Source organism: Streptomyces racemochromogenes (assembly GCF_044129415.1).
Classification (GTDB): domain Bacteria; phylum Actinomycetota; class Actinomycetes; order Streptomycetales; family Streptomycetaceae; genus Streptomyces; species Streptomyces racemochromogenes_A.
The window spans coordinates 1-56,739 of the sequence record NZ_JBBDHD010000005.1 but is presented as its reverse complement, the minus strand read 5'-3'; the positions used below and the strand labels follow the sequence as shown (position 1 = coordinate 56,739).

The window sequence follows — 56,739 nt, the reverse complement described above, 5'->3', positions numbered from 1 at the left end:
GCCCGTCGTCGACGAGGACGGGCGGCCCGTCGGCGTCGTGTCCGAGGCCGATCTGCTCCGCCGCCGCGCCGCCGGGGGCTCACCGACCGCCGAGGACCTGATGACGCGCCCGGCCATCACGGCCCGCCCCGAGTGGAGCGTGGTCCGTGCGGCACGGGTGATGCAGCGGCACGGAGTCAAACGCCTGCCGGTCGTCGACGGGGACGGACGGGTGAGCGGCGTACTCAGCCGGAGCGACCTGATCCGGCTGTTCCTCCGCCACGACCGCGCCATCCAGGAGGAAGTCGTGGAGGACGTCCTCACCCGGACCCTGGGCATCCCTCCCTCCTCGATCACCGTCGGGGTGGACGACGGGCTGGTGACGCTCAGCGGCACGGTGTCCCGTCCCGAGCTCCTGACCGTGATCGTCCGGCTCTGCCAGAGCGTCGACGGCGTCGTGGACGTCGACAGCAGACTCGTCGGTGTCCCGGCCACCGCCGACCGCTGAAGGGGACTGCCGGACGGCCGGGGTCAGGAGCGGTGCCGCCGGCGCAGGACCGAGCGGCGGAGTTCGTCGGTTCCCCAGACCAGGGGCGGGAAGACCGCGATGAGGGCGACGACGTCCAGGGGCAGGGCCGCGGTGCCGAAGAGGTGCTGGAGCGGGGGTGCGTAGACGAGGGCCGCGGTGAAGGCGAGCTCGAAGCCGATCCCGGCGAGCAGCAGGGGGTTGGTGAAGAAGCCGATGTCGCGCAGGGCCGCGTGGTCGGTGCGGGCGGCGATGGCGGTGCCGACCTGGCAGGTGACGATGCCGGCGAAGGTGGCGGTGGTCGCCGTCAGGTAGGCGTGGTGGAGGGGGGTGCCCGGGCCGGTCGGGTCGCCGGGGTGCCAGCCCGCGCGCCAGAGGACGTAGAAGAAGCCTGTCATGACCAGGGCGGCGGAGACGGTGCCGAGCCGGCCCCAGCTGCGGACGAGCATGTCCTTGCTGATCACGCCCTGGGTGCTGGGCCGGGGCGGCCGGGACATGATGCCGGGTTCGGCGCGCTCACGGCCGAGCGCGAGGGCGGGGAGGGTCTCGGTGCCGAGGTCGACGGCGAGGATCTGCAGCACGGTCAGCGGCAGGGGGACGGTGCCGGCGGAGAGCGCGAAGACGACGAACGGCACGACCTCGGGGGTGAGGTGGGCGAAGATGTAGACGATGAACTTGCGGACGTTGTCGTAGACCCGCCGGCCGGATTCGACCGCCGTGACGATGGTGGCGAAGTTGTCGTCGGTCAGGACCATGGTCGAGGCCTCGCGGGCCACGTCGGTGCCCGAGCGGCCCATGGCGACACCGATGTGGGCGCGGTGCAGGGCGGGCGCGTCGTTCACGCCGTCGCCGGTCATGGCGACGGTCCGCCCGTGGCTCCTGAGGGCGTCGGCCACCTTCAGCTTCGTCTCGGGTGAGGACCGCGCGAAGACGATCTCGGTGCCGCCCTCCCGGAGCAGGTCGTCGAGGTGGTGGTCGTCGATCGCCTCGGACTGGGCGATCACCCGCAGCCTCGGCACGCCGATGCCGACGGCACGGGCGATCGAGGCGGCCGTGGCCCCGCTGTCGCCGGTCACGATGTGCACGGTGAGGCCTGCCCGGTGGCAACGCCGGACAGCGGCCGCGACTTCCGGGCGCGGCGGATCGTAGAGGCCGACCAGCCCGAGCAGGTGCAGGCCCCCCTCGGCCTGCCGGCGCTGCGTCGGGGGCGGGGTGCCGGCGGGCAGGTCGCGCACGGCGACCGCCAGCACCCGCATGCCGTCCGCCGCCAGCCCGTCCGCCGCCGTCTGCGCCCGACGGGCGGGCTCCCCGTCCGTCAGCAGTGACAGGACGGCCTCCGGGGCGCCCTTGGCCACCACGCGGAGGCGGCCCTGGTCCGTCGCCTGGACCACGGACATCAGGCGCAGGCGGGGATCGAACCGGAAACAGGCCCGGCGGTGGGCATCGCGGTCGGCCGGGTCGACGGGCACGGCCCGCTCGGCGGCTCCTTCGACCAGGGCGACCTCCGTCGGATCTCCGTGCAGCCGGCCGTCGGTCTCACGGGTCACGGTGGTGCACAGGGCTGCTGCGCGGATCAGCTCGGCACTGCGGGGACCTGCCGCCGTGAGGTCCTCGGGGGTCCAGAAGCCGTGCAGGCGCATCTCGTTGCGGGTGAGGGTGCCGGTCTTGTCCGTGCAGATGACGTCGGTGGAACCGAGGGTCTCCACGGCGCTCAGCCGCTTGATCACCGCTCCCTGGCGGGCCAGCGCGCGGACGCCCACAGCGAGGGCCAGGGTGATCGTGGGCAGCAGTCCTTCGGGCACGTTGGCCACGAGCAGGCCGATCGCGAACACCAGCGAGTCCGTCAGCGGCAGGCCGACCGCCACACCGGTCACGAGGAAGACCGCGCCCATCGCGACGGCGACCGCCGCGATCAGCCAGGCCACCTTCTTGACCTGCTTCTCCAGCGGGCTCGCCTCGCGGGGGGTGCGCTGGCTCAAGGCGGCGATCCGGCCGAGTTCGGTGTGGTCACCGGTGGCGAAGACGATCGCCTGTGCCTGTCCCTCGGTGGCGGTGGTACCGCTGAAGACGAGGTTCGGCTCCTGGAGCACCGGTACCGCTTGCAGACCGGGGCCGGCCAGGCGTTCGACGGGGGTGGACTCGCCCGTGAGCATGGACAGGTCGGCTTCGATGCCGCCTTCGCTCAGGCGGGCGTCCGCCGGGATCCGGTCGCCTTCTTCGAGGACGATGAGGTCTCCCGGCACGAGGTCACGGGCGGGGACGTGCCGGGGCTGCCCGTCGCGGATCACCCGGGCCTGTGCGGGCAGGTAGCGGGCCAGGGTCTCGACGGCCTTCTCCGCCTGCCGCTCCTGGACGAGGGCGAAGCCCGCGTTGAGCAGGACGACGGCGGCGATCGCCCAGCCCAGCACGCCGATGCCGGCGATGAACGCGAGCGCGGCCGCCGCCCAGAGCAGCAGGGCCAACGGGTGGACCAGCTGCCTCAGCAGTTCCCGCAGGATGCCCGGCTGGGAGGTGCGGCGGACCTCGTTGGGACCGTAGACCGCCAGACGCCGTTCCGCCTCCCGGCTCGACAGGCCCAGCGGCCCGGTGTGCAGTTCGCGGCGCAGCAGCGGCAGGGGCTCAAGCGGATCCGGGGTGGTGGCCGGGGTGAGGTCCGGGTCGACGGCGCTGTCAGCCATCATCGGCTCCCTGACCGGGCCGCAGGCGCCCGGACCACACGGGTTCGACGCCCTCCCATTCGCTCTCCCAGGCGCGGGAGGTGCGGGCGTCGACGATCCCGAGCCCTACGCGGACCAGGAGGCCCGAGACGAGCAGGACGGCGGTGAGGGCTCCCGTACCGAGGCCGAACGCCTCCAGCCCGATGTCCACCTTGCCGGGCGGCGCGGTGGCCGCGTTGCCGGAGTCGTCGACCCAGAGGCGGACGGTGTCGCCCGGGCGGGTGCCCACGGGCACGGGAAGGGTGCCCGAGTGCGGCCGGTCGGCGGGATAGCGCCACGTGGCGGGGGCGACGGTGACGGGCGTCCCGCCCGGCCCGTCACCGGCCTGGTAGGTGGTGCGGCCGACCGTGACCGCCGGGACGTCGTGCCGCTGTCGCGCCAACGTCTCCGCCGCGCGGGTGCTCCGGCTCCAGGCGCCCCCGCCGACGGCGACACCGCAGACCAGGGCGATGAGGCAGGCCACGGCGAAGGCCGCGTGCAGGCACGCACGCGTGCGGTCGGCCTTCCGTCGCAGCGGATTGGTCCCCGGTCCCGTCGTCCGGTCGTCCATGATGCGCCTCCGCGCTGCGTGCGGGCCGGCCCGGCGATCCGGTTCGGGTCGACCCCGTGGGCTGATATCAGTGTCACGCGGATGACGTGGGTTCCGCTCGGGCCGGGCTGGGCCGGGCTGGTGGGACGGTCCTCGGCGCCGGCCAGGACGCGGCGGCCGCGTGAGTGCCCTGACGTCCTCCATGGCCGGGGCGCCGGCGGCGGTTCAGTACGGCAGGAGGCGCCCGGACGGCGTGCGCAGGTCCAGCGGGGCGGGTCGACGGGGCTGCTGGGGCCGGGTCCGGATCCGTGTGCGCTCCATCGTGCTCACCCTTCCGGTGAGGCGGCGCCGGCGTGGCGTCCGGGTTCCACGATCACGCCGTGGCGCAGGGGTTCCGCAGTGCCGAGAGGGCCAGTCGGCGGGGGCCGAGTGGTCCGCTCGGGAACGGGACCGATCGGCCCTGGCCACACCGCGCACGCAGGAGTAGGAAGAAGTACCCCCGGGGGTGCGGACCGGCCGAAGGGATCACCGTGTTCTTCATCGATGCGATTTACACCGAGGGCCTCGGAAACCGCGGCTACCTGGCGGGTGCCACCGCAGCGGCGGTGGTGGTGGACCCGCCGCGCGACATCGACCGGGTCCTGGCCGCGGCGGCCGCGCGGGGAGTGCGCCTCTCACACGTGGTGGAGACGCACGTGCACAACGACTACGTCACCGGCGGCCTGCACCTGGCGCGGATCACCGGCGCCGCCTACCTCCTGCCCGCCGCCGCGCGCGTCTCCTTCGCCCGCACCCCGGTCCGCGACGGGGACACGGTGCGCGTGGACGCCGGCCTCACCCTGCGGGCGATGGCCACACCGGGGCACACCCCGCACCACACCTCCTACGTCCTGGAGGACCGCGGGGCGGTGGCCGCCGTCTTCACCGGCGGTTCGCTGCTGATCGGCTCGGTGGGCCGCCCCGACCTGGTCGAGCCGAGGCTGACCGAACGGCTGGCGCGCGCCCAGCACGCCTCCGCCCGCAGGCTGGCCGCCGAGCTGCCGGACGAGACGCCGGTGCTGCCGACCCACGGGTTCGGAAGCTTCTGCGCCTCCTCCCGGTCCGAGGGGAACGCCACCACCATCGGCAAGGAGAAGGCGGGCAACGCCGCACTCGTCGAGGACGCCGACGCCTTCGTCACCGCTCTGCTGGCCGGCCTGGACGACGTGCCCGCCTACTACGCCCACATGGGCCCGGTCAACGCCGCGGGCCCCGCTCCGATCGACCTGACCACACCCCCGCGGGCCGACGCCGCCGACATCGCCGGGCGCCTGGACGGCGGGGAGTGGGTGGTGGACCTGCGCAACCGGATCGCGTTCGCGCAGGGCCACGTCGCCGGCTCGTTCAACTTCGAAGCGGACGGCAGGCTCGCCACCTACCTGGCCTGGATGATCCCCTGGGGCAGGCCCGTCACCCTCCTCGCGGAGTCGCCGGCCCAGCTCGCCGCCGCCCAGCGCGAACTGGCCCGCGTCGGCATCGACCGTCCGGCCGCCGCCGCCACCGGCTCCGTGCACGACTGGATACCCGACGGCCGCGGCCCGCGCTCCTTCCCCCGCGCCACCTTCGCCGACCTGGCGGTCCGGGCCCCCGGCCCGGACGTCGTCCTCGACGTGCGCCGGGACTCCGAGCGCGCCACGGGCTGGATCGCGGGCTCCGTGCACATCCCCGTCCACCACCTCCACCGCCGTCTGGCCGACGTACCCGCCGGAACGGTGTGGGTGCACTGCGCGGGAGGCATGCGGGCGGCGATCGCCGCATCCCTGCTGGACGCCGCCGGACGCGACGTCGTGGCCGTGGACGACTCCTTCGCCACCGCGGCCGGCGCCGGGCTGCCCCTCACCACCGGTACCGGCGGCTGAACGGCTCGGGGCGTCATCGCCATGGTCGGGGCGGCCCGCGGCGGAGGCCGTCCGCTCACCGCCTCAGGCGACGGGCGCGTCCGGTCGGACGATGGTCACCGGACACGGCGCGTGGAGCGCGACCTGCTGGCTCACCGAACCGAGGAGGGCCCGGCGGAAACCACCGCGTCCGCGACTGCCCACGACCAGCACGTCGGCCCCCTCGGCCGCGTCCACCAGGACATCGGCCGGATGCCCGCGCACCAGCCGTTCGTGGACCTGGGACGCCCCCTGGTCACCGAGCACCGTGCGGACCTCCTCGACCAGGCGCCGTTCGGCCTCCTCCTCGTCGAACGTCGCGTCCACCGCCGGAGCCGACCAGGACGCCTCGCCGGGAACCTCCCAGGCCGTCACCGCCTCGACCTTCCCGCCGACGAGGCCGGCGTACCGCACCGCCCACCGCAACGCGGTCTGGGACGAGGGCGAACCGTCGACGCCCACCACGATCCGCGGGGCCTCATGCTGCGTGTCCATGCCCTTCACCCCTTTCGAGATCTACCTCCAGCGTGGGCGAGGCGAGGGCCCTCCGCCACGCGAAGAGCCCGGCAGCGCGACCGCCGCCGCTGGAGCGTCACCGTGCCGTCTCAGCCCGTCGGCAGGCGGAACCACCTCTCCTGTCCTGCTTCGACCTGCTCCCGCAGGCCACCGGGCAGGACCAGCGGCAGCGGGCCCAGGAGCGATGCCGGAACCCGGATGCCCAGCCTTCCCGGGCGGAACCGGACGCGGACGTCCCGGTGCCCGAGGTACGACACCGAGAAGGCGGAGCCCGAGATCCCGGACAGGGCCACCGGGTCGACGTGCAGGCCGTCGGGTCCCGGATCGAGCCCTGCGACGGCGCGTTCGACGAGGTCGAGGGTGCCCGCCATCGCACCCAGGTGGATCCCTTCCCCGGCGGTGCCGCCCTGGGCGTCGGTGACGTCGGTCAGCAGGGCGTCCTCGCAGTAGCGCCACGCGTCCGGACCCTGCTGCCGGGCGAGGACCCAGCCGTGGACGAGTCCGCTGAGCGTGGAGCCGTGACAGGTCCGGCGCAGGTAGTAGGAGACCGTCCGGTCCCACAGCGCGTCGTCGAGTGCGTAGCCGAGCCGGGTGAACGTCCGGGCGAGCTCCGCGGGACGGAAGAGGAAGCCGAGCATGAGCGCGTCGGCCTGCTTGGAGGCCTGGTAGCGGTTGGGGCTGTCGCCTTCGGCCTCCAGGATGCGGTCCAGGCGCCGGATGTCGTGGTAGCGGGCGCGGTACTTCTCCCAGTCGAGCTCGGCGAGGTCGCCGTAGCCGTGGAACTGGCTGATCACGCCCTGGTGGAAGGGCACGTACAGGTGGCGCGAGAGGTCGTCCCAGAGGTCGGGGCCGTCCGCGGCGAGGCCGAGGTGCGCGAGGAGTTCGGCGCGCCGGGCGGCCGGGAGAGTCCCGTACACGTCCAGCGCGCGGGCGAGCACCCAGGCCGCGGTGACATTGGTGTACGCGTTGTCGTCGATGCCGGGGGCGGCGGCGTCCGGGTAGGCGTCGTGGTACTCGTCGGGGCCGACGACGCCCCGGATCCGGTAGCGGCCGAACCCCGCGTCCCACGTGGCGGCGCCGGCCCAGAACCGGGCGATGTCCAGGAGGAGTTCGGCGCCGGGGCCGTGCATGAAGCCGGTGTCCCCGGTGGCGAGGCCGTACTGCCAGACGTTCCAGGCGATGGCGGATCCCACGTGGCGCTGGAGGTGGGAGTGGTCCGGCAGCCACCGGCCCGACCGCGGGTTGAGGTGCAGGCTCTGCGTCTCCTCCCCGCCGGAACTTCCGCTCTGCCAGGGGAACATCGCGCCCCGGGCACCTGCCCGGCGCGCCGCGTCCCGAGCCGCGGGCAGCCGGCGGTGGCGGTACATCAGCAGGGCGCGGGCGGTCTCGGGGAAGTGCAGGGACAGGTAGGGCAGGACGAACAGCTCGTCCCAGAAGACGTGTCCCCGGTAGGCCTCGCCGTGCAGGCCCCGGGCGGGGACGCCGACGTCGAGTTCGGCGGTGTGCGGCGAGAGGGTCTGCAGCACGTGGAAAGCGTGCAGGCGCAGGATCCTGCCGGTCTCCCCCGGCGCCTGCAACTGCCCTTCTTCCCAGATCCGCTGCCAGGAAGCCTGATGGGACGCCAGCAGCGCCGGGAAGTCCGGGGCGTGCGTGGCGTACTCGATGCTGCGTCGCACCGGGTCGGTGAAGGGCCGGTCGAGCGAGCTGAACAGCGCGGCGGTCTTCACGATCACGACCGGCCGCCCTCGGCGGATGGGCAGGACGGACGTCTGTGTCGCGGCGTCGGCCGTGCAGGCCCGGCCGACGTTCGCGATGGGCCGTACGGACGTCCGGACCGCGAGCCCGATCCGCACTGCGGTCGCCGACGTGGTGCACGCCAGCCAGGCGACGCCCTCCGCCTCCACCCCGGCCCGGTGCTGCGCCCAGTGGCGGCCCGCCAGGGAGTGGTACCGCTCCACCCCGGCGTTGGTGACGTCGCCGTCGAGTACGGCTCGGACTTCGACCCTGCCGCTCCAGCCGTACGCCCGCAGGACGGTGCGCTGGGCGGCCAGAGCGGGGTCGCTCATGTCGACGAGGCGGACGTGGGTGACGCCGAGGCGGCGCCCCTGGGCGTCGTGGAAGAGGAGCCGACGGGTGAGCGTTCCGGCGCGGAGGTCCAGGGTGACACGGCAGTGGCGCAGTGAGGGGTGGTCGGGGGTGAGCCAGTCACCGGGCGGGGCGCCGTCGGGCAGGCAGCGGTAGCGCAGGGCGGTCCAGTCGGGCAGTCGGACCAGGTCCTCGTTCGAGACGGTGCGCCCGCCGATGGGGGAGGCGAGGCGGTTGTAGCAGCCGGCCAGGTAGGTGGCCGGGTAGTGGACGGCGTCGGCGGAGCACTCGGGGGCAGCTCCGCGGGTGGCGAACCGGCCGTTGCCGAGGGTGCACAGGGACTCGACCAGCCGCTCGGTCTTGGGGTCGTACTGCTGGTATTCCCACTCCCAGGACGAACTCACGGCAGGCTGCCTTCCAGGGCGGCGGGCAGCCCGCCGAGACCGGACAGGACGAGGTGGGCGCCGTGGGCGCGCAGGGCGTCCGCCGTGCGGGGGTCACCGTCGCGGTCGATTCCCACGACCAGGCCGAAGCGGCCGCGGCGGCCCGCCTCCACACCGACGAGCGCGTCCTCCACGACGGCGGCGTCCTCAGGGCCGACACCGAGACGCCCGGCGGCCTCCAGGAAGAGCGCGGGCGCGGGTTTGCCCGCGAGGCCCCGCTCCTGGGCTTCGGCTCCGTCCACGATCACCTCGAACCAGTCCGCGAGGCCCGCTGCTTCCAGGAGGGAGCGCGCGTGTCGTGAGGCCGAGACCGCCGCGCACCCGACCCGCATGTCCCTCAGGCCGAGCAGTGCGGGCCGGACGTCGTCGAACGCCCGTGGCGCTTCGGTGCGCACCATCTCGGAAAAGATCCGCTCTTTGCGGTGGGCGACCGCCTGCACCGTGTCGCATCCCGGCGGATCCCCGGGCTCTCCGGGCGGGAGGTCGATGCGGCGTGCCGCGAGGAAGGCCCGCACGCCGTCGAGCCGGGATCTGCCGTCCACCAGCTCCCGGTACTCACGGACCGCGTCGAACGCGCGGGGCCTCCCGCCGGAGCGCCGGGCCCAGGGGAGGAGGCAGCCGTCGAAGGTCTCCTTCCAGGCGGCCGCGTGCCGAGCGGCCGTGGGCAGGAGCACCCCGTCGGTATCGAAGACGACCGCGCGCGGCGTGCGCATCAGCCGTGCACCCCGCCGGACGGCGCCGGCTGCCGGCGGGTGGTGCCCTCGGTGGTGGTGCTCTTCATGGCCATCACTGCTCCTGGGGCGGTACGGCGACCGCCCTCGGCTCCGCGGAAGGGTCAACGCCAGGCTGTCCCCTGTGCCGCTGCCGCGCTTGGGCCGGTCGGCCCCCACCCGGGACCGGTCGGGCCCTCTCCCGCGTGCGGTCCACGCGTCCCCGCTCCGGTGGGCCGTCCTGGTCCGCCGGCCTGGGCCGGACGGTCCCCGCGGTATGCACCGCGCGGCCCTTCCGGCCCGCCCCGGCCCCGGCGCAGGGTGAGGGAGACGAGGGACCCGACCGTCGGCCCGTCCGTCTCCGCCCGCGCCCGGCTCCCCGACCCGTTCGCCCCCTACGGCAGCGGAACCCCGCTCGCCCACGCCCGCTGAGGACCCCGCCATGACCTCCACCCCCTACACCGTCGCCGATGTCATGACCACCAGGGTCATCGCCATCACCCCGTCGACCGGCTTCAAGGACATCGCCGCCGCCATGCAGCGCTGGAAGGTGACCGCCCTCCCCGTCGTGGAAGGCGAGGGCCGCGTCGTCGGCGTGGTCTCCGAAGCGGACCTCCTGCCGAAGGAGGAGTTCCACGAACACCGCCCCGGCCTGATCGAACAGATGCGCCGCCTCGGCGACACCGCCAAGGCCGGCTCCACCCGCGCCGAGAACCTCATGACCACCCCCGCCGTCACGGTCCGCCCCGACGCCACCCTCCCCCAGGCCGCCCGCCTCATGACCGACCGCCACGTCAAGCGCCTCCCGGTCGTCGACGCCGACGGCACCCTCAAGGGCATCGTCAGCCGCGCCGACCTGCTCAAGGTCTTCCTGCGCACCGACGAAGAACTCGCCGAGGAGATCCGCCGGAGCGTCGTCGCACGTCTCTTCCCCCTCTCCCGCGAAGCGGTCAAGGTCACCGTCTCCCAGGGCGTCGCCACCCTGACCGGCCAGGTCCGGGACCCCACCCTGATCCCCATGGCCGAACGCCTCGCCCACTCCGTCGAGGGCGTCGTCGACGTCCGCTCCCGGCTGGAAGCGCACACCGAACCGTCGGCCCCGGGGAGGCCGGCTGCGCCGCGGGCACCGCGATGAGCACGGCCGCGACACCGGATCCCGCCGGTCCGGCGGTCGTCACCCTGACGATGAACCCCACGATCGACCTCTGCTGGGAAGTCGAACGGCTGGAGGGCACCGGCAAGAACCGTGCGCGGGTCAGGTCGGTGGGCGCCGGGGGCGGAGGGATCAACGTCGCCCGTCACGTCGTACGGTTCGGAGGACGGGCCACGGCCGTCCACACGGCCGGAGGCGGGCCCGGCCCGCGCCTCAACCGGCTGCTCGACCAGGAGGGCATCGACCACGTCGCCGTCGGCATCGAGGACGACACCCGCGAGGCCCTCGTGCTGTTCGAGGCCTCGTCGCGCCGCAGCTACCACATCGTGCCACCCGGCCCGCGCGTGCACCACCACGAGGGACAGCGGTGCCTGGAAGTCCTGGGGCGGCTGGTCGGCGGCTGCCCGTACGCCGTGGCCAGCGGCAGCCTGCCGGGCGGCCTGCCCGACGACTACTTCGCGTCCGTCGCCCGCGTGGTCAGGGAGGCCGGATCCCGGCTGATCCTGGACACCTCCGGGCCGGCGCTCCGGGCGGCGCTGGCGGAGGGCGTGTTCCTGTTCCGGTGCAACCGGACGGAGGCCGAGAGCCTGACCGGCCGGGCCGTCAGCGGCTTCGCCGACGCCCGGGCCCTCAACGAGCACCTGCTCACCACCGGGGCCGCCGAGATCGCCGTCACGACGCTCGGAGCGCTGGGCGCCCTGTGCTCGACCTCCCGAGGCCACACCCGGCTCTACGCGCCGCCGCTCCCCGGTGAGCCCTTGAGCGACGCGGGGGCCGGAGACAGCATGGTCGCCGCGCTCGCCACCCGGTTGGCGGCCGGAGACGATCCGGTCAGCGCCTGCGCCCTCGGGGTGGCCGCGGCCGCCGCGGCGATGCTCACCCCCAGCACCGAATCCTTCGACGTGGACGTGGCACGGTCGCTCCGGTCCCAGGTGAAGATCACCGCCGACTGAGGAGCACCGGCCTGTCGTCCAGGTCGGCGTTGGCCGGGTCGCCGGACGCCACATGGCCTGCCACGGCACCCCTCCGGCCGGTTCCGCGTCCACGATCCGCGCACACCGGGAACCGCTGGAGCGCGGGCGGGGTCCGACAGCCGTCAGTCGTCGTCCTGGTCCGCGGCGCCGACGGCTTCCGCCAGGGCGTCCACGACGTCCGAGACGCGGTGGCGGCCGCGGTGGGCCGCCCGTTGGCGTTCGGCGCCGTTGCCGAGGGTGCGCAGGCGGGCCCAGCCGGCGGTGACCGTCTCCAGGTCGCCGTGGTGCAGGAGGGCGGGGCGCAGATCGTCCAGCATCCGTTCGACGAGCCTGACGGCAGGCTGGAGGCGCCGGGTGTGCAGGTCCACGGCGTCTCCGGTCAGGCCGTCGCGTGCGGCGCGCCAGCACGCGGTCCGCAGGAGGCCCGACGGCGGGCGGAAGGCGGGCCTGCCCGTCTCGATGTCCGCGAGGGCGGTGGCGACGAGGGCTCTGGTGACCGCGGCGAGCAGCACGGTGTCCGCCGCGGTGGGTGCGGCGTCGAACGCCCGGATCTCCAGGGTGGGCACATGGTGGGAGGGACGGATGTCCCAGTAGAGTCCGCCGCGGTCCATGATGGTTCCGGTCGCGGTGAGGTCCTCGACGAGGGCGTCGAAGTGCTCCGTCGAGTCGAAGTGCGGTGGCGGTCCGGCGGCGGGCCAGCGCGCCCAGGCCAGGGTGCGCCAGCTCGCGTATCCGGTGTCCCGGCCCTGCCAGTACGGGGAGTTGGCGGAGAGCGCGATCAGTTGCGGGAGCCGGCTGCGCAGGTGGTTGCTGACCTTCAGGGCGAGGCCCACGTCGGGGATGCCGATGTGGAGGTGGCAGGCGCAGATGGTCTGTTCGTCGTCCAAGGCCCCGAACATCGCCACGCTCCGGGCGTACCGGGGCCCGTCGGTCACCGCCGGCGGCCAGGGCTGGGACAGAACGGGCGTGCCGCTGGAGACGACGCCCAGGCCGTGCCGCGCGGCGGCGCGCACGACGGCCGTGCGCATGGCGCGGACCTGGTCGGCGAAGGCGGCCAGGCTGGTGTGGGGGTCGGTGCGCGCCTCGACCTGGTAGCAGGTGATCTCCGTGGTGACCCGCTCGCCCAGTTCGGAGGCGGCTTCGGCGACCACCTTCCGGGCCTCCGGTCTCAGCTCCCTGGTCACCGGGTCGACCAGCAGGTACTCCTCCTCGGCCCCCACGGTCAGGGCCCGTCTGCGCCGGCCTGCCGCAGGGGCGTCGTAGCCGGTGGCCGAACCGGCTCCTTCCGGTACCGCGGGTGTCCGCCCTTTACTGGTCACGGTCATCATCCTGTCACCGACAGCGATACCGAAACCTTTCTCGGGAGTGACATGCGCGACCGGACACAGATCCCGATCGCCGGCGGCGGCCCCGGCGGGGCAACGGCGGCCGCGCTCCTCGCGCGCCGGGGTTTCGAGGTGACGGTGCTGGAGCGGGACCGCTTCCCCCGCTACCACATCGGCGAGTCCCTGCTCCCCTCCCTGCTGCCCGTCCTGGAGGCGATGGGCGCGCGCGAGCTCGTCGAGGGGTACGGCTTCGTCCGCAAGACCGGCGCCTTCTACGGGTGGGGCGGCGAGGAGTGGTCCCTGGGCTTCGACGAACCCCACCGGCCCGCCCCGTACAGCTTCCAGGTCGTCCGCGGGGAGTTCGACCGGCTGCTGCTGGAGCACGCCCGCGGCCAGGGCGCCGTGGTACGGGAGGAGACGAGCGTCCGCCAGGTGGCGCTGCCGGCGGGCCGGGCGACGGAGGCCGCCTGGGCCACCCGTGACGGCCGTGAAGGCAGCACCGCCTTCCGGTACTTCATCGACGCCTCCGGCCGGGCCGGGGTCCTGGGCGCCCGCCGGCGGGGCGCCCGCCGGTTCCACGACGCGTTCCGCAACGTCGCCGTCTGGAGCTACTGGCGGGGCGCGGTACCCCTGCCTTCAGCACCGGACGGCGCGATCGGAGTCTTCTCGCTCCCCGAGGACGGCTGGCTGTGGGCCATCCCCCTCCACGACGGCACCCTCAGCGTCGGCCTGGTCACCGGCAAGCGGTCCTTCCACCGGGCCCGGGAGCGCCACGGGTCCGTCGACGCCGTCTACCACCAGGCGGTGGAGGGCTCCCCGCACCTGACCCGGATCCTCGCCCGTGCCCGCCGCACCGCGCCGGTCAAGGTGGAGAGCGACTACTCCTACGTGAGCCGCGCGTTCTGCGGCGAGGGCTACTTCCTCGTCGGCGACGCCGCCTGCTTCGTCGACCCGCTGCTGTCCACCGGCGTCCACCTGGCGATGTACAGCGGTCTGCTGAGCGCCGCCGCCATCGGAAGCACCCTGCGCGGCGAGGTCGACGAGGGCGCGGCCCGTCGCTTCTACGAGACCGCCTACCGGCAGGCCTACGAGCGGCTCCTCATCCTCGTCAGCGCCTTCTACCGCCTCCACGACGGCCGCGACGCCTACTTCCGCAAGGCCCAGACCCTCAGCCGCCGTGACCGGGCGGGCATGCGCCTCCACGAGTCCTTCCTCGACATCGTCACCGGCGTCGAGGACGTACGCGACGCCCGCGAGGAAGCCGTCGACCTCCTCCACGCGAAGCTCCGCGACCCCCTGCCCGGGCAGCGGCCCCACGGACTGGGCGGCCACGCCACCGACCGGATGTTCTCCCTGCCCACCAGCCCCCACCACGCGCCCGCCGGCCTCTTCCTGGACCTGGACCCCTATCCGCGCCTCGTCGCGGCCGGGGGAAGCATGTGAGGCGACGCGTGAACGGGGACGTGGTGGTCATGGGTGCGGGCGTGCCGGGCGGGCCAGTCGCCTACGCCCCGGGCTGCCGGTCGTGCTGTCGGGTCGGCCGGGGCCTCGCGGGCGGCATGCGCCATGCCCGGCGTACTGGACGAGGTCACGGCGGCCGCCCTGCGGACCCGGCACGGCGGCCTCCGCCTGCGGAAGGCGGTGGAGGCGGGCGACGCCTCGGACGTCCCCGGCTGCCTGCCGCCGGCCGACGACCGGGCGCTGCGCGCCGCGTACCTGCCCCGGGAGCGGTTCCTCGACGTCCGCCGCCGGCTGCTGACCCCGGACGCCGCACGCGGGGCGCTGCCGGGGCGGGCGGGCTCCGCTCCCGCGGCAGCGGCAGCGGCAGCGGCAGCGGCTACGAGGTCACCACGGGCGAGGGGACGTTCACGACCGGCCGGGGCCTGGTCCGGCACGCTCCTGGACGGCGTCGATCCGGACCCGCCCGTGCTGCCGGTCGTCGTGGCCGAAGGCACCGCCGCGGCCCTCCGCCCCGCCCACCCCGTTCCGCCGCTGGTCCTGCGCACGCCCAACCGCGCCTCCGCGTGCGGACTGCACGCCGTCCCGCAGGCCGACGGCACCTGGTACCCGGGTGCCTCCGCCGCACCGGCCCTCCGCCCCGGCGACGTACCGACCGCCCGGTGGGACCCGACGGACACCGCCTCCTCGGGAAGGCCGGCCTCCCCGGCCCGTGGGTGGCCACCGGCACGCACCGCGACGGCCTCCACGCCTCACCCCTGACCGCCCAGGAGCCGGCCACCGAGATCCTGCACGGCATCCGGAGCCCCTGGCTCGCCCCCTGGCAGCCGGAGCGCAGACCGATCGCCGACCTGACGCCTGCCGAGGCCACCGCGGGAGCAGCCGCCCGCCACGCCGCCCTCGCCGCAGAGTCCCGCAATGCGCCCGCCCCTCGCCGGCGCCCGGCCCGACCTGCTCGCGGACGCCTACCGGCAGCTGATGGGACAGGCCTACGGCCGTCCGCTTGCGGTACGTGCCTGCCGAACCTCCGTCGTCACTTCACCTCGACCGTGACCTTCCACGGGGTGATCACCAAGGGACAGACCCGGCCCGCGTCGGGGCGGCAGCGCCGTTGCGCGGTGATGGTCGCGGTGCCGTCGAGTTCCGCCTGCAGGACGGCCGACGCGTCACCGTTCGGCGCCGTGCGTCCCGCCGTTCGCCGGAGCACCGTGGAATCGCTGGATGTCGGGGTGCTCCAGGTCCAGGTGAGTCCGTTTTCGCGGTATCCGGTCAGTCGGACTTCGATGTCGTCACCCAGGCTCACGACGGCAGACCGACCGTTGTCCGAGTTCGTGAGCACCGTACGGGCGGCCAGCCGGGCGGCAGGCGCCGCGTGCGTGGCGGCGGGGAGGGTGAGGGGCAGGAAGGCCAGTGCCAGGGCGGCGGCCCCGCGGGCGGGAGTGGTCATCACGAAGCGGTTCTATCGGGTTCCCCTCACCCCCGGGAAGGTGTGTCATCCGATCAGGTGGAGGCCTTCACCCGCAGGAACGGGACGACCTTCAGCCGCCCGCCGGAGAGACCGGGCGGGCGGTTCTGGGGCGGAACCCGGGGTGCGGCGGACACCACTCCGCCGCACCCCGTGCACCACGCTCCGCCGGGCCCCTCTGCCCGGCGGCTCCACCGGGTCCCTCAGCAGTCCCGGTCGTAGGTGTGGAACCCCCGGCCGGTCTTGCGGCCCCGCAGTCCCGCCTGCACCATCCGCATCAGCAGCGGGGGTGGGGCGTAGAGGGGTTCCTTGAACTCGTCGTACAGCGACTCGGCGATGGCGGCGACGGTGTCGAGGCCGATGAGGTCGGCGAGCTTCAGCGGGCCCATGGGGTGGGCGCAGCCGAGCTCCATGCCGGCGTCGACGTCTGCGGCGGTGGCGAAGCCGGACTCGGCCATCCGGATCGCGGAGAGCAGGTAGGGGACGAGGAGGGCGTTGACGACGAAGCCGGCCCGGTCCTGGGAGCGGATCACGGTCTTGCCCAGGGTGTCGCGGGCGAACGCCTCCACCGTCTCCAGGGTCTCGCGGCCGGTGTGGAGCGAGGAGACGACCTCTACCAACGGCAGGACGGGCACCGGGTTGAAGAAGTGGAGCCCGACGACGCGGTCGGCGCGGCCTGTGGCCATGCCCAGGCGCATGACGGGGAGGGAGGAGGTGTTGGTGGCGAGGATCGCCGCCGGATCGGCGACGATCTTGTCGAGGGCGGCGAACGTCCCGGTCTTGACGTCCGCGTTCTCGGTCACGGCCTCGATGACGAGCTGTCGGTCCGCGAGGTCCTCCAGGTCGGCGGAGAAGACCAACCGGGTCAGGGCTTCTTCTGCGGAGATGCGGTCCAGCTTGCCGCGCCGGACGGCCCGTTCGAAGGAGGTGGCGACGCGTTCGCGGGCCGCCGAGACAGCGGTGGCGTCGGCCTCGCAGACGACGGTGTCGAGTCCGGCACGGGCGCAGACCTCGGCGATCCCGGCGCCCATCCGGCCGCCGCCGACCACCCCGACCCGGCGGATACGGGCGCTCATGACCGCACCTGCGGGATGCGCACGAGGTGGCGGGTGTAGGCGTCGGGGGTGAAGAAGAGCGGGAGCTCGGGGGCGAGGGCGTTCCGCTCGAACAGCTCCCGCACCTCGTCGAGGGCCGCCCAGGGGTGCCGGGCACCGAAAGCTGCCAGTTCCTCGCCGAGGATGCGGAGTACGTCCTCACGGTCGATGACCCGGTGACGCAGCCACTGCCAGATCTGGGCCCGGGCGATCTCGGCGGTCGCGGCGTCCTCCATCAGCCCGTACAGGGCCACGGCGCCCTGCCCCCGCAGCCAGGCGTCGAAGTACCGCAGCGCGACGGTGATGTTGCTGCGCACGCCCTGTTCCGTGGGCGGTCCGCCGATCCGCCGGACAGAGAGCAGGTCCGCAGCCGTCACGTGCCCGTCCTCGCGGGTGCGGTCCAGCTGGTGGGGCCGCTCCCCCAGGACCCCGTCGAAGACCTCGCGGCAGACGGAGACCAGGCCCGGGTGGGCCACCCCGGAGCCGTCGAAGCCGTCCTCGGCCTCGCGCTCCTTGTCGAGGCGCACCTCGGCGAGGGCGGCGGCGTCGGCCTCGGGGTCCTTGCCGGGGACGTGTGCGGCCATGCCACCGATGGCGTGGGCGCCGCGCTTGTGGCAGGTACGGACGAGGAGGTCGGTGTACGCCCGCATGAAGGGGACGGTGGTGGTCACCTGCGCGCGTTCGGGCAGGAGGAAGTCGGTGCGGTGGCCGAAGGTCTTGATCAGGCTGAAGAGGTAGTCCCGGCGGCCCGCGTCGAGGCCGGCGGAGTGCTCGCGCAGTTCGTAGAGGATCTCCTCCATCTCGAACGCGGCCGTGATCGTCTCGATCGGGACGGTGGCGCGGACGGTGCCGCGGGGGATGCCGAGGAGGTCCTGGGCCAGGACGAAGACGTCGTTCCAAAGCCGCGCCTCGTAGCGGTTCTCCAGCTTGGGCAGGCAGAAGTACGGGCCGTGCCCGGCGTCGATCTGGCGCTGCGCGCAGTGGAAGAAGTACAGCCCGAGGTCGACCACGGGGGCGGGGACGGGCCGGCCGTCGAACTCCAGGTGTTCCTCCAGGAGGTGCCACCCCCGGGGCCGGACCATGATGGTGGCCGGATGCTCGCCGAGCCTGTACTCCTTGCCCTCGGGCGTGGTGAAGTCGATCCGGCGCTCGATGGCGTCGAGGAGGGTCAGCTGGCCACCGATGACATTGTCCCAGGTGGGTGCGGTGGCGTCCGCGAAGTCCGCCATCCAGACGCGGGCGCCGGAGTTGAGGGCGTCGACGGCCGTGCGCCGATCGGGCGGTCCGGTGATCTCCACCCGGCGGTCCTCCAGCCCGGGGGCCGGGGCGGCCACCCGCCAGGTCGGGTCGGCCCGGACGGCGGCGGACGTGAGGGGGAAGTCGAGCGGGGAGCCGGAAGCCAGGCGGATGGCCTGCCGGCGACGTTCCTTGAGCAGCTGTTCGCGGCGGTCACCGAAGGCCTCGGCGAGGCGGGCGAGGAAGTCCAGGGCGGCGGGGCTGAGGATCCGGTCGTGGCGGTCGCCCGGGGCCGCGAGGACGTGCACGGGGCGGGCAGGGGCACTGGTGGGCATCGGGGCACTCCTGGGCGGGAAAGGCGAGCGGGGGCGGGCGGGGGTGGGTCTCCCACCCCCGTCGGGCCGGACGGCGTGTGGGCTCTACGGGCTCAGTGGAACTGCTCTTCCTCGGTGGAGCCGGTCAGTGCCGTGGTGGACGAGGCGGGGTTGACGGCGGTGGAGACCAGGTCGAAGTAGCCGGTGCCGACCTCGCGCTGGTGCCTGACGGCCGTGAAGCCGTGCCGCTGGGCCGCGAACTCGCGCTCCTGGAGGTCGACGTAGGCGGTCATGCCGTGCTGGGCGTAGCCGCGGGCGAGGTCGAACATGCCGTGGTTGAGGGAGTGGAAGCCGGCCAGCGTGATGAACTGGAACTTGTACCCCATGGCGCCCAGCTCCTTCTGGAACTTGGCGATCCGGTCGTCGTCCAGGGCCGCCTTCCAGTTGAAGGACGGCGAGCAGTTGTAGGCGAGCATCCGGTCCGGGTACTGGGCGTGGATCGCTTCGGCGAACGCCCGGGCCTGGGCCAGGTCCGGGGTTCCCGTCTCGACCCAGATCAGGTCGGCGTACGGGGCGTAGGCCAAGCCTCGGGCGATCACCGGAGCCATGCCGTTCCGGACCCGGTAGAAGCCCTCCGCCGTGCGCTCCCCGGTGGTGAACTGTGCGTCGCGTTCGTCGACGTCGCTGGTGAGCAGGTTCGCGGCGAGGGCGTCGGTGCGGGCGATGACCAGGGTGGGGGTGTCGGCGATGTCGGCCGCGAGGCGGGCGGCGTTCAGCGTGCGGATGTGCTGCGAGGTGGGCACGAGGACCTTGCCGCCGAGGTGGCCGCACTTCTTCTCGGAGGCGAGCTGGTCCTCGTAGTGGATGCCCGCCGCGCCCGCGGCGATCATCGCCTTCGTCAGCTCGAAGGCGTTCAGCGGGCCGCCGAAGCCGGCTTCCGCGTCCGCGACGATCGGCGCCAGCCAGTCCGTAGTGTCCGTGCCGCCCTCGGAGGTGGCGATCTGGTCGGCGCGCAGCAGGGCGTTGTTGATCCGGCGGACCACCTGGGGAACGGAGTTGACCGGGTAGAGGGACTGGTCGGGGTAGGTGTGCCCGGCCTGGTTGGCGTCGGCTGCGACCTGCCAGCCCGACAGGTAGATCGCCTGGAGCCCCGCGCGGACCTGCTGGACGGCCTGGCCGCCGGTGAGCGCGCCGAGCGCGTGGACGTAGTCCAGGTCGTGCAGCTGTCGCCACAGGCGCTCGGCGCCGCGCCGGGCCAGGGTGTGTTCCTCGCGCACGCGCCCGGACAGGCGGACGACGTGCTCTGCCGAGTAGGTGCGCTCGATGCCCGCCCACCGGGGGTCCTCGGCCCACCGCTGCTTGAGTTGCTCGGCCGCTGCCGTCGTGCGGGTGTCTGCCATGACCGTCACCGTCTCCGTAAGTCGCTTGGTCTGCCAACACACTCGTCATCGAAAGCGAGGGATTGGCACGCTGTGCCTTGATGAGGGTTGCGGCCGCCGGTCCCACCTGGGGCGGAACTGAGCAACGGTGCAGGACGGTCGAGTTCAAGCCGTCGGGATCTCCGACGTCAGGGCGCCGATGAGGCCCCAACTGCCCGCCCCTACCGTCGGGTTCCGGCGGCCGCACGACAGACTCTGACAGCGACACTCAGTGCCATCAACGGGTGACGGCTGCCAATCTCTGCGAATCTTCCGGGGCGTTTTTGCCATGGTTGCGAAGGGTTGGCACCGGCAGGATCGTGCGTACCCTGAAGCCGAGGCGAGGGCGGAGGAGTACGGGTGAGCAAGACGTACGCGGGGGCGCGGTTGCGGCGGCTGCGCGAGGAGCGCCGGATGAGCCAGGCCGAGCTGGCCCGGGTCCTGGGCATCTCTCCGAGCTATCTGAACCAGATGGAGCACGATTCCCGGCCGCTCACGGTGCCGGTGCTGCTGCGGCTGACCGAGGCGTTCGGGGTCGATCCGGGGTTCTTCTCCGAGCGGGACACCAGTCGGCTCGTCGCCGACCTGCGCGAAGCCCTCGCGAACGAGGTCGCCGATGCCCGTGTCTCTGCGTCCGACCTGGCGGAGCTGGCCACCCGGATGCCCGCCGTCGCCTCGGTACTGCTGGACCTCGGCCGGCGCAGCCAACTCCTCGCCGAACGGCTCGCCGAGACCGCGGACGGCCGGGACGTCCGAGACGGCGGGCCCGGCGCGCCGCGCTCACCGCACGAGGAGATCCGCGAGTTCTTCTACCGCCGCCGGAACTACCTGCACGACACCGACCTCGCCGCCGAGGAGCTCGCCCACGAGATCGGCATCCGGCCCGGCGAGGTCCTGCGGGTCCTGTCGAACCGGCTCACCGACGGGCACGGGATCCGCCTCGCGGCCGGTTCCGGGGAGCTGCACCGTTTCGACCGGCGGGCCGGCGTCCTGCACCTCTCCGGCCGGCTGCGGCCCGGCCAGCAGGCGTTCCGGATGGCCACTCAGCTCGCCCTGCTCGAATACGGGGACGACCTGGACCGGCTGGCCGCCGAGGACTTCGAGCCCGGCTCCCCCGCCCACCGCCTGGCCCGGATCGGCATCGCGAACTACTTCGCCGCAGCGCTCATCCTTCCGTACCGTGCCTTCCACACAGCGGCCGAGACGTTCCGGTACGACATCGAACGCCTCACCGACCACGTCGGCCTCGGCTACGAGACCGTCTGCCACCGCCTCAGCACCCTCCAACGCCCCAGGCTGCGCGGGGTTCCCTTCTCCTTCGTCCGCGTCGACCGGGCCGGGAACATGTCCAAACGGCAGTCCGCCACCGGATTCCACTTCTCCCGCGCCGGCGGCACCTGCCCGCTGTGGAACGTCTACGAGGCCTTCGCCGCCCCCGGCCGCATCCACGTCCAGGTCGCTGCCATGCCCGACGGGCAGCGCCACCTGTGGACCGCCCGCGCCGTCACCCGCCACCGCGGCGGCTGGGGCGAACCCGGCAAGACCTTCGCCATCGGCCTCGGCTGCGAGATCCGCCACGCCTCCCGGCTCGTCTACTCCGATGGCCTGGACCTGGACAACGCCTCGGCCGCCACCCCCATCGGGATGGGGTGTCGCCTCTGCGAACGTCTGGACTGCCCCCAGCGGGCGGTTCCGCCCCTCGGCCGCACGCTCGCGGTGGACGAGAACAGCAGCACCTTCGTCCCCTACCCCGTCCTCGCCGACCAGGACCGAGCGGTCACATCAGGCGCCGCGCTTCCCGGCCGCTGACGGGCGCACCCCCACCTCCCCGCGCCGCACCGCGGGCAGGCACGCAGCTCGTCCCGCCGCTGCAGGGCCCGTTCCCGGACGTCCGGCAGCTCGCCCACGACGCGCATGGCCTGACCGTGGACCCAGCGGGTGGTGGCTCTGGACTTATTAGGACGTCCAACTATATGTTCCTGGCACAAGGTCCGCGGTGCAGGGAAGCCGGTGTGAGTCCGGCACGGTCCCGCCACTGTGACCGGGGAGTGTGCTGCCATCCACACGCCACTGACGAGGTCTGTCGGGAAGGCGGGCGGCGCGCGGGGATCCGGGAGTCAGGATACCGGCCGCGGATGTTCCGTGTTGTCCACGAGGATGGAGCAGACACGCATGGCACCGGTCCGTACCCACGACCCTGGTGATCCGGCGGAGCGAGCGGCGACTCCCGCGCTCACCTAGCTCACCGGCGGCCCTCCGCCGCCCCGTCCCACGGCATTCCCCCGCGACGCGCCCGACCGGGTGCGCCCGCCGGCCCGCCGTGCCATCCCCGGATCCAACCTGACGAGAGCAGGCACCCATGGTCCGTGAACTCACCCATTTCATCGGCGGAAAGCACACCACCGGCACGTCCGGGCTCTTCGCCGACGTCTACGACCCCAACACCGGCACCGTCCAGGCCCGCGTACCGCTCGCGGGACGAGCCGACACCGAAGCGGCCATCTCCAACGCCGAGGATGCGCAGGCGGAATGGGGGCAGTGGAACCCGCAGCGCCGGGCCCGCGTGCTGCTGCGCTTCCTCCAGCTCGTCGAGGGCGAGCGCGGGAGCCTCGCCCGCCTGTTGTCGGCGGAACACGGCAAGACCGTCGCCGACGCTCACGGCGACCTGCAACGCGGCCTGGAGGTGGTCGAGTTCGCCGCAGGCATCCCCCACCTCCTCAAGGGCGAGTTCACCGACAACGCCGGCACCGGCATCGACGTGCACTCCCTGCGGGGCCCGCTCGGCGTCGTCGCCGGCATCACGCCCTTCAACTTCCCCGCCATGATCCCGCTGTGGCAGGCCGCACCTGCTCTGGCCTGCGGGAACGCGTTCGTCCTCAAGCCGTCCGAGCGCGCCCCGTCCGTACCGCTGCGCCTCGCGGAGCTCTTCCTGGAGGCCGGCCTGCCGCCGGGCGTCCTCAACGTGGTCAACGGTGGCAAGGAAGCCGTCGACACCCTCCTCGAAAACCCGCGTGTGCAGGCCCTGGGTTTCGTCGGCTCCACGCCGATCGCGGCGCACATCTACGCCACGGCCGCCGCACACGGAAAGCGCGCCCAGTGCTTCGGCGGGGCCAAGAACCACATGATCGTGATGCCCGACGCCGACCTGGACCAAGCCGTCGACGCCCTGATCGGGGCCGGCTACGGATCGGCGGGCGAGCGGTGCATGGCCATCTCCGTCGCCGTGCCGGTGGGCGAGGAGACCGCCGACCGGCTGGTGGCGGCGCTCAAGGAGCGGATCGCCACCCTGAAGATCGGGCGCTCGGACGACCCCGACGCGGACTTCGGGCCCCTGGTCAGCCGCGACGCCCTCCACCGGGTGCGCCGCTACGTGGACATCGGCGTCAATGAGGGAGCCGAACTCGTCGTCGACGGCCGGAGCTTCGCTCTGGAGGGTCACGAGAACGGCTTCTTCGCCGGAGCCTCGCTCTTCGACCGGGTCACGCCGCAGATGCGCGTCTACCGCGAGGAGATCTTCGGCCCCGTCCTGTCCGTCGTACGGGCAGCCGACTTCGAGGAGGCGCTGCGGCTGCCGAGCGAGCACCCCTTCGGCAACGGCGTGGCGATCTTCACCCGGGACGGGGACACCGCCCGCGAGTTCACCCGCCGCGTCAACACGGGGATGGTCGGCGTCAACGTCCCCATCCCGGTGCCCGTCGCGTACCACACCTTCGGCGGCTGGAAGAAGTCCGGCTTCGGCGACCTCAACCAGCACGGGCCCGACTCGATCCGCTTCCACACCCGCACCAAGACCGTCACCTCGCGCTGGCCCTCCGGGGTCAAGGAAGGCGCGAGCTTCACCATCCCGACGATGAGGTGAGCGCAGTGACCACCACCCTCACCGAGGACCAGCTCGCCCTCGCCGAGGTCACCCTCGACTTCGCCCGGGAGCAGCTCGCCCCGCACGCGGTGGCATGGGACCGGGACAAGCACTTCCCCATCGACGTCATCCGCCGTGCCGCCGCGCTCGGTCTCGGCGGTGTGTACGTCCCTGAGGGGCACGGCGGTTCGGGACTGTCCCGCGCCGACGGTGTCCTCGTCTTCGAGGCCCTTGCCACCGGCTGCCCGTCCATCGCCGCCTACCTCTCCATCCACAACATGGTCGGCTGGATGATCGACCGCTACGGCGACGACGCCCAGCGCGCCCGCTAGCTGCCCGGTCTCTGCTCCGCCGCGACCCTGGGCAGCTACTGCCTCACCGAACCGGGCGCCGGGTCCGACGCCGCCGCCCTGCGCACCCGCGCGGAGCGCCAGGGCGACCACTACGTGCTGACCGGCGTCAAGCAGTTCATCTCGGGCGCCGGAGCCGCCGCCGTCTACATGGTCATGGCCCGGACGGGCGAGCCGGGCCCGGGCGGGATCTCCGCCTTCGTCGTCGAACGCGACGACCCCGGCGTCTCGTTCGGCCCGAACGAACGCAAGATGGGCTGGAACGCCCAGCCCACCCGCCAGGTGGTCCTCGACGGCGTCCGCGTCCCCGCCGACCGGCTCCTCGGGTCCGAGGGCGACGGCTTCCGGATCGCCATGAACGGCCTCAACGGCGGCCGCCTGGGCATCGCCGCCTGCTCGCTCGGCGGCGCGCAGAGCGCCCTGGACCGCAGCCTGTCCCACCTCGCCACCCGCGAGGCCTTCGGCACCCGGCTGCTGGACGCCCAAGCACTGCAGTTCCGGCTCGCCGACATGGCCACCGAGCTGGCCGCCGCCCGGGCGCTGGTCCGGCACGCCGCCGAGGCCCTGGACAGCGGTGACCCACTGGCCCCGCGGCTGTGCGCGATGGCCAAGCGGTTCGCCACCGATACCGGGTACGCGGTCGCCGACGCCGCCCTGCAACTCCACGGCGGCTACGGCTACCTGAGCGAGTACGGCATCGAGAAGATCGTCCGCGACCTGCGGGTCCACCAGATCCTGGAAGGCACGAACGAGGTCATGCGCGTGATCGTCGCGCGCGGGCTGACGGAGGCACCGCGATGACCGACCACACTCCGAGCACGTCCGAGGACGTCCTCACCCGCACGGAGGGCCGCGCCGCCTATATCACTCTCAACCGCCCCAAGGCCCTCAACGCCCTCGACCACCCCATGGTGCTGCGCATGGAGGAGGCCCTCGCGGCCTGGGCCGCCGACCCGTCCGTCGAGGTGGTCGTCATCTCGGGCGCCGGCGACCGGGGCCTGTGCGCGGGCGGCGACATCCGCGCGATCCACGAGGACGCCCGCAGCGGCGGCACCGCCTCGGCGGCCTTCTGGCGCGACGAGTACCGGCTCAACGCTCTGATCGCCCGCTACCCGAAGCCGTACGTCGCGCTCATGGACGGCATCGTCATGGGCGGCGGGGTCGGGGTCTCCGCCCACGGCAGCGTCCGCATCGTCACCGAACGGTCCACGGTCGCCATGCCGGAGACGGGCATCGGCTTCGTCCCCGACGTCGGCGGTACGTGGCTCCTGGCCTTGGCTCCGGGGGAACTCGGCACCCACCTGGCCCTGACCGGGACGCCGGTCGGCGCCGCCGACGCGCTGCTGTGCGGGCTCGCCGACCACTTCGTCCCCTCGGCCTCCTTGCCCGCGCTCGCCGGGGAGCTGGCTTCGGACTCCCTGCACTCCGTAGTCGAACGCCACGTGGGACGGCCTCCGTCCGGCGATCTGAGCACCTCGCGCGAGTGGATCGACCACTGCTACGCCGCCGACACCGCCGAGGAGATCGTCGCGCGGCTGCGGGCCTCCGACGAGCCTGCCGCGAAGGCCGCCGCGGACACAGGGCCTGCTGGACGCGGCCCGGCCCGGCACCCTGTTCATCGACTGCTCCACCATCGACGTCGCCGATGCCCGTGCCGCCCACGAGGCTGCGGTCGCCGCGGGTCACCGGGCGCTGGACGCGCCGGTGTCCGGCGGGGTGGTGGGCGCCGAGGCGGCCACGCTCACCTTCATGGCCGGTGGCGGGTCCGAGGAGTTCGCGGCCGCAGAGCCGCTGCTCGACGCCATGGGCAAGAAGGCCGTGCACTGCGGCGCCGCCGGCGCCGGTCAGGCCGCGAAGATCTGCAACAACATGATCCTCGCCGTCTCCATGATCGGTGTCAGTGAGGCCTTCGTCCTCGCCGAAAGCCTCGGCCTGGACCACCAGGCCCTCTACGACGTCGCCTCCACCGCCTCCGGCCAGTGCTGGGCGCTCACCACCAACTGCCCGGTCCCCGGCCCGGTCCCGACGAGCCCGGCCAACCGCGCCTACCGGCCCGGCTTCGCCGCTCCCCTCATGGCCAAGGACCTCGGCCTCGCCGCCAACGCCCTGTGCGCCGGCGGCGTCGACGCCCCGCTCGGCCTCAAGGCCGCGGAACTGTACGCCGCGTTCGCCGAGGGTGAGGGCGCCGCACTCGACTTCTCGGCCATCGTCCGCGCCCTCCGACCGCAGAACGGAACCACCGCATGACCGCCTACGAGTCCATCCTCCTCGAACGCGAGGGCCGCGTCGCCGTCGTCACCCTCAACCGCCCCGAGGCGCTCAACGCCCTCAACCTCCAGGTCATGACGGAGGTGGTGGCGGCCGCGGAGGCGCTGGACCGCGACCCGGAGGTCGGCTGCATCGTCCTCACCGGCTCCGCGAAGGCCTTCGCCGCCGGGGCCGACATCAAGGAAATGCGCCTCCAGTCGTACATGGACATGTACCTCACCGACTGGTTCACCGCCTGGGACCGACTGGGCCGGATCCGCACCCCGACCCTCGCCGCGGTCTCCGGCTACGCGCTCGGCGGGGGCTGCGAACTGGCCATGCTCTGCGACATCCTCCTGGCGGCCGACACCGCGAAGTTCGGGCAGCCCGAGATCAAGCTGGGCGTCATCCCCGGCATCGGCGGCTCCCAGCGCCTCACCCGCGCCGTCGGCAAGGCCAAGGCGATGGAGCTGTGCCTGACCGGGCGCACCATGGACGCCGCCGAGGCCGAACGCGCCGGTCTGGTCTCGCGCATCGTCCCCGCCGCCGATCTGCTCGCCGAGGCCCTCGCGGTGGCGACGACCGTCGCCGAGATGTCCAAGCCGGTCGCGATGATGGCCAAGGAGGCCGTCAACCGCGCCTTCGAGACCAGCCTCGCAGAAGGCGTCCGCTTCGAACGCCGGCTCTTCCACGCGGTGTTCGCCACCGCCGACCAGAAGGAGGGGATGTCCGCCTTCGTGGACAAGCGGCCGCCGCACTTCACCCACGGCTGAGCACGCCAGGTGGCCCCGGAAGCGGCACGCCGGCCGCCGCCATCGCCTCGGTCCGGGGCCCTACGGGCTCCGGGACGTCGTCCCGCCGGTCCCACAGCTGCGTGCGGTGACGCAGCCCCCGCCGCTCGACGGGTTCCTGATCCAGGTGTTCTGGGCGGCGGACGCGGTCGCCGCGGACAGCCCGAGCAGGACGGCAGAGCCGGCGAGCGTCACCGGGGCGGTCCGCAGTGAAGGTGCCGGTGAGCCGGTTGACCTCGTCGGGCCGGTCCGGCGGGGGCGAGCGGGGCCCCCGGTCGCAGGCCACCACCGCGGCGGGCAGCACGGCGGCCGCCCATGCGCCCCGCCGTGCAGCCCCGCGTCGAGCACACCCTGGCGGAGCCGAGCCGCGCCCCGCGCGCGACGGTCGACGGCATGTGCGACCGGACCCACCGGTACCTCGCCGACATCCAAGCCGACCGGGCCTCGCCACCGGGCCGTCGCCCCCGTGCGCGGGCCTCCCGGTCCTGAACGATCACTCTCCGGGCGGGGCACCCAGGGCAGCATCCAGCAGCGTCCGGGGCGGCGGCTCCGGCTTCCGGCTCGGCGGGGTCGAAGATCGCCGTCAGCCGCAGGGCCGGGGACAGGTCCTGAGCCGGGGCGGACCGGGTCGCCGCCGTGGGCGCCTGGTGCCAGGAGCGGCCGGGCGGCCGGGCGCGGACAGGTGCCTGCCGTCGCGCACCGCCACGGACGGCGGTCCCCGGAGCGCCGCGTCCTCACCTTGCCGAGGGGGGTGGAAGGCTGGTGGCATGGCCCTTCCAGCGTGGTTGGACGTCCGGCGCCTCTGGCAGCCGGCGCATGCGCCCGCGCTGCCGGTGATCCCGGTCGCGCTGATCGTCACCGTCTGCGTCGTGGACGTACTGGCTCCGTCCCACATCCATCTCGGTCCGCTGCTGGTGGCAGCGCCGGCCATCACGGTGGCGTTCGCCGGTGCCCGCACGACGGCGGCCATGGGGGCTCTGGCGGTGGCGGCCCAGGTGCTGATCGGCGTGCTCAGGGGAGTCTTCGGCACCGCCAACATCCAGGCCCAGATCGCTGCCCTCGTCGTCGTGTCGGCCGTCTGCGTCACCGTCTGCGTGGTGCGGGACCGGCGCGAGCGGCAGCTGCACCAGGTGCGGTCGGTGGCCGAGGCGGCCCAGAGAGTGCTGCTTCAGCCGCTGCCCCCACGTGCCGGCCCGCTGCGGATCGCCGGCCTGTACATCCCCGCCGAGGCGGAGGCCGAGCTGGGCGGAGACCTGTACGCGGCCGCGCGCACCGCCCACGGCAGCACCCGGCTCCTCGTCGGCGACGTCCGCGGCAGCGGTCTGGGCGCCATCAGCAAGACCGCCCTGCTCCTCGGCGCCTTCCGGGCGGCCGCCCACCGGCAGGCCACCCTTCCCCGTCTCGCCGTCCACCTGGACGCCGCGTTCCGCTGGGACGCCGGCCAATGGGGGTCACAGGCGGAACAGGACACCGCCGAAGACTTCGCCACCGCCCTGCTGATCGACATCCCCGACCACGCCCCGGTCGTCCACCTGATCAGCTGCGGCCATCCGCCACCGCTCGTCCTCCGCGGAAACCGGCTCATCCCGCTCGTGCCGGAGGCCAGCCACCTCCCGATCGGATTCGGAGGGGCTTTCGGCATCGTCGACTACGTCGTCCAGACGTTCCCGTTCGAAGCCGGAGACCTGCTGCTGCTCTACACCGACGGCGTCATCGAGGCACGCGGCACCGACGGACGCTTCTACCCGTTCGCCGAGCGTGCGCTCCAGTGGGCCGCGGACGACCCCGACGATTTCCTGCGCCACCTCCAAGCCGACCTGCTGACCCACGTCGACGCACACCTCGACGACGACGCGGCCGTCGTCGCGATCCGCCGCACGGCGTCCGCCCCTCCCCCAACCGACCCGGCCCCGTGAACGAGGCCGGCTCGAAAGACGGCGCCGTCCGGCGGTCAGGCGCGGGCCTGTGTCCCGCGCCGGTTGAGCGGCAGTCGCCCGAGGAGCAGGCCGAGCAGCACGACCCGGCCTACCAGGCGATACCCAACGCCGACCTGGTGGTGAAGAACCAGCGGCTGCCGGAGCGGGCCCTTCCCGACGTCGACGTGAAGTGGGTGAAGTTCGACTCCGGTGGCGACGTCAGGACGGCCGTCATCGCCGGGTCGGTCGACCTGGGACCGGCCGGTGCGAGCCCCGTCACCAAGGGGCTCTCCGCGCCGCTGAACATCCCGTACAAGGTGGTGTGGATCCACGACCTGATCGGCGACAACGAGGCGCTCGTCGCCAAGCCCGGGATCGGTTCGGGTTCCCGACTGGTGACGAGCACCTTGCCGTCCTTGGTCAGTTCGCTCAGCGTCGGCGTCCACACATAGGCGGCGACGACGTCCCCGCGCTTCCACGCGGCGAGCGCGTCCTGCGGCTGCAGGTCGTCGGTCTGCACGGACGACGGCTCGACACCCGCCGCCGTCAGCGCGGCGAGCAGCGAATAGTGGGCCGTAGACCCGTGCCGGACGAGGCGGTCTTCGGGCGGGCGCTCGCGGTGGAGGAGCTCGGCCGTGCCGCGAACTGACGAGCCCGACACGCGGACCACGGTCGTCGAACTGGCGGACGTGCCGGTCCGGTACGGGTCGGCGAAGGCGCCGGTGACGGCGCTCGACGGGGTGGACGTACGGGTCCGGGCCGGCGAGTTCGTCGTCCTGGTCGGGCCGTCCGGCTGCGGCAAGACGAGCCTGCTGCGCGTGGTGACGGGCTTCGAGCGGCCCGCCACGGGCCGTGCCCGGGTCCGGGGTCCGCTCCCCCGGCCGGGCGCGGGGGCGGGGGTGGTGTTCCAGCAGCCCCGCCTGTTCCCTTGGCGCACGGTGGGCGGCAACCTCGCCTTCGCGCTGGCCCGGCTGGGCGTGCCGCGATCCGAGCGGGCCGGCCGGGTCGGCGAGCTTCTGGAACGGGTGGGACTGCCCGGCATGGCGGGCCGGCGGACGTGGGAGCTGTCGGGCGGGCAGCAACAGCGGGTGGCGCCGGCCAGGGCACGGGCCGCGAAGCCCGGACTCCTCCTCATGGACGAGCCGTTCGCCGCGCTCGACGCCCTGACCCGGGAGCGGCTCCAGGAGGAGGTGCGGGACTTGGCCGGGCGGTTCGGCACGACGGTGCTGTTCGTGACGCACTCGGCGGAGGAGGCGGTGCTGCTGGGCTCCCGGGTCCTGGTCATGGCCGCGGGGCCCGGCCGGGTGGTGGCGGAGCTGCCGGTGGACCTGCCCAGGGGGCCCGGCACGGACGTGTCGGCGCTGCGGGCCTCGCCCGAGTTCGCCCGGCTGCGCGGCCGTCCCGCCGAGATCATGCGCGGCGGAGCCGTTCCCGGCCCGTGACGGCCGGCCGCGACACCGGCGGAGGTCCGTACGCTCCTCAGGCGCACGGCGGTGCGCAGCTGCTCGGCAACCGGCTCAGGCGCCTCGTCGACCGCCACGAGCACGGGAATCGGCTACGGCGTTGCGCGGAGTGAACCGGCGGGAGCAGGTCGTACGGCTGCTACCGCTGCTGCGGGCGGACTGTCGTACAAACATGCGGGGTGAGGCGTCTGCTTGCCATACCGGTGCAGTAGACGCTGCCACGGCGCATGGGGCAGGAGGAGACACCGCGACGGACAAGGCCTCATGTGGTGTTCCCGGTCGCCGCCCGTCGTCATCGGCGGACGCACGGCCGCGCCGGTGGTGGGCGCCGGCGGCGGCCGTGAGGGCTGGATGGGGTGGGCCTGCGCTGGTTACATGACCTCCCGGGCCGCCTGCGGCCCGTGTCCCCCACCCTGTTGCCCACCCGGACGGGGCCTCATGACCCACGAGCGCGGCGTCCCGCCGGCCCCGGGCCGGCTGCCGGTCCTCGGACACCTGATCCCGATGGTCCGCGACCCGCTGGCGTTCCTGTCGTCCCTGCCGGCTGCCGGCGATGTCGTCGAGATCCGGCTGGGCCCGGTCCGGGCGGTCGTGGTGTGCGATCCGGGCCTGACGCACCAGGTCCTCACCGATGACCGGACCTTCGACAAGGGCGGGGAGTTCATCGAGCGGCTGAAGGAAGTGATCGGCGACGGTGTGGGCCTGTGCCCCCACCGGCTGCACCGGCGTCAACGGCGCCTGATGCAGCCTGCGTTCCACCCGGACCGGATGGCCCGCTACGCCGACGTCATGAACGAGCAGATCACCGGCCTCGTCCGGACCTGGCGGCCGGGACAGGTACTCGACGTCTACGCCGAGATGACGGACCTCACCGCCAACGTCCTCGTGGCCACGATGTTCTCCAGCCCCCGGCCGGGCCGGGACGGAACCGACGGGCTGCGCCGCGACACCACGGTCATCGTGGACAGCGTGTACCGGCGCATGCTGACCCCGCAGCCCCTGCTCCGGCTGCCCACCCGCGCCAACCGCCGCTACCGGCGGGCCGACGCACGGCTGCACAGGACCGTCCACGCCCTGCTCGCCGAACGCCGGGCCTCCGGCGTCGAGCACGGCGATCTCCTGTCCGCCCTCCTCCACGCCCAGGACGAGGGTCCCGGGGCGTCGGCGGCCCGGAGCCTGTCCGATCCCGAGATCATCGCCAATGTGCTCATGTTCCTGCTCGCCGGGACCGAGACCACCGCCTCCGCCCTGGCCTGGGCACTGCACCTGGTCGCCGCGCATCCGCGGATCGAGCACGACCTGCACGCCGAGGTCGACTCCGTCCTCGACGGCCGTTGCGCCCGGCACACCGACCTGCCCCGCCTCGATCTCGCCGGCCGGATCGTCACCGAGAGCCTCAGGCTCTACCCGCCCGGCTGGTTCTTGACACGAACCGCTGCCACGGCCACCCGGCTGGGAGGCCACCGCATCCCCCGGGGTACGACCGTCGTCTACAGCCCCTACCTGCTCCACCGGCGCCCCGACCTCTTCGAGGAGCCGAACCGGTTCGACCCCGACCGCTGGCTGCCCGACCGCCCACCGCCGGACCGCCACTCCCTGATTCCGTTCGGCAACGGGAGCCGCAAGTGCATCGGCGACACGTTCGCGACCACCGAAGCGACGCTGGCCCTGGCCGGCATCGCCTCCCGGTGGACGCTGCGGCACCTCCCGGGTCCGCCGGTGGCTCCGGCCAGGAGCGCCAGCCTGTACCCCGGCCGTCTGCGCATGCGCGCCGAGGCGCGGAAGCCCGTTTGATCCGGACCATGGAACGGAGGCAGGCATGAGATCGATGCTGGACGGCAGGACCGCCGTCATCACCGGTGCGGCCGGCGGGATCGGCGCGGCCGCGGCCCGTGTGTTCAGCGCGCACGGGGCCCGTCTGGTACTGGCCGACGTGGACGTCGAGGGCGGGCGGCAGGCAGCCGACGCGGTCGTCAAGAGCGGCGGAGAGGCCGTGTTCGTCCGGGCCGACGTCACCTCGGAGAACGATGTCGCAGCGTTGGTCCGAGAAGCGGTGAGCCACTACGGCCGGCTCGACTGCGCCTTCAACAACGCGAGCGTCGACGGGGAGACCGCCCCGCTGCACGAGTCGACCCGGGAGAACTGGGAGCGGGTGCTGCGGGTCAACCTCACCGGTGCGTGGCTGTGCATGAAGCACGAGATCGCCCAGATGCTCCGGCAGGGCGGCGGGGCGATCGTCAACACGTCCTCGGTCGCCGGCCTGGTCGGGCTCGGCGCCACGCCCCAGTCCGCCTACTTCGCCGCCAAACACGGTCTGGTGGGCCTGACCAGGCAGGCCGCCCTCGAATACGCCGGGCAGCACGTCCGCGTCAACGCCGTCTGCCCCGGGGCGGTCCGTACACCGCTGCTCGAATCCGCGATCCGGGCGGAGGTCATCACGGAGCGGGACGCCGTCTCGTACACCCCCGTCCAACGGCTGGCCTCACCCGAGGAGATCGCCGAAGCGGCCGCCTGGCTGTGCAGTGACCTTTCCTCCTTCGTGACCGGCCAGGCCGTACCGGTGGACGGCGGCTGGACGGCGCAATGAGCCCGGACGAACGAACCCACCGAAGGGAGAAGGCATGCGGCAGAAGCCGCCGATGGACGTGATGGGCGAGTTCCTCACGGCCCTCACCACGGGCGCCCTCGCAGAGGCCCTCGGCCTGGTCCACCCCGAGGCCACGTTCCGCATCGCGCCCGGGCTCCCCTACGCGGCGGACTACCGCGGCCCCGAGGGCCTCGCCGCCATGTACGGGGCCATCTTCGAGTACTACGACGTGCAGATCCGGGACACCGACATGTGGCCCCTGGACTCGGAGCGGGTCCTCCTCCACGCGCGGGTCGTCTTCACCTCCAGGTCCTCGGGCAAGGCCCTGCTCACCACCACGGTGGAGATCTACACCGTCCGGGACGGCCTGGTCCGCGATCTCGACGCCTATCACAAGGACCCGGCCGCGGTGGCGGGGCTGTGACGGCCCCCCTCAGCCGGAACGGGCGCGGAAGGGACGCGGAACGATGACCGGCGAGAGCCGTCCGCCCTGGGCCGGGCCGGCGGCGCGCGCCGTGCGATCGGCTCTGCAGAGGGCGGCGGCCGCGCCCGCGCTGGCCGGTCTTCGCCCACACGTCTACGAGTTGGGCAGCGAGGGCCGGGGCCACCACGTCCTCGGACTCGGGGTCCGCCTGGGATCCGCACACCGCAGACCCGGGTGGTCGACGCACGCGTTCCTGGAACTCACGGACCCCGACCACCCCAACCTCGGTCTGATCACCGTCTGCGACCGCAGCGACGTCGACGGCCGCCCGGTGGCCGACCGCCGGTACCCCCTGCTGAACACACGGCTGGACGAGCGCTTCGTCCGGCGGTTCATCACGACCGCCCGGCTCGCCCTGGCCGAGCTCGATCCGACGGGCCGGTCCCGCAGTGTCGCGGTGATCCGCAACCCGGGCCGGACGACGTTCGGCGACGCGCTCGCCGTTCCCCTGTGGGTGGCCCTGCTGCTGCGCCACTGCGCCTGGCGGACCCAGCTCGCTCTCGTCATCGTCGACTTCGGCGGATTCGAACGGACCGCGCGGACGGCAGTACGGCTCCTGGGCCGCCACCCCCTCCACCTGTTCCCCGCAACGAGCACCCCCGCCACGACACCGATGAGGCTCCCCGCCACCTTTCCCGGCCGGCCGCCGGACGGCCTGCTGTTCTCCACGGCCACGGCCGCGGGCCTCGCCGCCGCCCGCCGCCACCTCGACCGGCACCGACGCGCCGTGGAGGAACCCCATGCCGGCAGATGAGATCACCCACTTGCTGGACCTGCCCGAGCTGCGGCTCGTCCCCGGCGAGCGCGAAGCCCCCTGGGGGCCCGAACTCGACCGGCACGTGATCGAGTTCGCCCGGACGACGGGTCTGCTGACGACCGGGGCGGCTCTCCACCACTACGGGACCCAGCGGATCGGGACCATGTGCGCCCATGTCGTCCCGGGCGCCGTCTCGCGGACGCGATGGCGCACCTACGGCGAGCTCATGATGTGGTTCTTCATCTACGACGACTGGGCGGAGCAGCTCGGTCACCACCTCTCGCCGAACGAGGTCGCGGCGGTCACGGACACCGTGCACACCTGGTTCGCCGAAGAGGAGCGGGACGTCCGCGTGCCGGACCTGCCCGCCGCGCGGAGCATGCGGGGAATCTGGCACCGGCTTCAGCAGGAGACCTCGCCCGCGTGGCGCGGACGGCTGCGCACCGAGCTGAAGTCCTATCTCGACACCGCCTCCCACGAGGCCGCCCTCGTACGGAGCGGCGCCGTCAGCCCCTTCGGAGAAGCGAAGGAGGCGCGGCCGCTCGCCACCGCCGCACGGCCTGTGTTCACCATGGCGGAACACTCCTACGGCATCGACATTCCGCGGGACATCGTGCGGCATCCGATCCTCGTACGCGCCGGGAACGCGGCCACCATCGGAATCGCCCTCGCCAACGACATCATCGGCCTCAAGGCCGACCTCCTGCGCGGCATACGGGACAACCTCGTCCTGTCCCTCCAGGAGGAGTACGGCGGCGACCTGCAGCTCAACGTCGACCGCGCGGCCGCCCGCTACCACCGCGCGGCCGCGGAACTCAGCGCCCTGCGGGCCCGGTTCCACTCGCCCGCCGGACTGCCCGAGCCCGCTCTCGACGGAAGGAAGGACGTCGCCGTCCACCTCCAGATCCTGGAGGACTGGCTGTACGAGGGCATCAAGTGGCAACTGGACAAGACCGACCGCTACAGCACGACCGTCCGCCTCACCGCGCGCGAGCACCCCAACCAGCTGCTGACCCTGGCCGGTGCGACGGGGACCGCCCCCCGCCGGTGAGGGGACGGCCGGTCGCGCGGACCGCCTGGTGGGTGCGGCGCACGGCCAACGGCAGGACCGGTGCGGGAAGCGGGTCTACCAGGCGAGCGGCTTCCCGTCCCGGAAGAAGCCGCCGGTGGGTCCCGAGTCGGGAAGGGTGGCGGCCCAGACGATGCCGGCGGCGCCTTCCTCGACGGGCCCGCCGCCCGGACCGCCCATGTCGGTCGCGATCCAGCCCGGGCAGACGGCGTTGACGAGGATCCCCTCGGGGCGCAACTCGGCGGCGAGCTTGCGCGTCAGGGCGTTGAGGGCGGCCTTCGAGACCCCGTAGGCGGGGGTACCGCCCGACATGAGCTCCAGGGACCCGGACTCGCTGGAGACGTTCACCATCCGGGGACGGGCCGAGCGGCGCAGCAGTGGCAGGAACGCCTGGGCGGTCCGCCAGGCGCCGAAGAGGTTGGTCTCCAGCGTGCGCTCGACCTCGTCGAGGCCGACGGAGACGGCGCGCCGGGAGGTGTCGTAGTTGATGACGGCGTTGTTGACGAGCACGTCGAGGCGTCCGAACTCCTCCTCGACACCGCGGGCGAGGGCGCGGGCGCCCCCTTCCTCGGTCACGTCCAGCCGGCGCGGCAGGAGCGCGCCGGGTACGCCGGGCCCCAGTCGTGAGGCGGCCTGCTCGGCATCCTCCAGGCGGCGGCCGCAGAGCAGCACGGTGTGGCCGAGGGCGGCGAGTTGGCGCGCGGTCTCCAGACCGATGCCGCGGGTGGCTCCGGTGACCAGTGATACCGGGCTGATCGTGCTCATGACTCTCCTCGGCGCGGACGAACGTGACCTGTTCAGCAGGCACGCCAGGCCGTGACCCCGTTCGCGCGCATCGGCCCTGGGTCCCCACCGGACTGCGCCCCCGGACGTAGTCCTCCCAGCCCCTCCCCGTCCCGGTGCGGGTCTGCGACGGGCGGGGAGTCACTGCCCGCCGACCGTCAGTTCGGAGACCAGCAGGGTGGTGCCCTTCGCGTTGCCGGGCAGCGGGATGCTGTCGGTGCCCACTCCCCGCACCCCCAGGAGCATTTCGGAGAGGGTCGCGGCCAGGGTGGTGTGCGGTACGTACTCCGCCAGTTCACCGCCCCGCACCACCCGCCCGCTGACCGCGGCGGAGAACGCGCCGCCCGGCCCGCCTCCGGCCTGGAGCCCGCCGACGCCCTGGACCAGGAAGCCGTGGTCCAGGCCCGCGACCGCCGCCGCGGGGTCGAGGTCTCCGGGGACGAGGGCGAGGGCGCGGGCCCCGGCCCTCGGCAGGCTCTTGTAACCCGCCCTCACCGCCGCCCCGTTCGAGGCCGCGCCCGCGCGGTGTCCGCCGGCCGCGTCGTACAGGCGGCCGACGGGGCGGCCCGCGTCGACGAGCAGGTTGCGGCGAGTGGCCAGACCCTCCGCGTCGAAGCGGGCGGCGCCGAAGCCCGTGGGGTCGGTGGGGTCGTCCAGCAGGGTCACGTGCCGTGAGGCCACGAGCCGGTCCTCCGGCGCGGAGCCGCCGGGGCCCGATCGGTCCGCCCGGCCCGACGGACCGCCCAGCGTGTTGCCGATGACGCCGAGGAACGCCGCCGTGGCCGCGGGGCCCAGCACGACGGGCAGGCGCCGAGCGGGGAACGCCGCCCTGTTCGTGGCTGCCAGAGCCTCGACGGCCTCGTCCGCGGCGGCGGCCAGGTCGAGCTCCGATGGGCTCCTCCCCATGCTGTACGCGGTCGAGGTGGCCGTCCGCCCGCCTTCGGGGACGCCGAGGACGTACCCCGAGAGGAAGCACGACGTACGCCGTGAGTAGCTCTCGACGCCGAGGCTGGACACGACCGCCGATTCGGCGGCCGCGTCGCCCCACGCCACGGACTTCACCCCCTGCACTCTCGGCGAGGCCGTGACGAGGCGTTCCAGCGCATGGGCGCGGGCGATCTTTTCCCGTACCGGCAGGCCGGCGCATTCCTCGCGCCAGAGGTCGAAGGCGGCGGGCCGTACACCGTCCGGAGCCGGAAGCACGGCGCTGTCGGACGGCTGCGTGAAGCGCGCGTTGTCCCGGGCGTCCGACAGGACAGCGTCGAGGGAGGCACCGTCGAGCCGGCCGGTGTGCGCGAAGCCGATGCGCCGCCCGCGGCGCACCCGCACTCCGGCGCCACCACTGTCCGCGCTGGTCATCGACTCGACGCTCTGGTCGCGCACGAGGATCTGGGTGTCCGTTCCCCGCGCCACGAAGGCCTCGATCTCCTCGCCGGGTACGGCCCGTGCGGCAAGGGAGCGGGCGATCCGCAGGGCTGTGCCGTCCGCCTGCCACGTCATGCCTTGGTGCCTCCGATCCTGAGACCCGTCCGGACACGGAGGGTGGGCTGGCCGTATCCGACGGGGAGCGTCTGTCCGTCCTTGCCGCAGTTGCCGGGCGGACCCATGGCGAAGTCCGTGCCGATCGCGTCGATTCCGCGCAGGACCTCGGGGCCGTTGCCGATGAGGCTGCAATCGGCCAGCGGCTCGCAGAGCCGGCCCCCGCGGATGGCATAGGCCTCCGTGGCGGCGAAGACGAAGTCCCCGGTGGCCGTGTTGACCCTGCCGCTGCCCAACCGGGCCACGTAGATCCCCTGCGGGGTGTCGGCGACGATGTCACCCGGAGCGACGCTCCCCGGCAGGACCAGCGTGTTGGTCATCCTGGGCAGGGGAGGGCACTGGTAGTTCTGCCGCCGCCCGTTGACCGGTGCGGCGTCGTGCGGGGCGGGCAGGTGGGCGAGGTCCCACATGTAGCCGACCAGGATGCCGCTTTCGACCAGCGGCGTCCTCGCCGTCCGGTGTCCCTCGTCGTCGAACTCGGAGCTCCCCCAGGCTCCGGCCAAGCCCCCGTCGTCGACGACGTGCAGATCGGACGGGCCCACCCGCCGCCCGAGGAGATCCTGGAACGCCGAGCTGCGGCGGGAGAGGTGATCGGCCTCCAGCCCGTGGCCGCAGGCTTCGTGGATGAGGACGGCCCCCGTGCCCGCCGCGAGGACCACGGGCATCTCTCCTGTCGGCGCGGGCGATGCGCCGACGCGCGCGCGGGCCCGCCGGACCGCCTCGTGCACGGCCTCCCGTACCGCGTCCTCGCCGAGCCGGGCTTCGGGGGCGTTCACCGCGATCGATGCCCGGGCGCTCGCCGGCGACGTGCTCGGGCCGAGGGTCACCGTGACCGCCAGGCGCCGGCGGGTGTCGGCCCCCGAGGCACGCGCCCCCAGGGAGTTGGCGATGTCCCGCACCCGGTGCTCGTTGCGGAGCACCGCCGTCACCGAGGTGACGTCCCCGACCTCCGCGACCAGGTCCGGGACGGACAGCAGGAGGGAGGCCTGGTGCGCCCGGTCGCCGAAGCAGGCCGCCGTCCCGTCCCGGGCGGCACCGTCCCCGCCGCCCGGCCCCGTCACCGGGGCGGAGGCCGGGGCGCCCGTCCGCCCCGCGGGTGCGTCGTCGGACGACGGCAGCCCGGCCGCGAGCGAAGCCGCCTTCCGCGCGACGTCGAGCACCGCGGCCGGGGCTATGTCGTTGGCGTGGCTGTAGACGAAGGACCGGCCGCGCCGCATCCGGATCCCCACGCCGAGTTCGCGCCCCGACGTCGCGTCGGCGATGCGGCCGTCCTTGAGCACCATCGCCGACGTCACCGTCTGCTCGGCGAACAGCTCCAACAGGTCGAGCCCCTGCGCGCGGTGTGCGGAGACGACGGAGGCGAGCAGATCGGGGTCGAGCAGCATGACGTCCTTACCGGAGACGGACGGGGCGGGGGAAGGGGCAGCCGGGGAAGGACGGATGGTGCCGGGGAGGGGATCGGCGTACCGGTGGTCCTCAGGTCCGGACGAACAGCACGGCGTCGACGGAGTGCAGCCGCCAGAACCGCGAGTAGTCGCGCCACAGCCACGGCACCTGCCGGTCTTCCCAGGCGACGCGCAGCCCCCGGTCCGCCGCGGCGGACCGAAGCGCGTCGGGCGAGCTCTGGCCGGCCGCGCCGCCCAGCCAGCGGTTGCGGGCCACGTCGGACCAGCCGTAAGGGGAGGTGATCAGCACGTGGCCCCCCTCGTTCGTCTGGGCGACGAGCGTGTCGAGGAGCCGCGCCGGATCCGGCACGAGGTCGATCAGGTTGATGGCACAGGTGAGGTCCACGGGACCGGCCGCCGTCGGGGCCAGGGCGGAGGCGACGACGAAGTCGGCGTACCGCGGCTGCGCCGCGACCGTCAGTCCGTGCTCCTGGTACCGGTCGCCTTCACCGTAGGCCCGGTAGGCGTCCAGGGGCGTCGGGCCGGACAGGACCGCCCGCCGTGCGGCGAGGACGGACAGGAAGGAGGTGTCGAAGCCGATGGTCCGGGCCTGCCGCTGGGAGAGCGTGGCGGACAGCCCGCCCACACTGCATCCGGCGTCCAGCGCGCTCCCCGGCCGGACCTCGTCGACGAGGGTCGAGCACCGGGTCCACACGTCCCGGGCGACCGCGGCCGCCATGAGCTCGGACAACGGGTTCTCGGGGTCCGCCGCCAGACGGTCGCGGTCGTAGTGCGCGCCGAGGAAGGCGTTGACGTAGCGCTCCTCCAGCTTCATGCTGCGGCGCACGTACCGGGCGTCGGTGTCGTCCGGCGCGCGAGAGGTCAGCCACTGCGCCATCGCCTCGCCGGGCGGGAAGTCCGTGAGGTGCAGGATGACGCCGAGGTGGTCCCTGAGGTAGCCGGCCAGGTCCTCGATGAGCAGGAGCACCCCGGCGACGACGGGGTAGCTCCCCCCGCAGTCGGCGCAGGAGACGAGGCCTTCGAGCACGTCGTCCTCGCCGGTGGGCAGCTGGGTCCGGGCCCAGACGTCGGCGGTCAGGGGGGACTGGCCACACCGGCTCGCGGGGCAGCGGAGGAAGGACAGGGAGGTGGCTTTCATGCGCGGGCTTTCTACGTACGGGGCTCGGAGACCCGGAAGGCGTGCGGGAACTCTCGGAGGTAGGCGCCGTCGAGCTCCTCGTCCGGGATCGCGAGGAAACGGGTGAGTGCCTTGTCGCACGCTGCGACGACGGCGCAGAGGCAGATGGCCCCCCCGAGGACGAGGAGCGCCCAGCGCTCTCCCGAGAGTCGGGAGATCAGGCCGCTGCTGACCGAACCCAGGGGCATCACGATGCCCGAGAGGAAGGAGGCCGCGGCGACCATCCGGTTGCGGTGCGACGAGGGGGTGGCCAGCAGGCGGACCGTACCGGTGTTGACGGTCACCATGCACAGGCCCGCGCCGGACAGCATCAACAGCGCGGAGCTGCCGACGGTGAAGGCCACGGGCATGGCCGGACCGGTGGCGCCGAAGACGAGGCCCGTCCCGATGAACCCGGCCCCGAGCAGCGCGAACCCGGCCGGTACGGTACGGCGCCGCCCCAGCAGGGAGTTGCTCTTGCGGACCAGGACGGCGCTGCCGGCGATCATTCCCACGCCGAACGCCGACTCCACGATGCTCAGCACCCAGGTCTTGCCCGGGTAGTGGGCGGCGACCAGTACCGGAACGACGAGCGCGAAGACCGGGAAGAGCGCGAAGTCGACCACCATCGTGAGCAGGGCGAGCCGCCACTCGGGCACGACCCGGCGGATCGCCCGGAACCCGGCTTTGGCCTCGGTCGCCCAGCCGGTGGTGTCGGACTTCCGTGACGCGTCGGTCCGCTCACCCTCAGGCACCCTCAGCAGGGCCGCGAGAATCGCGCAGACGAGGATGACGCAGCACGTGGCACCGAGGACGGCCGAGTAGCCCAGGGGGCCGATCAGCACACCGGCCACGACCGGTCCGGCGAAGGACGACAGCGACATCATCGCGCTGCGCACGCGTACGGCGCCCGCGACGGCGGAGGCGTCCATCAGGCTGCGGATCGTGGACATCAGCAGCGGTTCCCTGAGCCCGAGACCGACGCCGAGCAGCACCACACCGAGCAGCACGGTCCACAGGTGGTAGACGCCGGCGAAGGCCAGCGCGGTCAGCACCGCGCTGACGACGGCCGACGCGAGGAAGCAGCAGAGGATGACCCGCTGCGGACGGAACCGGTCGCCGACCCAGCCCAAGGCGCCGCGGGAGAGCACGTCCGCGCCGATGCCGACTCCCATGACGAGGCCCAGCAGGGCACTGTTGCCCGTCTTGTCCAGGACCCACCACGCCACAGCGATCTCCAGGCAGCGGGTCGCCATGCTCCCGCAGAACCCGGCGGTCTGGAGCAGAGCGAAGTCGCGGACACCGGCGCCCGTGGAGCCGGCGTCCGCCGAGCCGGCGTCCGCCCGGTCCGTCCGCGCCGTCTCCGTCACTTCCCTCCGCCCGCGGCCGCGCCGGCGCCCTGGGCGAGCTCTTCGTGCTTGCGGGCCAGCGACTGCTGCACCAGGTCCCCGATGACCGTCCCGTAGGGGCGCTCGTTCAGCGCGTCCAGGCAACCGCCGAGGTACTGCGTGAGGTAGAGCGCCCGCGCGTCGTCCTGGACGTCGCCCGCGGCACGGCGCCGGCGCAGGGCGGAGGCCGCGGCGGCCGCGAAGTGCGCGGCGAGCAGGACGCCCCGGTAGGACTTGTTCGGCGTTCCGGACGGCAGCACGTAGTCGTGGGGCGCCTCGGCGGACTGGAGGTCGAACACCTCGGCGATGAAGTGGAGCCAGACGTGTGCGTGCTCGTGGATCAGCGTCTCGCGCAGGGTCTCCTCGTCGCGGAAGGCCTGCGGGCCGAGGTAGATGGTCTGCGGGATGAGCACGGAGGTGCTGCTGATGCTGGTCTGCATCCGCCGGTACCTCTTGGGCATGTGGAACAAGGTCTGCCACTCGGGCATCGCCGAAACCACCAGTTCGGAAGCCCGGGCGACCGACCCGGCCTCCTCCTCGGAGAGTTCCTCCCAGGCCACGTGCTCGGGCTTCGAGTTCGCGTGCCGATCGAAGACCTGCTCGGCCTTCGCGGGGTCGAGGTAGTCGCCGAGGCCGGGGAACGTCCCCCCGTCGGCGTTGCGCCGCACCATCGCGACGGCGGTCAGCAGGGCCTTCGGCTTGAACGTGGCGTCGTCGACGAACGGGACGCCGCCGATCTCGTCCATCAGCTCGGTGGGGTTCATGCGCGTGTCTCCTTGAGGGTCCACGGTCGGGCGACCAGGAAGGATTCGAGATCGTGTGTCTTGAGGCGGAAGCGGCCGAACGCGCGGACCTCGGCGAGCGCCGTCTCGTGGCCGAGACCGGTGAGGTGGTGGGCGAGCGCGGGGAGGGTGCGTTCGCCGTACCAGCGGTTCTTGAAGGCGTCGAGCGTCAGTTCCACCTGCTCCGCCGACAGCGCCCCGGTCGCGCCGAGGTGCTCAAGGTAGGCGCGGATGTGGACCATCGGCTCGGACACGGGCAGGAAGGGGGGTTCGAGGCCGTGCACAAGGGCGACCTCGTCGTCGGCGAACTCGGGGTCGTCGGCGAATTTCCGGAAAACCGTTCCGTAGCCGCGCATGCCGAGCGGCTCCATCTCGGCGGCACGGATCGCGCCCATCGAGCACAAGCCCCATACCTGCCAGCCCGATTCGAGGGCTTCACGCAATTCCCGGTGCCCGACTGCCGGATAGCTGTGGAAGGTACCGTCCGCCAGCAGGATCACCCCGGGGGTGGAATGCTGCGCGATCAGCCGGCGAATCGATTCCCTCCGGGCCGGCGGGTGCACCTCGATCCCGTCCTGAATCGGAACGGTCATTCCCGTCGCGGAAGGCCCGACGAACAGATGGACGTTCATCACGCGACTGCCTCCTCTGCGCGGTCCGCGGAGGACGCATGGGCCGCCAGTCGTCGGCCGACACGCTGGAGATCGTGCTGGAACGATTCCAGACCGGGTGCCAGAACCCGTACGACGTGCAGCCCGGAGCCGGCCACCGGGGTCAGGTCGACCGTCAGGAGCTGTTCGACTCCGACCCACGCGGCTCGGTCCCGCAGCAAAGTGCCCGCCGCGGAGATGGAATCCACCTCGCCGCTGTGGTCGGGGACGTCCGACATGGAAAGCAGTCCGTCACGGTCGGACACCTTGGCCCGCAACTGCGCGGTCGCCTCGGCCTCGGCCTTCCGGGCCGCCTTGTCGAAGTAGTTGTGCCGCTCGATGATGTCGTCACGCCCGCCGTGAATATGGGAGAGCCGGGACTGCGCGGCTTCGGCGATCGCGCGGACGGCCGCGATGTCACGGCTGGTGTGGAGGCCCGCGCCGAAAGCGATGGCCACCGGGGCGGTGTCGTCCGGTTCCAGCATGTAGGCCTGGAAGAACGGAAGCCCGAAGGCGTTGGCGCTGGTACGCAGCACGACCTCCAGGCCGGCGTTCCGCGCGCGGCGCACCAGCTCGGCGGCATGGCCGGACACGGTGTCGAGGTCCACCGGACGGGAGGTGTCCCGTATGAGGTGGAAGGCGTGCACGTCCCGCTCCAGCAGCTCGGCCAGCCCGTGCACCGTGGCTTCCAGCGCGGTGTTCCCGGAGCTCAGCCCGTTGGAGCTGCTGCCGAACAGGCGCGGTCCCCCGGGGCCGTGGAACGGCGCGAAGACCAGCTCGGCGGGGACGTACACGTGCTCGCCCGTGGCGAAGTCGGTGGCCGCGACGCACGGCAGTTTTTCGTCCGAGGACGCCTTGCGGCCGAGCAGGGGGCAAAGGTCGATGAAATCGAACCGCGCGGTCTTCTGACCGGCGATCTCGGAGGCGGAAAGAAAAGCAAGGTCCCGGTCCTCGGCGCGGAATTCCGCAGCGGCGAACTCGATCGCCTCCATGTACGCGCCCACGCGCGCTTCGGCCGGACGCAATCCCTTTCCCGCGTTGACGCAGAGCGAGCCGTTCTGGGCCGATGGGCGGATGCTCGCGTACACCGGGATTCCCACCCGGTCCAACCACGTCGTATCCGTAACCCGCGTTATTCCAAGCTGCGGTGCGATTGCCTGAGCCTTAGCCAAGGTTTCCTCAAGCGAACACTCGCGCAGGCTGGAAGTCATCCGATGCATGCCAGACCGGCCTTCCCTGCTGTTGCCCGTGCCAAGAAACGCGGCCAGGCCCGGAAGGGGCCTGGCCGCAGAGAACCTACGAAGCTCAGGCCTCGTTGAGGTTGTTCGCCTGGTGCGCGACGAAACCGGCGCGCATGACACCCTCGTCGTTCACGAGCATGGAGAAGCGCTCGCTGGTCTCCTCGTCGAGAAACAGGGAGGTGTCAACGTTCTGTTCCTGCTCCATGGCAGTTCCTTCCGTTAGGCCAATAACGAACGAGTAAAGGGCGGATGCAAGGCATCTTCCGATTACCGGACGGTAGAGTTTCAAGATCGAAAGTCACTGTCAAGCGAATTCGGCCGCCGCGGCGAGCGGCCAGACGCGCTCGACACCGGGCAAACCGACCGGTATCGAACAGTGAGATCCGGTCACGTTCCCGATACATGCATGTCATGACGTGTTCACGATCAATCCGGCGTCGTAGCCGAGCCGGCCGGCGGTTCGACGAGCAGGATCCAAGGCCGTGGCGGCCGTGCGCCCGTGGAAATCTCCTGGATGGACACCCGACTGGGATGGGAGTGACGGAAGGAGCGCCGTTCCCGGCGGGCCGGCCGCTCCAGGACGATGGCCGGCCGGCAACGCCGTGAACAAACTTGATCAAGCCACTTCCGCCCCCGCGTGAGCCCGTGTGCGGTTTCTCTTCGTTACCCCCGCCCGGTTTGGCCAACCGGACCGGATTGTTGGGTCTGCGGACCGGAACGTCGGCGGCGGCTGCCGCGCCGCCCCCAGGCAGGTCCGGCAGCCTCGTCTCGGTGACCGGCAGTGGGGGCAGGTCCTCACCGTCACCGCGGGTGGGCGGCGCACCTGCCGTACAGCGGACCGTGATGCGCGACGGGGCCGCGCCCCCGGCCGTCTCGGGCAGTCCTGCGCAGGTCACGGTGCGTGGACAGGTCGCACGGACCTCCCTGCCGCGCGGCCGGCCGGGAGGGGTGCTCACATCAGCAGGCGCAGCGCTGTCGCCGCGATACCCAGTCGTACGCTCTGACCCCAGGTCAGCTGCAGGGCATCCGCCTCCATGCCGTCGCCGAAGACCACGATCCGGTCGGACTCCACCGTCAGCCGCAGCCCCTCGCGCTGGTCCAGATGGCCGCCGACCCTCGTGGTTCCGGTCACGGGCGACGGCCAGGCTTCGCGGACGAACCACAGGAGTCGGCGGTCCGACGGGGCGGGGAGCTGCGCCGTGCTGCCGCGTTCCAGCCACAGGGAGCGCAGCCAGCCGGTGGCGCCGGTGCCGGTGCCGACGAGTACGCCGGAGGACGCCTGGGCCTCGCCCGGACCTTCTTCACCGTCGGGGCCCAGGCGGTAGCGGGCCGTCTGATGGCCGGGGGAGCCCAGGTAGATCTCGTTCAGCGCGAGGAGGCGCTGGGTGTCGTCGGCAACGGCCTCGACCATGGTCAGGTCTTCCGTCGGCCCCCCGCCGGCCGCGGCGCGCAGGAGCGCGGCCGTGTCGGTGCAGCGGTGACGGACCAGGACTCCGGGGTTGCGTCCCGGGTCGGTGTCGATGCCGACAACGGGCTGTCCGGCGAGGTACTTCGCGGTGTTGGCGACCAGGCCGTCCTGCCCGACCACGACCACCACGTCCTCCGGCGCGAACAGGAAGCGGTCCAGGTCCGCCCGTTCCACCTGGGAGGTGCGCCAGGTGAGCGGCACCGCCGCCGCCACCTCGCGCAGCGCCTGCCGGGTCCGGTGGTGGCGGCCGACCACGTCGTCGATCGAGCGGCCCCGGCTGGAGAGGAAGAACGCCGCCTGTCCGTGCGTCCCGTGCCGGTCGATCAGCTCCTCGTACTCGGTCCTGCGGTGCACGAGCACCGCCCGGGGTGCCAGGCTCACGCGTCCGCCCCGGCATCCGGGCGCCCGAGCCTGCCCAGGAGGCCGGTGAGGACGTCCGGAGTGAGCGTGATGCTCTCGACGCGCGGCAGGTTCTCCGCCAGCCGGGTCGCCGCCAGGGCGTACAGCGTGCCCGCGCCGGCCTCGTCGTGCACCCGCAGCCACGAAGCCTGGGACTCGGCCCGTGCCGACCCGGTCTCGCGCGCCGCTGCGGCGTCCGCCTGGGCCAGACGGACCTTGCGCGCCGCCTCGGCCTCGGTCCGTACGCTGTCGGCCGCCGCCGCCTCCTCCGCCTCCCGACGGGAGTTGACGCCCCGCTGCTCGATCAGCTGCTCCTCACGCCGGGCCAGTTCGATCTGACTGTCCAGCTCGTTCTCGGCGATCGCGCGCTCCCGCTCGACGGCGACGGCCCGCCGTTCGTAGGTGGCCCGGTCCGCCTCCTGCTGGATCTGCTCGCGGGCCGGGGTGCGCAGGGCGCGCTCCACCTCGGCCTCGGGCCGGATCGCGACGACGCGTACGGCCACCACGTCGATGCCCGTGTCCGGGAGCCGGGGCTCGGCGGCGAGACCGGCGGCGACGCTCTGCCGCACGGAGGCGACCCCGTCCACCAGAGCCACGGCCAGGGGGGTCCGGGCCAGCACGTCCAGCGTGTGCTGCTGAGCGGTCTCGGTGAGGAGGGTGGAGATCTGCTCCAGGGGCGCGCCGCGCCAGCTGCCGTTGTCCGGGTCAACGGAGAAGTCGAGCCGGTCCGCCGCCACGGCCGGGTCGCTGATCCGGTAGGTGACGGTGGCCTGCACCGTGACGTCCTGGAAGTCGGCCGTACGGGCGTGGAACGCCATGGCCAGCTCCCGGTCGTCGACGGGCACTTCGGACAGCGCCGCCGACAGCGACCGGTACCAGAAGCTGAGCCCACGGCCGTCGTGGACGAGGCGGCCGCGCTTGTGGTGGCGGATGTGGGTGGTGGGCGCGGAGCGCAGGTGACGCCAGCCGAAGCGACGGGTGATGTCGGCCATGGTGGGAACCCCCTTGATTTCGTCATCATGACGCTAACCAGTTGCCCACATATCGTCAAGAGGACGAAAAGAGCCCTCCCCGGAGGGGGATTCGCGGCTTCGCGGCGATCCGGATCACCGGCCGGGGCGGGGCCGGGACGGCGGCTCCCAGCACCGCCTCGACTCGGCGGTTGCCGGTCACGGCCGCCGTGACGACGGTGACGACGAGGAGGCCGGCGGCGGCATGGGTCGGGCCCTTCCGAGCCTTTTCCTGGATCGGGGAGTTCCAGCACCAGGCCACACCGTCAGCCCGCCCCGGGAACATCAGAAGGGGCGTCACCGCGAGCCTCATCGGGACCACCATCGGTGCAGCCTCCGCGAGCGACGGTGAAGAGAACGCCACGTCGGTCCGAGGCCTGCCGCCGGCCCCCTGACCGCTTCGGGAGGCGGCTACCGACGTGCCCGCAGTGTGCGTTCGTGCGCTCCCTGTGGCGCCGGGGCTCGCTGGGCCATCCTGGCGTCATGGCGATCCTCCCGAAGGCCCCATGCCCCTAAGAGATCGTCTCAACTGGCTTGCTTACTAGGGCCTGTCCGACGGCAGGCCCTGGTGCCTGTCCAAGAGGGTTTCGGGCTTGCGCTTTCCGTTGCGGCAACTTCTACGGTCATGTGTGTGGCCGGAGAGACCGGCCCGGCGAAGGAGGCACCGGCATGGCCTGGTCGATCGCGGAGGTGGCGCGGATGTCCAAGGTGACCTCGCGGACGCTGCGGCACTACGACGAGATCGGCCTGCTGCCGCCCGCATGGATCGGGAGCAACGGGCACCGCTACTACGAGGAGGCCGATCTGCTGCGGTTGCAGCAGATCCTGCTGATGCGGGAGCTGGACCTGGGGCTGCGCGAGATCCAGGCGGTCCTGGACACCCAGCTCGACCAGGTGGTCGTGCTCCGTGAGCACCACCAACGGTTGCTCACGGAACGGGACCGGCTGGAGACGCTGGCCCGTACGGTCGGCCGCACCATCGCCGAACTGGAAGAAGGTAGGGACAACGGGAAGATGACGAAGATCAACAAGCCGGAGAACCTGTTCGAGGGGTTCCAGGCCCCCTCCGAGGCCGAGGCCGAGGTGCGGGAGCGGTGGCCGCAGGCGTGGGAGCAATCCCGGCAGGCAGCCGAGGCGATGACCTCCGAGGACACGGAGCGCTGGCAGCGTGAGGTGACGGCGCAGATGATCCGTATGGCGGAGTTCATGGTGGCCGGCACGCCGGTCTCCGACCCCGCGGTACAGGCCGAGGTGGACGCCAACTACCAGCAGATCTGTCGGTTCTGGACCCCGAACGCGGCCGCGTACAAGGGAGTGGGCCAGGCCTATGTCAACGACCCGCAGATGCGGGCCAACTTCGACAAGATCGCCGAAGGTCTCGCCGTCTACCAGCGCGATGCGATGACCGTGTACGCCGATGCGCGGCTGAGCTGACCGCACGCGCCTAAGGGCCACCCATCGGACACGCTCTAGGCTGGCGGTCGTGATGGCGATGGTGGATCGGCTGGTTCCGGACAGGTTGTGGGAATTGTTTCAGCGGGTGGTCCCGGCCGCTCCGGTACGGCCTCAAGGCGGTGGTCGACGCCGGTATGGCGACCGGCAGGTGCTGGCAGCCATTGTGTTCGTGGCCACCACGGGCTGTACCTGGCGCCAACTACCACCGGGCTTTGGCCCGTCCGGACCGACGGCACACCGACGGTTCACCGAGTGGAGCCGGGCCCGGGTCTGGGCCAAGCTCCACCGGCTAGTCCTGGACGAGCTCGGCGCACGCGGCGCCCTGGATTGGTCGCGGTGTGCGATCGACTCGGTGAACATGCGGGCAGCGAAAGGGGGGACCTAACGGGTCCGAATCCCGTAGATCGCGGCAAGAAGGGTTCGAAGATCCACTTGATCACCGAGCGGACCGGTCTGCCCCTCTCCATCGGCATCTCCGCTGCCAACACCCATGACAGCCAAGGCTTGGAGCCCTTGGTGCGTGGCATCCCGCCCATCCGCTCCCGCCGTGGGCCCCGTCGGCGACGGCCCGCCAAACTCCACGCCGACAAGGGCTACGACTACGACTACCTGCGCCGATGGCTCCGGTCCCGGAACATCACTCCGCGCATCGCCCCGCAAGGGCATCGAGTCCTCTCAGCGTCTGGGCCGGCACCGTTGGACCGTGGAGCGGACAGTTGCGTGGCTGTCCGGGTGTCGCCGCCTGCACCGTCGCTATGAACGCAAAGCGGAACACTTCCTGGCCTTCGCCGGGATCGCCGCGGCGCTCATGTGCTTCCGACGCCTCTCGCAGCAGGTCTGAGGCAGCGGCACCGCCGCTACGGGACGTTCCAGGCGGCGATGAACGGCTGCCCGTCCTCGGTGGCCAGGAAGCTGAGCGTGCCTGGATGAGGATGGCCGAGCAGTCGGCTGGCGGAGGCGTCGAGGCCGAGCCAACGCACCGTGAGCACGCGGGCCAGATGACCATGCGCGACGACGGCGACATCGCCGTCCTCCAGCAGCGGCCGGATCCGGTCCAGCACCGCGTCCGTGCGCGCTGCCACCTGCTGGAGCTGCTCGCCAGGATGGTCGTCGTCGCCGGGAATGACGCCGTCCCGCCACAGGTCCCAACCCGGCTTCATCTCCTGGATCTGCGCCGAGGTCAGGCCCTCGTAGCCGCCGTAGTCCCACTCCAACAGATCGGGATCGGGCCGGACGCCGACCAGGCCCGCCAGCTCGCCCGTCCGCATAGCGCGGCTCAGCGGGCTACTGAAAACCGCCACCAGATGGCGTCGTGCCAACCTCGGAGCGAGCTCCTTCGCCGCGGCCTCACCCGCGTCAGTCAGCGGAACGTCGGTACGGCCAGCGTGCTGGCCCGACAGGCTCCATTCAGTCTGGCCATGCCTGATCACTATCAGCTCACCCATGGCCGCGCACGATATCTGATCACGCGACACGGCCGACCACTCCTCGCCTTCGCCGCCACCGCCCGCACCCTCATCTGCGACGGCTGACTCACCAACTGAGATGACCTCTAAAAGGCAGCGGCGTCGGCTGCGGTGGAAGAAGGGCTCTTCCAGGGATGAGGGTCAGGGGGCATCTTTCCAAGTCCCCACAGCAACAACGAGGGGTCCGCGAAGGTCGCCGGGTCCCGCCCTCCCGCCGGTGCTGCAGTACGTCCCGTACGGGCTCTTCGATCCGGTCCGGCAATATCTCGACGTCGTCCTTTGACTGACCACTGCTACCGGGACCGGACTGCCGAGGCGCCCTGCAGCAGCAGTCGTGGGAGCGTGGTCGCCGCAGTCCTCACGGGGCGTCCCCCCGCCCGCCGACACTCGGCGGCCGCACAGAGCTGCTGGCGCCGGGGCGCGCAGCTCACACTGGGATGGGCCGCCGAGTCGCAGCGCTTCGCGGTTCCGGACCGGGTCCCCGTCTACCCCTCTCTGCCCCGACGTTCCGTAACCAGCACCGAACCAGCTCGGGAGTGCGCACTGAACGAGCCACCCATGGCCCTGTGGTGGTGTTGCACACAGGACGGCGGTCGATTGTGATGGCCCGCCACATATGCCGCTGATCGGGGGACTTCTACGTTGTGGCGACACCCGACGTCCCCGCAGACCCCCTGGAAGTGGTGCACATGGTCTCCCCCGCAGCGAGCAGAACCAGCCCGTCCGGCATACGCAGGATCGTTGCCGCCAGCCTGATCGGGACCACCATCGAGTGGTACGACTTCTTCCTCTACGGTTCCGCCGCCGCCCTCGTCTTCAACACGCTGTTCTTCCCCGCCAGCGATCCCCTCGTCGGGACCCTGCTGGCGTTCCTCACCTATGCCGTCGGGTTCGCCGCGCGGCCGCTCGGCGGGGTCGTGTTCGGGCACTTCGGGGACCGGATCGGGCGGAAGCGGCTGTTGGTGGTGAGTCTGCTGATGATGGGCGGGGCCACCTTCGCCATCGGGCTGCTGCCCACCCACGCGAGCGTCGGCGGTCTCGCGCCCGTGCTGCTGACCCTGCTGCGGCTGGTGCAGGGGTTCGCGCTGGGCGGGGAGTGGGGCGGGGCCGTGCTGCTGGTCGCCGAGCACGGGGACGACCGCAGCCGGGGGTTCTGGGCCTCGTGGCCGCAGGCCGGCGCGCCCGGCGGGAACCTGCTCGCGACCGGGGTGCTGGCGCTGCTGGCCGCCGTGCAGTCGGACGCGGCGTTCCTCGCCTGGGGGTGGCGGGTTCCGTTCCTGCTGTCCGGGGTGCTGGTGGTGGTCGGACTGTGGATACGGGTCTCGGTGTCGGAGTCGCCGGCCTTCCTGGAGACGCGGGCCCGGGCCGAGGCCGAGGCGGCGGAGGGGCTGCGCCGACGGACGCCGGTCGTCGAGGTGTTCCGCACCCACGGGCGGGACGTGGTCACGGCCATGGGGGTGCGGCTCGGGGAGAACGTCTCGTACTACGTCCTCACCGCCTTCCTGCTCGTGTACGTCACCGCGCACCTGCACCTGCCGAAGTCGGACGCCCTCAACGCCGTGCTGATCGGCTCGGCCGTGCACTTCGCGACCATCCCGCTGTGGGGGGCGCTGTCGGACCGGGTCGGGCGGCGGGCGGTGACGCTCGTGGGGTCGGTCGGGATGGCCGGGTGGGCGTTCGCGTTCTTCGCGCTGCTCGACTCGCGGTCCTTCGCCGTGATCGCCGTCGCCGTCACCGCCGGCCTGCTGCTGCACGGGGCGATGTACGGGCCGCAGGCGGCGTTCATCTCGGAGATGTTCGACACCCGGGTGCGGTACTCGGGCGCGTCGATGGGCTCCCAGCTGGCCTCGCTGCTCGGCGGGGCGCTCGCGCCGATCGTCGCCGTCGAGCTGCTCACCTCGTACGGGTCCTCCGTGCCGGTGTCCCTGTACCTGTGCGCGGCGGCGCTGGTCACGACGATCGCCGCGGTCGCCGCCCGGGAGACCAGGGGCCGCAGCCTCACCGGTGCGCCGAAGGGTGCGCGGGCGGCCGCGGCCGGTACCCCGAGCGGGCGTTGAGCGGGCGGCCCGTATGCTCGGCGGCGTGACCGACGCGAGGCTACGGGAGCTGCTCGGGCTGCTGGCCCAGGGCGCGCCGGCCGAGGAGTTCTCCCGGCCGGCCGCGTCCGCGCGCGCCGCGGGTGCGTCCGCCGCCGAGGTGGCCGCGCTGGAGGAGGCCACCGCGGTGGCGTTGGAGATCCACCGGACGCTGGCCCAGCACCGGACGCGCGAGGCGGAGCTGACCGCGCTGTTCGACACGGCCGGCGACCTCGCCGCGCTGCGGGACCTGGATGCGGTGCTGCGGGCGATCACCCACCGGGCCAAGCAGCTGCTGCACACCGATGTCACGTACCTGTCGCTGAACGACGAGGCCGCCGGCGACACGTTCATGCGGGTCACCGACGGTTCGGTGTCGGCGGCGTTCCAGCAGTTGCGGCTCGGCATGGGCGAGGGCCTGGGCGGGCTGGTCGCGCAGACCGCCCGCCCCTACGCCACGGGCGACTACCAGCGCGACCCGCGTTTCCGGCACACCGGCCCCATCGACAGCGCGGTCGGCGAGGAGGACCTGCACGCCATCCTGGGGGTGCCGCTGCGCCTGGGTCCGCGGGTGATCGGGGTGTTGTTCGCCGCCGACCGCAGCCCGCGCGAGTTCAGCCCGCGGGAGGTGGCGCTGCTGTCCTCGCTGGCCGACCACGCGGCCATCGCCATCGACGGGGCCCGGCTGCTGGAGGAGACCCGCCGGGCGCTGGCCGAGCTGGGGGTGGCCTCGCGCACCATCCAGGAGAACAGCGACGCGCTGCGCCGGGCGGAGGAGGCGCACGACCGGCTGACCGGTCTGGTCCTGCGCGGCGGGGACCTGGGCGAGGTGGCGGCAGCCATCGGCGCACTGCTCGACGGGGGCACCCTCGTCCACGACGCCGACGGGACGGAGCTGGCCCGCTCGCGCAGCCGCCCGCTGGCTCCGCCCGCCCGGGCGGTGACCGCCTCCCGGAGCAGTGGCCGGGCGGTCGCCGACGGCGGTACGTGGGTGTGCGCCGTACTGGCCGGCCCCGAGCTGCTGGGCAGCGTCACGCTGACCGGGCGGCCCGGTCTGGACGAGGCGGGGCGGCGGCTGTTCGAACGGGCCGCGATGGTCACGGCCCTGCTCCTGCTCCTGCGGCGGTCGGTGGCGCAGACCGAGGACCGGATCCGCGGGGAGCTGCTCGGCGACCTGCTCGGCCCGTCCGGTGATCCGGCGGGGCTGGCCGAACGGGCGCGCCGGCTGGGGGTCGATCTGGGCCTGCCGCACGCCCTGTTCGTCCTGCACAGCGACGCCGCCCCGCGCCCGCGCCTGCTCGCGGCCGCCGCGCACCAGGCCCGGGAGCGCCGGGGCCTGGCGGGGGTCCACCACGACCACGCCGTGCTGCTGGCCCCGTCGGCCGACCCGGGCGCGGACGCCGCCGGACTGGCGGGGGCGCTCGGGCGGGCCGTGGGCGCTGCGGTGACGGTCGGTGCGGCGCGGGCCGAGGGGGGTCCGGGCGTGCTGCCCGCCGCGCACGCGGAGGCCCTGCGCTGTATGACGACGCTGTGCGCGCTGGGCCGGGCGGGTGACGGCAGCACGCTCGCGGAGCTGGGGTTCATCGGCGTACTGCTGGGGGACCGGCCGGACCTGTCCGGGTACGTCCGGGCGGCGCTCGGGCCGGTACTGGACTACGACGCGCGGCGCGGCAGCGACCTGCTCCACACCCTGCGGGTCTACTTCGCCTCGGGCATGAGCCAGGCCCGGGCCAAGGAGGTGCTCCACGTGCACGTGAACACCGTCGTGCAGCGTCTGGAACGCATCGGCCGGCTCCTCGGGCCGGACTGGCAGTCGCCCGACCGCGCCCTGGAGCTGCAGCTGGCCCTGCGCCTGCACCAGGTGTCCGCCCCGCCGGAGCCGGGACCCGCGTCCACCTGACGCGGCGGCGGGCCGTTTCCACCCGACGCGGCGACCCGCGCGCCGCCGTCCACCCGATGTTTGACAGGGCCTGATCATGGCTCCATGATTCCATGAGTTCCCTAGTGGATTCATGGAGAGGGGGAGCCGTGCGCGATACGACCGCATCCGCCGCGGCGGGTACCCGCTGGGCGCTGGAGGCGCGCGGGCTGGGCCGGAGGTACCGGCGCGCGTGGGCGCTGAAGGACTGTTCCTTCCGGGTGCCCGCCGGCCGGATCGCCGCCCTGGTGGGACCCAACGGGGCCGGCAAGAGCACGCTGCTGGCCCTGGCCGCCGGGCTGCTGGAGCCTTCGGCCGGCGAGGTGCGCGTCTTCGGCGCTCCCGTCACCGAGCCCGCCGCCATGGCCCGGTGGGCCTACCTCGGGCAGGACAAACCGCTGTTCAAACGGTTCACGGTGGCGGAGCACCTGCGGATGGGGCAGGAGCTGAACCCGGGCTGGGACCAGGAGGCGGCCGAGCGGATCGTGCGCTCGGGGCAGGTTCCCCTCCAGGCCCGCGCCGGGGACCTCTCGGGCGGCCAGCGGACCCGGGTGGCGTTCGCGCTCGTCTTCGGCAAGCGGCCCGGACTGCTGCTGCTGGACGAGCCGATGGCCGACCTCGACCCCGTGGCCCGGGACGAGATGGGGGCGCTGCTGCTGTCGGAGGCGGCCGAGCACGGGACGACCGTGCTGATGTCCTCGCACCTGCTGAGCGAGATCGAGGACATGTGCGACTACGTCCTCGTCCTCGACGGCGGCCGGATGCGCCTGGCGGGCGAGACCGACGAGCTGGTGCCGATGCACACCCTGGTCAGCGGGGTGACGGAGCAGGACGGTCCGCCCGCTTCCCTGAACACCCACACCGTCGTCGAGGTGCGCACCGCCGGGCGCCACTTCTCCGCCCTGGTACGCCGGGAGGGCCCGCTGGACCCCGCGTGGCAGTTGTCGGAGCCGAGCACGGAAGAGGTGCTGCTCGCCTACCTCCGCTCCCCCGGCGCACCCCCGCTGCTCTCCCCCACCGCCGTCCCCTGCCACCGGAAGGAGGCCTCGGCATGACCGCCCCCGCCCCGGTCCGCCCGGCCGCCGCGACCGTCCGCCCGCGCCGGCTGCGCGGACTCGCCTGGCTCCTCGTACACCAGCACCGGGCCGCGCTGGTCCTGTGCGCGGCCGCGACCGTCCTCGGCTCGGCCTGGATGCTCTACCAGCGGGCCGCGGTACTGGACACCCTGCACTCCGCGGGGTGGCCCGCCCGGCCCGTCGACTCCCTGGCCCCGGAGACCGCCGACCGGGTGCGCGCCGACATCGACTCCATGGGCCGGAAGCTGGGCTGGCTGCCCCTGCTCTTCGGCGTCTTCCTCGGCGCCCCGCTCCTGGCGGCCGACCGCGAGCAGGGCACCGCGCGGCTGGTGACCACGCAGTCCGTCCCGCGGGGCCGCTGGCTGCGGTGGAAGCTGTGCTTCGCACTGGCGGCGGCGGTACTGACCACGACGGTCCTGGGCCTGCTGTACGGGTGGTGGTGGCGTTCGGCCGGGCCGCTGGCGCCCGCCGACTGGCTGAGCGGCGCGCTCTTCGACTCCAGCGCGCCGGTCCTGCCCGCGACGGCCCTGTTCACGACGTCGCTGGGCATCGCCGTCGGTGCGCTGGCGCGCCGGGCCGTGCCGGCCATGACCGTCACCTTCCTGGTGTCGGGGGCCGCCCTCTTCGCGGGCGACCTCCTCAAGGGCGGGCTGGCCACGCCCCGCCGGCTCGCCTTCCCGCTGGGCAGCCCCGAGCCGCCGGTGCTGGAACACGTCGTACAGGTGGACCAGTGGGTGGGGACCGCCTCGGGACGGCTCTACGGATGGGGCACCTGTGTGAACGATCCAGCGCCGGACGGCTGCCGGGCGGCGCGCGGCATCGTCGACTCGGTCTGGGAGTACTTCGGCCGGGACCAGATGGCGGGCATGCAGTGGATCGCCGCCGGGGTGCTGCTGGGGCTGAGCGCCGTCCTCGTGGGGTCGGTCCTGCGGTGGAGCCGGCGCGGGGCCCTGTGAGCCGGTGCGGCTCCGGGCTCGGCCCGTCCACGACCTAGGCTGTACCGGAATCCCGATTGACCAAGGAGGCGGGCACGTGGTCGTGTTTCGCATCGAGCGCCGCAGCGGCCTGCCCGCCTACCTCCAGATCGTCCAGCAGGTGGAGCAGGCGCTGCGCATGGGCGCGCTCGCCGAAGGGGACAAGCTGCCCACGGCGGCTCAGGTGGCGGCCACCACGAAGGTCAACCCGAACACCACCCTCAAGGCGTACCGGGAGCTGGAGCGCTCCGGGCTGGTCGAGGTGAGGCAGGGCTCGGGGACGTTCATCACCCGCTCCCTGGCCACCCCGCAGACGGCGCCGGAGTCCCCGCTGCGGGCCCGGCTCGGGGAGTGGATACGGGAGGCGCGCGAGCAGGGGCTGACGGCCCGCGACCTGAGCACCCTGTTCGACACCGTGCTCGCCGAGAACTATCCGGCGGCCGGCCCGTGACGCGGCGCAGAACCGGCGAGGGGGGGGGGGGCGGCCCCCCCCGCTCCGGGGGGGGGGGGCCGGGCCCGGGCCCGGCGCCCCGCGGCGCGGGGGGGGTGGGGGCGGGCGGGGCGGGGGGGGG

General features: G+C 73.0%; 47 protein-coding genes, 5 pseudogenes and 1 riboswitch (1 of these 53 only partly in view). Of the genes and pseudogenes, 28 read left to right on the top strand and 24 right to left on the bottom strand.

What is annotated here, in order from left to right; genetic code table 11:
• A protein-coding gene (locus WDV06_RS03410; RefSeq protein ID WP_395508079.1) for a CBS domain-containing protein crosses the window boundary here: on the top strand, positions 1-487 show its 3' portion. The gene continues 113 nt to the left of window position 1, outside the view; 487 of the gene's 600 nt are visible here — the last part of the coding sequence; its start codon lies beyond the left edge, outside the window; it ends in the stop codon at positions 485-487.
• 23 nt (positions 488-510) lie between these two features.
• On the opposite strand, the gene WDV06_RS03405 is transcribed toward WDV06_RS03410, so the two are convergent.
• Both WDV06_RS03405 and WDV06_RS03400 read right to left on the bottom strand, forming a co-directional pair.
• A complete protein-coding gene (locus WDV06_RS03405; protein ID WP_395508078.1) occupies positions 511-3,183 on the bottom strand; it encodes a cation-translocating P-type ATPase in 2,673 nt (890 codons plus the stop codon).
• Positions 3,176-3,772, bottom strand: coding sequence for an Rv1733c family protein (locus tag WDV06_RS03400; protein ID WP_395508077.1), 597 nt, complete (start codon positions 3,770-3,772; stop codon positions 3,176-3,178). Before WDV06_RS03400 ends, WDV06_RS03405 begins: the two co-directional genes overlap by 8 nt.
• A gap of 509 nt (positions 3,773-4,281) precedes the next feature.
• Between WDV06_RS03400 and WDV06_RS03395 the strand changes: the two genes are divergently transcribed.
• Entirely contained in the window at positions 4,282-5,649 is a 1,368-nt protein-coding gene (locus WDV06_RS03395) for a rhodanese-like domain-containing protein (RefSeq protein ID WP_395508076.1), read from the top strand.
• A 63-nt stretch (positions 5,650-5,712) separates the two neighbouring features.
• Here the strand turns inward: WDV06_RS03395 and WDV06_RS03390 are convergent, their stop codons facing one another.
• From WDV06_RS03390 to WDV06_RS03380, 3 genes are all read right to left on the bottom strand, one after another.
• Positions 5,713-6,162 carry a universal stress protein gene (locus WDV06_RS03390; RefSeq protein ID WP_395508075.1) on the bottom strand — a complete coding sequence of 150 codons (450 nt, stop codon included), beginning with the start codon at positions 6,160-6,162 and terminating at the stop codon, positions 5,713-5,715.
• Positions 6,163-6,272: 110 nt separating this feature from the next.
• Positions 6,273-8,672, bottom strand: coding sequence for a glycoside hydrolase family 65 protein (locus tag WDV06_RS03385; RefSeq protein ID WP_395508074.1), 2,400 nt, complete (start codon positions 8,670-8,672; stop codon positions 6,273-6,275).
• A complete protein-coding gene (locus WDV06_RS03380; protein ID WP_395508073.1) occupies positions 8,669-9,424 on the bottom strand; it encodes an HAD family hydrolase in 756 nt (251 codons plus the stop codon). Before WDV06_RS03380 ends, WDV06_RS03385 begins: the two co-directional genes overlap by 4 nt.
• Before the next feature lie 439 nt (positions 9,425-9,863).
• Between WDV06_RS03380 and WDV06_RS03375 the strand changes: the two genes are divergently transcribed.
• Positions 9,864-10,556 (top strand): CBS domain-containing protein, encoded by a 693-nt coding sequence (locus WDV06_RS03375; RefSeq protein WP_395508072.1) that lies wholly within the window; start codon positions 9,864-9,866, stop codon positions 10,554-10,556.
• Positions 10,553-11,527 carry a 1-phosphofructokinase family hexose kinase gene (locus WDV06_RS03370; RefSeq protein ID WP_395508071.1) on the top strand — a complete coding sequence of 325 codons (975 nt, stop codon included), beginning with the start codon at positions 10,553-10,555 and terminating at the stop codon, positions 11,525-11,527. Before WDV06_RS03375 ends, WDV06_RS03370 begins: the two co-directional genes overlap by 4 nt.
• Positions 11,528-11,670: 143 nt before the next feature.
• On the opposite strand, the gene WDV06_RS03365 is transcribed toward WDV06_RS03370, so the two are convergent.
• Complete coding sequence (locus WDV06_RS03365; protein ID WP_395508070.1) at positions 11,671-12,867, bottom strand: carboxylate-amine ligase; 1,197 nt, start codon at positions 12,865-12,867, stop codon at positions 11,671-11,673.
• A 51-nt stretch (positions 12,868-12,918) separates the two neighbouring features.
• Here WDV06_RS03365 and WDV06_RS03360 point away from each other — a divergent pair, with 51 nt between their 5' ends.
• Positions 12,919-14,316: an NAD(P)/FAD-dependent oxidoreductase gene (locus tag WDV06_RS03360; RefSeq protein ID WP_395508069.1), complete on the top strand. Its 1,398-nt coding sequence runs from the start codon at positions 12,919-12,921 to the stop codon at positions 14,314-14,316.
• A gap of 123 nt (positions 14,317-14,439) precedes the next feature.
• Complete coding sequence (locus WDV06_RS03355) at positions 14,440-15,093, top strand: hypothetical protein (RefSeq protein ID WP_395508068.1); 654 nt, start codon at positions 14,440-14,442, stop codon at positions 15,091-15,093.
• A 271-nt stretch (positions 15,094-15,364) separates the two neighbouring features.
• On the opposite strand, the gene WDV06_RS03350 is transcribed toward WDV06_RS03355, so the two are convergent.
• The 4 genes from WDV06_RS03350 to aceA form a co-directional block, all read right to left on the bottom strand.
• Positions 15,365-15,781 (bottom strand): hypothetical protein, encoded by a 417-nt coding sequence (locus tag WDV06_RS03350; protein WP_395508067.1) that lies wholly within the window; start codon positions 15,779-15,781, stop codon positions 15,365-15,367.
• Positions 15,782-15,999: 218 nt separating this feature from the next.
• Complete coding sequence (locus WDV06_RS03345; RefSeq protein WP_395508066.1) at positions 16,000-16,872, bottom strand: 3-hydroxybutyryl-CoA dehydrogenase; 873 nt, start codon at positions 16,870-16,872, stop codon at positions 16,000-16,002.
• Positions 16,869-18,461 (bottom strand): malate synthase A, encoded by a 1,593-nt coding sequence (aceB, locus tag WDV06_RS03340; protein WP_395508065.1) that lies wholly within the window; start codon positions 18,459-18,461, stop codon positions 16,869-16,871. The genes WDV06_RS03345 and aceB overlap by 4 nt, the downstream gene beginning before the upstream one ends.
• A gap of 92 nt (positions 18,462-18,553) precedes the next feature.
• Entirely contained in the window at positions 18,554-19,840 is a 1,287-nt protein-coding gene (gene aceA / locus WDV06_RS03335; protein ID WP_395508064.1) for an isocitrate lyase, read from the bottom strand.
• A 378-nt stretch (positions 19,841-20,218) separates the two neighbouring features.
• On the opposite strand from aceA, the gene WDV06_RS03330 reads away from it, so the two are divergent.
• From WDV06_RS03330 to WDV06_RS03290, 9 genes and pseudogenes are all read left to right on the top strand, one after another.
• Entirely contained in the window at positions 20,219-21,667 is a 1,449-nt protein-coding gene (locus tag WDV06_RS03330) for a short-chain fatty acyl-CoA regulator family protein (RefSeq protein ID WP_395508063.1), read from the top strand.
• Between the two features lie 168 nt (positions 21,668-21,835).
• Positions 21,836-22,006, top strand: a riboswitch (cobalamin riboswitch).
• A gap of 211 nt (positions 22,007-22,217) precedes the next feature.
• A complete protein-coding gene (locus WDV06_RS03325) occupies positions 22,218-23,717 on the top strand; it encodes a CoA-acylating methylmalonate-semialdehyde dehydrogenase (protein ID WP_395508062.1) in 1,500 nt (499 codons plus the stop codon).
• Positions 23,714-24,868, top strand: a pseudogene (locus tag WDV06_RS03320) (acyl-CoA dehydrogenase family protein). Before WDV06_RS03325 ends, WDV06_RS03320 begins: the two are co-directional and overlap by 4 nt.
• Positions 24,865-25,668 (top strand): annotated as a pseudogene (locus WDV06_RS03315) (3-hydroxyisobutyryl-CoA hydrolase); the annotation flags it as partial. The pseudogenes WDV06_RS03320 and WDV06_RS03315, both read left to right, overlap by 4 nt.
• Positions 25,622-25,837, top strand: a pseudogene (locus WDV06_RS03310) (NAD(P)-binding domain-containing protein); the annotation flags it as partial. The pseudogenes WDV06_RS03315 and WDV06_RS03310, both read left to right, overlap by 47 nt.
• Before the next feature lie 117 nt (positions 25,838-25,954).
• A complete protein-coding gene (locus WDV06_RS03305) occupies positions 25,955-26,314 on the top strand; it encodes an NAD-binding protein (protein WP_395508061.1) in 360 nt (119 codons plus the stop codon).
• The gene (locus tag WDV06_RS03300; RefSeq protein WP_395508060.1) at positions 26,311-27,087 is read left to right on the top strand and encodes an enoyl-CoA hydratase; all 777 of its coding nucleotides are present in this window, start codon (positions 26,311-26,313) and stop codon (positions 27,085-27,087) included. Before WDV06_RS03305 ends, WDV06_RS03300 begins: the two co-directional genes overlap by 4 nt.
• A 785-nt stretch (positions 27,088-27,872) precedes the next feature.
• On the top strand, positions 27,873-29,021 hold the full coding sequence (locus WDV06_RS03295; RefSeq protein ID WP_395508059.1) for a PP2C family protein-serine/threonine phosphatase: 1,149 nt from the start codon (positions 27,873-27,875) through the stop codon (positions 29,019-29,021).
• Entirely contained in the window at positions 29,018-29,473 is a 456-nt protein-coding gene (locus WDV06_RS03290) for a type 2 periplasmic-binding domain-containing protein (RefSeq protein WP_395508151.1), read from the top strand. The genes WDV06_RS03295 and WDV06_RS03290 overlap by 4 nt, the downstream gene beginning before the upstream one ends.
• Here the strand turns inward: WDV06_RS03290 and WDV06_RS03285 are convergent.
• Positions 29,407-29,601, bottom strand: a pseudogene (locus WDV06_RS03285) (glycine betaine ABC transporter substrate-binding protein); the annotation flags it as partial. The gene WDV06_RS03290 and the pseudogene WDV06_RS03285 sit on opposite strands and share 67 nt — an antisense overlap.
• Positions 29,602-29,656: 55 nt before the next feature.
• On the opposite strand from WDV06_RS03285, the gene WDV06_RS03280 reads away from it, so the two are divergent.
• The 6 genes from WDV06_RS03280 (at position 29,657) to WDV06_RS03255 (ending at position 35,363) form a co-directional block, all read left to right on the top strand.
• Positions 29,657-30,463, top strand: coding sequence for an ABC transporter ATP-binding protein (locus tag WDV06_RS03280; RefSeq protein ID WP_395508058.1), 807 nt, complete (start codon positions 29,657-29,659; stop codon positions 30,461-30,463).
• 459 nt (positions 30,464-30,922) lie between these two features.
• On the top strand, positions 30,923-32,278 hold the full coding sequence (locus WDV06_RS03275) for a cytochrome P450 (RefSeq protein WP_395508057.1): 1,356 nt from the start codon (positions 30,923-30,925) through the stop codon (positions 32,276-32,278).
• Between the two features lie 25 nt (positions 32,279-32,303).
• Positions 32,304-33,071: a glucose 1-dehydrogenase gene (locus tag WDV06_RS03270; RefSeq protein ID WP_395508056.1), complete on the top strand. Its 768-nt coding sequence runs from the start codon at positions 32,304-32,306 to the stop codon at positions 33,069-33,071.
• A gap of 34 nt (positions 33,072-33,105) precedes the next feature.
• Positions 33,106-33,495, top strand: a complete 390-nt coding sequence (locus tag WDV06_RS03265) for a nuclear transport factor 2 family protein (RefSeq protein ID WP_395508055.1) — start codon at positions 33,106-33,108, stop codon at positions 33,493-33,495.
• Between the two features lie 43 nt (positions 33,496-33,538).
• A complete protein-coding gene (locus WDV06_RS03260) occupies positions 33,539-34,309 on the top strand; it encodes a hypothetical protein (RefSeq protein WP_395508054.1) in 771 nt (256 codons plus the stop codon).
• On the top strand, positions 34,296-35,363 hold the full coding sequence (locus tag WDV06_RS03255) for a terpene synthase family protein (RefSeq protein ID WP_395508053.1): 1,068 nt from the start codon (positions 34,296-34,298) through the stop codon (positions 35,361-35,363). The genes WDV06_RS03260 and WDV06_RS03255 overlap by 14 nt, the downstream gene beginning before the upstream one ends.
• 75 nt (positions 35,364-35,438) lie before the next feature.
• Here WDV06_RS03255 and WDV06_RS03250 read toward each other — a convergent pair whose 3' ends face one another.
• The 12 genes from WDV06_RS03250 to WDV06_RS03195 all read right to left on the bottom strand — a co-directional run bounded on the left by WDV06_RS03250 (position 35,439) and on the right by WDV06_RS03195 (position 47,516).
• Positions 35,439-36,146: an SDR family NAD(P)-dependent oxidoreductase gene (locus WDV06_RS03250; RefSeq protein ID WP_395508052.1), complete on the bottom strand. Its 708-nt coding sequence runs from the start codon at positions 36,144-36,146 to the stop codon at positions 35,439-35,441.
• 159 nt (positions 36,147-36,305) lie between these two features.
• Positions 36,306-37,664: a TldD/PmbA family protein gene (locus WDV06_RS03245; RefSeq protein WP_395508051.1), complete on the bottom strand. Its 1,359-nt coding sequence runs from the start codon at positions 37,662-37,664 to the stop codon at positions 36,306-36,308.
• Positions 37,661-39,088: a TldD/PmbA family protein gene (locus WDV06_RS03240; RefSeq protein ID WP_395508050.1), complete on the bottom strand. Its 1,428-nt coding sequence runs from the start codon at positions 39,086-39,088 to the stop codon at positions 37,661-37,663. Before WDV06_RS03240 ends, WDV06_RS03245 begins: the two co-directional genes overlap by 4 nt.
• 91 nt (positions 39,089-39,179) lie before the next feature.
• Entirely contained in the window at positions 39,180-40,247 is a 1,068-nt protein-coding gene (locus WDV06_RS03235; RefSeq protein ID WP_395508049.1) for a class I SAM-dependent methyltransferase, read from the bottom strand.
• An 11-nt stretch (positions 40,248-40,258) separates the two neighbouring features.
• Positions 40,259-41,635: an MFS transporter gene (locus tag WDV06_RS03230; RefSeq protein ID WP_395508048.1), complete on the bottom strand. Its 1,377-nt coding sequence runs from the start codon at positions 41,633-41,635 to the stop codon at positions 40,259-40,261.
• Entirely contained in the window at positions 41,632-42,417 is a 786-nt protein-coding gene (locus WDV06_RS03225) for an aKG-HExxH-type peptide beta-hydroxylase (RefSeq protein ID WP_395508047.1), read from the bottom strand. The genes WDV06_RS03230 and WDV06_RS03225 overlap by 4 nt, the downstream gene beginning before the upstream one ends.
• A complete protein-coding gene (locus WDV06_RS03220) occupies positions 42,414-43,067 on the bottom strand; it encodes a TfuA-like protein (protein ID WP_395508046.1) in 654 nt (217 codons plus the stop codon). Before WDV06_RS03220 ends, WDV06_RS03225 begins: the two co-directional genes overlap by 4 nt.
• The gene (locus WDV06_RS03215) at positions 43,067-44,296 is read right to left on the bottom strand and encodes a YcaO-like family protein (protein ID WP_395508045.1); all 1,230 of its coding nucleotides are present in this window, start codon (positions 44,294-44,296) and stop codon (positions 43,067-43,069) included. Before WDV06_RS03215 ends, WDV06_RS03220 begins: the two co-directional genes overlap by 1 nt.
• 94 nt (positions 44,297-44,390) lie before the next feature.
• Positions 44,391-44,531, bottom strand: a complete 141-nt coding sequence (locus WDV06_RS03210; RefSeq protein ID WP_185910836.1) for a hypothetical protein — start codon at positions 44,529-44,531, stop codon at positions 44,391-44,393.
• 747 nt (positions 44,532-45,278) lie between these two features.
• On the bottom strand, positions 45,279-46,175 hold the full coding sequence (locus tag WDV06_RS03205) for a hypothetical protein (protein WP_395508044.1): 897 nt from the start codon (positions 46,173-46,175) through the stop codon (positions 45,279-45,281).
• The gene (locus WDV06_RS03200; protein WP_395508043.1) at positions 46,172-47,185 is read right to left on the bottom strand and encodes an SPFH domain-containing protein; all 1,014 of its coding nucleotides are present in this window, start codon (positions 47,183-47,185) and stop codon (positions 46,172-46,174) included. Before WDV06_RS03200 ends, WDV06_RS03205 begins: the two co-directional genes overlap by 4 nt.
• A gap of 55 nt (positions 47,186-47,240) precedes the next feature.
• Entirely contained in the window at positions 47,241-47,516 is a 276-nt protein-coding gene (locus WDV06_RS03195) for a hypothetical protein (RefSeq protein ID WP_395508042.1), read from the bottom strand.
• Positions 47,517-47,872: 356 nt separating this feature from the next.
• On the opposite strand from WDV06_RS03195, the gene WDV06_RS03190 reads away from it, so the two are divergent.
• Both WDV06_RS03190 and WDV06_RS03185 read left to right on the top strand, forming a co-directional pair.
• Entirely contained in the window at positions 47,873-48,637 is a 765-nt protein-coding gene (locus WDV06_RS03190; protein WP_395508041.1) for a MerR family transcriptional regulator, read from the top strand.
• 58 nt (positions 48,638-48,695) lie between these two features.
• Positions 48,696-49,499 (top strand): annotated as a pseudogene (locus tag WDV06_RS03185) (IS5 family transposase).
• Between the two features lie 16 nt (positions 49,500-49,515).
• On the opposite strand, the gene WDV06_RS03180 reads toward WDV06_RS03185, so the two are convergent.
• Positions 49,516-50,103 (bottom strand): histidine phosphatase family protein, encoded by a 588-nt coding sequence (locus WDV06_RS03180; RefSeq protein WP_395508040.1) that lies wholly within the window; start codon positions 50,101-50,103, stop codon positions 49,516-49,518.
• Between the two features lie 710 nt (positions 50,104-50,813).
• Between WDV06_RS03180 and WDV06_RS03175 the strand changes: the two genes are divergently transcribed.
• The 5 genes from WDV06_RS03175 (at position 50,814) to WDV06_RS03155 (ending at position 56,618) form a co-directional block, all read left to right on the top strand.
• Positions 50,814-52,181, top strand: coding sequence for an MFS transporter (locus WDV06_RS03175; RefSeq protein ID WP_395508148.1), 1,368 nt, complete (start codon positions 50,814-50,816; stop codon positions 52,179-52,181).
• Positions 52,182-52,194: 13 nt separating this feature from the next.
• The gene (locus tag WDV06_RS03170) at positions 52,195-54,099 is read left to right on the top strand and encodes a helix-turn-helix domain-containing protein (RefSeq protein WP_395508039.1); all 1,905 of its coding nucleotides are present in this window, start codon (positions 52,195-52,197) and stop codon (positions 54,097-54,099) included.
• Positions 54,100-54,227: 128 nt separating this feature from the next.
• Positions 54,228-55,172 carry an ABC transporter ATP-binding protein gene (locus tag WDV06_RS03165; RefSeq protein ID WP_395508038.1) on the top strand — a complete coding sequence of 315 codons (945 nt, stop codon included), beginning with the start codon at positions 54,228-54,230 and terminating at the stop codon, positions 55,170-55,172.
• A complete protein-coding gene (locus WDV06_RS03160) occupies positions 55,169-56,149 on the top strand; it encodes an ABC transporter permease (protein WP_395508037.1) in 981 nt (326 codons plus the stop codon). Before WDV06_RS03165 ends, WDV06_RS03160 begins: the two co-directional genes overlap by 4 nt.
• Positions 56,150-56,225: 76 nt before the next feature.
• Positions 56,226-56,618, top strand: a complete 393-nt coding sequence (locus WDV06_RS03155) for a GntR family transcriptional regulator (protein ID WP_395508036.1) — start codon at positions 56,226-56,228, stop codon at positions 56,616-56,618.
• Positions 56,619-56,739 lie beyond the last annotated feature (121 nt).

Coding starts and splice junctions, on each gene's coding strand:
- WDV06_RS03405 (WP_395508078.1), bottom strand. CDS start 3,183: ATGGCTGACAGCGCCGTCGACCCGGACCTCACCCCGGCCACCACCCCG.
- WDV06_RS03400 (WP_395508077.1), bottom strand. CDS start 3,772: ATGGACGACCGGACGACGGGACCGGGGACCAATCCGCTGCGACGGAAG.
- WDV06_RS03390 (WP_395508075.1), bottom strand. CDS start 6,162: ATGGACACGCAGCATGAGGCCCCGCGGATCGTGGTGGGCGTCGACGGT.
- WDV06_RS03380 (WP_395508073.1), bottom strand. CDS start 9,424: ATGCGCACGCCGCGCGCGGTCGTCTTCGATACCGACGGGGTGCTCCTG.
- WDV06_RS03375 (WP_395508072.1), top strand. CDS start 9,864: ATGACCTCCACCCCCTACACCGTCGCCGATGTCATGACCACCAGGGTC.
- WDV06_RS03370 (WP_395508071.1), top strand. CDS start 10,553: ATGAGCACGGCCGCGACACCGGATCCCGCCGGTCCGGCGGTCGTCACC.
- WDV06_RS03360 (WP_395508069.1), top strand. CDS start 12,919: ATGCGCGACCGGACACAGATCCCGATCGCCGGCGGCGGCCCCGGCGGG.
- WDV06_RS03355 (WP_395508068.1), top strand. CDS start 14,440: ATGCCCGGCGTACTGGACGAGGTCACGGCGGCCGCCCTGCGGACCCGG.
- WDV06_RS03345 (WP_395508066.1), bottom strand. CDS start 16,872: ATGAGCGCCCGTATCCGCCGGGTCGGGGTGGTCGGCGGCGGCCGGATG.
- aceB (WP_395508065.1), bottom strand. CDS start 18,461: ATGCCCACCAGTGCCCCTGCCCGCCCCGTGCACGTCCTCGCGGCCCCG.
- aceA (WP_395508064.1), bottom strand. CDS start 19,840: ATGGCAGACACCCGCACGACGGCAGCGGCCGAGCAACTCAAGCAGCGG.
- WDV06_RS03325 (WP_395508062.1), top strand. CDS start 22,218: ATGGTCCGTGAACTCACCCATTTCATCGGCGGAAAGCACACCACCGGC.
- WDV06_RS03305 (WP_395508061.1), top strand. CDS start 25,955: ATGATCGGTGTCAGTGAGGCCTTCGTCCTCGCCGAAAGCCTCGGCCTG.
- WDV06_RS03300 (WP_395508060.1), top strand. CDS start 26,311: ATGACCGCCTACGAGTCCATCCTCCTCGAACGCGAGGGCCGCGTCGCC.
- WDV06_RS03295 (WP_395508059.1), top strand. CDS start 27,873: ATGGCCCTTCCAGCGTGGTTGGACGTCCGGCGCCTCTGGCAGCCGGCG.
- WDV06_RS03275 (WP_395508057.1), top strand. CDS start 30,923: ATGACCCACGAGCGCGGCGTCCCGCCGGCCCCGGGCCGGCTGCCGGTC.
- WDV06_RS03270 (WP_395508056.1), top strand. CDS start 32,304: ATGAGATCGATGCTGGACGGCAGGACCGCCGTCATCACCGGTGCGGCC.
- WDV06_RS03265 (WP_395508055.1), top strand. CDS start 33,106: ATGCGGCAGAAGCCGCCGATGGACGTGATGGGCGAGTTCCTCACGGCC.
- WDV06_RS03260 (WP_395508054.1), top strand. CDS start 33,539: ATGACCGGCGAGAGCCGTCCGCCCTGGGCCGGGCCGGCGGCGCGCGCC.
- WDV06_RS03255 (WP_395508053.1), top strand. CDS start 34,296: ATGCCGGCAGATGAGATCACCCACTTGCTGGACCTGCCCGAGCTGCGG.
- WDV06_RS03250 (WP_395508052.1), bottom strand. CDS start 36,146: ATGAGCACGATCAGCCCGGTATCACTGGTCACCGGAGCCACCCGCGGC.
- WDV06_RS03245 (WP_395508051.1), bottom strand. CDS start 37,664: ATGACGTGGCAGGCGGACGGCACAGCCCTGCGGATCGCCCGCTCCCTT.
- WDV06_RS03240 (WP_395508050.1), bottom strand. CDS start 39,088: ATGCTGCTCGACCCCGATCTGCTCGCCTCCGTCGTCTCCGCACACCGC.
- WDV06_RS03235 (WP_395508049.1), bottom strand. CDS start 40,247: ATGAAAGCCACCTCCCTGTCCTTCCTCCGCTGCCCCGCGAGCCGGTGT.
- WDV06_RS03225 (WP_395508047.1), bottom strand. CDS start 42,417: ATGAACCCCACCGAGCTGATGGACGAGATCGGCGGCGTCCCGTTCGTC.
- WDV06_RS03220 (WP_395508046.1), bottom strand. CDS start 43,067: ATGAACGTCCATCTGTTCGTCGGGCCTTCCGCGACGGGAATGACCGTT.
- WDV06_RS03215 (WP_395508045.1), bottom strand. CDS start 44,296: ATGACTTCCAGCCTGCGCGAGTGTTCGCTTGAGGAAACCTTGGCTAAG.
- WDV06_RS03210 (WP_185910836.1), bottom strand. CDS start 44,531: ATGGAGCAGGAACAGAACGTTGACACCTCCCTGTTTCTCGACGAGGAG.
- WDV06_RS03200 (WP_395508043.1), bottom strand. CDS start 47,185: ATGGCCGACATCACCCGTCGCTTCGGCTGGCGTCACCTGCGCTCCGCG.
- WDV06_RS03195 (WP_395508042.1), bottom strand. CDS start 47,516: ATGAGGCTCGCGGTGACGCCCCTTCTGATGTTCCCGGGGCGGGCTGAC.
- WDV06_RS03190 (WP_395508041.1), top strand. CDS start 47,873: ATGGCCTGGTCGATCGCGGAGGTGGCGCGGATGTCCAAGGTGACCTCG.
- WDV06_RS03180 (WP_395508040.1), bottom strand. CDS start 50,103: ATGGGTGAGCTGATAGTGATCAGGCATGGCCAGACTGAATGGAGCCTG.
- WDV06_RS03175 (WP_395508148.1), top strand. CDS start 50,814: ATGGTCTCCCCCGCAGCGAGCAGAACCAGCCCGTCCGGCATACGCAGG.
- WDV06_RS03170 (WP_395508039.1), top strand. CDS start 52,195: ATGCTCGGCGGCGTGACCGACGCGAGGCTACGGGAGCTGCTCGGGCTG.
- WDV06_RS03160 (WP_395508037.1), top strand. CDS start 55,169: ATGACCGCCCCCGCCCCGGTCCGCCCGGCCGCCGCGACCGTCCGCCCG.